The following is a 57,671-nucleotide window of genomic DNA, read 5'->3' on the forward strand; positions in this document are numbered from 1 at the left end:
AAATGTAGCAGTATCCGCAATAATATTATCCGCTTGACCAGCATGGAATGTACCAACTGTTAATACAGCAGATTGTAACGGATCTACTTTTCTACTAACTAATAGTTGCAACTGATTAATAACTTGTGTCGCAACGATAATGGCATCTACAGTATGATGTGGCATTCCTCCGTGACCACCTCGCCCTTGAACCTTCACTTCAAAACTATCCGCTGCTGCCATCATCGCCCCAGCCCTCGCACCTACAATTCCTAGGGGCATTTGAGAAGATAAATGTGTACCAAAAACAACATCTACTCCTTCTAAACAACCGTCCTCAATCATAGCAATTGCCCCGCCAGGTTCTTTCTCTTCTGCATGTTGATGAATAAGTACTATTTTTCCAGAAATCTGGTCTCGGTTATCACTTAATACTTTTGCAATTCCTAAAAGTGTTGCTGTATGTCCATCATGCCCACAAGCATGCATTACGCCAGGAACCTTTGATTTATATGAGACTTGTTTTTCATCTTGAATAGGTAGTGCATCAAAATCAGCACGTAACGCTATCGTCCTCCCAGGTCTTCCACCTTCAATTACGCCAATTACGCCTCTTCCACCTACATCTGTTTTCACATCAATATGAAAACTTTTTAAGATTTCAGCTATTTTTTTCGGTGTTTCTATTTCTTGAAACGATAGCTCTGGGTATTGATGAAAATCTCTTCGCCACGAAACCATTTGGTTATATAAACTTTCCAATTCTTTATGCCATGTTTCTATCATAGAAATTCCCCTTTCTTTTTAACACTTTAAATAAAAAGTACACAATATTCTGGTTTTAATCAATAAAAAAAGAACTTTCTATTAAAAATTCTCTTTTTTTCAAACATGTTAAATGCTCTATTCTAATTACTATTTTTCTTCAATACAAAAACCGAAAGTTCCGGTACACTCAAAAACCTAACAGGCATTCTAGTCGTCCCAATACCTCGATTTACATATAAATGTAATGGCTTACTCTTTCCTTCTAATTCATACATTCCTTCAACATACTTCTCAGCTAATTTTGTGGTAATTAAAGGGCCCGCAAAGGGAATCTGAACTTGTCCTCCGTGACTATGTCCTGACATTTGAAAATCAACTGGATAACGAGCTACTTTATCTACAACATCAGGCTCATGTACTAATAGCATATTGAAATCTTGTTGTTTTAAGTTTTTAAAAGTCGAGTCTATTTGTGGTTTCCCTAATAAGAAATCATCCAAACCTGATATTGTAATATACTTGCCATTTTCCACTTTAATTTTCTGCACTTCGTTTACTAAAACAGAAAAACCAGCTCCCTCCATGTACTTTTTGTAGAATAAACTACCGCCCCCACCTCTATCATGATTCCCAAACACAGCATACTTCCCGAGAGGAGCATGAATTCCCCTCAAAATTTCTTTCGCCTCTTCTCTTTCCGCATTATAGGTCCCAAACTTATCTATTAAATCCCCTGTAAAAACTACTATATCTGGACGTAACTCATTCATCTTTCCCACAAGGTTATCTAGTTGTTTCAATGTAAACTCTGGTCCTAAATGTACATCTGAGAATTGCAATATCTTTTTATTGTTAAACTCTTTAGGAATCGTAGGAGATTCTATTTCATTCCACGTGACCGCTACTAATCTTCGTTCTATTTCTGTTGCATAGAAATACAAGCTAGCTGGAATAATTAAAATACTTAATAAACTAATAATGATAATTTTCTTTAAGATTGATTTTTTCTGTTCTTTTTTTACATGATGCGTATTCACGTTTTCACCTCTAGATGTAATTTAAAACCTTTTTGTTACATTGATGTGACAACATAAAAAATGTTAAGCTACACTCAATTTTATCCCCATCTAAATTTGACAAATTTATACACATTTCATAACATGTTTTTATAATACATAGATTTTTAAAAATGTTTCTTCTATTCGTTCCATCACTTTATTACGGAGGGGTTATTAATGTCTGTATGTACACCAGAAGAGATTACTGAACTTGCTGCTAATTCCGGAAGAAAAAAAGCTCATTTATCATTACTCCCTATGCTAATTCTCGGATTTTTTGGTGGCGCTTTTATTGCATTAGGGTATTTACTCGATATTCATGTTATTGGGACAATGCCAAAATCTTGGGGATCATTTACTAGTTTTTTAGGTGCTGCTGTTTTTCCTATCGGTCTTATACTCGTTATTCTTGCGGGCGGTGAACTAGTAACCGGTAACATGATGACAGTTTCAATGGCTTGGCTTCACAAAAGAATCACCTTATTTCACTTAATACGAAATTTAGTTATTGTTACGTTTAGCAATTTCATCGGTGCTGTATTCGTTGCTTATTTTTTCGGCCATATTGTCGGATTAACGGAGGGAGCTTTTTTAGCGAAAACAGTATCTATTGCACAAGCTAAACTACAAGATACACCACTGCAAGCATTCGTATCTGCAATTGGATGTAATTGGCTCGTTTGTTTAGCTGTTTGGCTCAGTATGGGAAGTAAAGAATTTAGCGGAAAGATTATCGGTATTTGGTTCCCAGTTATGACTTTCGTTGCGATTGGATTTCAACACGTTGTAGCCAATATGTTTGTCATCCCAGCCGCAATTTTTTCTGGTCATTTAACTTGGATTGAGTATTTTCCAAACTTCATTTTTGTTTTCTTTGGAAATTTAGTAGGAGGTATGTTATTTGTAGCATTACCGTATTTCATATCTTATAATAAGAAACTATCTTCCAACAAAGAACAAACTGAATTAAAGAAAAAACCTGTATCCGCTTAAATTGAACGACTATATAGAAGTCCTGAAAAATGATACAAATTTCAATTTTTTTGTGAATATATCTGCGTACACTTGTTCTCTGAACTTTTATACGTTATAATAACAACTTAAATAGCATTATTTACATATGAGGTGAAAACATGAATAAAACAGAATTAATCAAAAACGTAGCACAATCAGCTGAAATTTCTCAAAAAGAAGCTACTGTAGTTTTACAAACTGTAGTAGAATCAATCACTAACACTTTAGCTGCTGGTGAAAAAGTACAACTTATCGGATTCGGTACATTCGAAGTTCGTGAAAGAGCTGCTCGTACAGGCCGTAACCCACAAACGGGTGAAGAAATGCAAATCGCTGCTTCTAAAGTACCTGCTTTTAAAGCTGGTAAAGAACTAAAAGAAGCTGTGAAATAATGAAAAAATAGCCTTCTCATTTATGAGAAGGCTATTTTTTTCATTATATAATTAATAAAAATCTGACCATTATGCTGTTTTTTTTGTTCCTTTATGGAAGTATAACCTTTACTTTCAAAGAAAGGTTTTGCCGTAATACTTGCCTCTGTATATATATCCTTATATTTTAGCTGCAATGCTTCTTTTTCTAACTTCTGTAGTATGTAAGAAGCTATCCCTTTCCCTTGATAATCTTTATGTGTAAATAATCGATCTATGTAACGCTCATCATTATAATCCCCAAATCCTACTATCACACCTTTATATTCTGCAACATAACAAATATTCTTTTCTAAAGATTGTAGCCAACTTTCTCTATCTAGGCGCTCTGGTGCCCAAGCATTTAACTGTAACGTATTATAATCTTTTGCATTAACCGTATGAACCGTTTCATAGAATAATTGTAATACTTGTTCTAAATCCTCTTTCTGGAATGTTCTAATTATAATATCTTTAAACATGTATTAATCTCCTCATCAAGCTATCGCTTCTATTTCTGCTATATTATATCTTTTTTCTTTCTATACGAACAAAAAACAATACTTATTCAAAGTATTGTTTTTTGTATAAAAGCATATTCAATTACTCTATAAATTAAGACTTTTATTATTTTAATTTAACTCTTTGCAATCTTAATGCATTTAATACGACTGATACAGAGCTAAATGCCATCGCTGCACCTGCAACCCAAGGAGCTAAGAAACCGAACGCCGCAATTGGAATTCCTAGACCGTTATAGGCTAACGCCCAGAATAGATTTTGCTTAATATTTCTAATCGTCATTTTACTCATGAAGATTGCATCAGCAATACTATTTAAGTCACCACGGATTAATGTAATATCTGCTGCTTCCATTGCTACATCTGTCCCTGTTCCAATTGCCATTCCAATGTCTGCTGTAGCAAGAGCAGGAGCATCATTAATTCCATCTCCAACCATAGCCACTCTCTTACCGCTAGCTTGCAGTTTTTTCACTTCTTCTGCCTTTCCTTCTGGTAATACTTCTGCAATTACGTGATCAATACCAACTTGCTTAGCAATTGCCTGAGCAGTTTGTGTATTATCACCTGTAATCATAACGACATCTAGACCCATTTTCTTAAGTCTTGCAATTGCTACTTTTGAAGTATCCTTTACAGTATCTGCAACAGCAACAATTCCAGCATATTCCTTATCTATCGCTATAAGCATTGCTGTTTTTCCTTCTCGCTCTAGTTCTTCCATCGATTTAGAAACTTCTTCAATATCAATATTAAATTTCATCATTAATCGGCGTGTACCAATTAATAACTGTTTCCCTTCTACAACCGACTCAATACCAAATCCAGGAATTGCTTCAAACGTTTCTGAACTTGGGATATCAATTCCCTTTTCTTTAATTCCTTCTACAATCGCTTCTGCAAGTGGATGTTCAGAATTTTTTTCTGCTGCACCGACTAATTTTAATATTTCTTTCTCTTCAAATCCATCTGCTACAATTACATCTGTTAATGTCGGTTTTCCATTTGTAACTGTACCTGTTTTGTCTAAAATAATCGTATCTAATCGATGCGTCGCTTCTAGATGCTCTCCACCTTTAAATAAAATTCCGTATTCAGCTGATCTTCCTGATCCCGCCATAATAGATGTTGGTGTTGCAAGACCTAAAGCACATGGGCATGCGATAACAAGTACTGCTATCATTTTCTCAAGCGCTCCTCCAAAATCACCAGGTGTAACAAATACCATCCATACTACAAAAGTGATAATAGCAATCCCAACTACAACAGGTACGAAAATACCTGAAATTTGATCCGCTACCCTTTGAATAGGAGCTTTCGAACCTTGAGCCTCTTCTACTACTTTAATAATTTGTGCTAATGCAGTGTCTCTTCCTACTTTAGTTGCCTTAACTTTTAAAAATCCATTTTTATTCATTGTAGAACCAATTACTACATCCCCGATTGTTTTATCAACTGGAATACTCTCACCTGTTAACATCGATTCATCTATCGCTGATTTTCCTTCTACAATTTCCCCATCTACTGGGATTTTTTCACCAGGTTTTACATAGACAATATCACCTGCTACCACTTCTTCGATTAAAATTTTCATTTCTGTTCCATCTCGTACAACTGTAGCAGTTTTCGCCTGTAATCCCATCAATTTTTTAATAGCTTCTGATGAACGCCCTTTTGCTTTTGCCTCGAATAATTTACCTAAAATAATTAATGTAATAAGTACCGCGCTCGTTTCAAAATATAAATCTGTCATATGTTCCGAGGAACCAATTGATTGAATACTTAAATAAACACTATAGAAATAAGCTGCGGACGTTCCAAGTGCCACAAGAACATCCATGTTTGCACTTTTATTGCGCAATGCTTTATAAGCACCTATATAAAACTGGCCTCCAATTATAAACTGCACTGGAGTTGCAAGAGCTAGCTGCACCCACGGATTCATAAGCATATCAGGTAAATAAATAAACGATGTAAATGAGAAGTGACTTACCATTGCCCACAATAACGGAAATGATAAAACAAACGAAATAATAAACTTTTTCTTTTGTCGCTCAATTTCTTGTAATCGATGATCTGTTGATGAATTTTGCTCATCTGACTTTACTTCTAATTTATATCCTAACTTTGTAATCGTGCTCTTCATTTCATTAACACTAATTTCATCAGGATTAAATTCTACAGTAGCTGATTCTAAAGCGAAATTTACTGTCGCCTTACTCACACCATCTAGCTTATTTAAACGTTTTTCCACCCTATTCGCACATGCAGCGCACGTCATTCCCGATACCATAAACTCTGCCTTATCACTTACAATACCATATCCTAACGATTCAACTTTTTCTTTAAACTTTTGAGGATTTGTTTGAGCTGGATCGTACAAAATTTTTGTTTTTTCAAGCGCAAAATTTACATTTGCCTCTTGAACACCTTCTACTTTTTTAAGACCTTTTTCAATTCTATTCGCACATGCGGCACATGTCATTCCTGATATTTGAAAATTGGCTTCTTTTTGTTCATTCATTTCATTCACCTCTACCACATACCCTCAAGAGGTATATTTGTTAGCAAAATAAATCGCACTTTATTTAAAGTACGATTTATTCCCCTATTTAAAAATTATTATATAACATCGTATCCTTGATCTTCGATTACACTAACAATATCTTTTAAAGTAATGATTGATGAGTCAATGGTAACTTCAACAATTCCTTCTGCTAATTGCACTTTTACTTGTTCAACACCATTTAGTTCTTTCACATTACTTTCAATAGAATTTACACAATGTCCACAAGACATACCCTCAACCTTTAATGTTAACTGTTCCATTTAAAATCCTCCTCTTGTTCATTCATTGTTTGTTAATCACAACTTTATTTTACCATACCCCCCTAAGGTAATCAATGGTTTTGTATAATGATTTTTATAATTTTTTATAAGTTCCTTGTTTTCTCTTATCCCACACAGCCTTCTTTGAAATAAATCCATTCATTCCACGACAAAACATACAGGTACCCCTTATGGGCATATAGCATGAACTTAATCAATCGAACTATTAAGTACACGCTGAAACTCCCTATGCTAAGCTTTGAGGTAAAGGTCTTAAATAAACAAAAAAACAAGCTAGTCAAATACTAACTTGTTTCTTAAGCCTTTGAAAATCGTTCAAATACGGTCATTAATTCTTCAATTGCTTCGTCACCATTACCATCCTTAATAGCACCAGAAACACAATGACTTGTATGATTTTTGAGAACACCCATTCCTACTTTTTTCATCGCTGCATTAATCGCTGAAATTTGCACTAAAATATCTACACAATAGCGATCATTTTCTATCATATTTTGAATACCACGGACTTGTCCTTCAATTCGCTTTAATCTATTTATAATTTGCTCTTTTTCTTTTTCTGATCTATGTGTTACTGCTTCATGTTCTTTATGATCCATATTATCACCTTCTTAAAGTTTCTCTTCATCTGATAAAAATAAATGTCTTTTTGAGTATATCAATTATAGCATTAAATATCTATGTATTGATACCCCATATGAGTATCTAATGTTTATATGATTATTCTTAACAAATTATTAGCTTCTCAATCTCAATTGTCATTATACCCTGTCCCTTTTCAAAAAAGCATAAAGTCCGCTACAAAACTCAATAAAGTGAAACTTTAATCAGCGAGGGTTTTGTTCATCTCTCATTCATTATTAACCCGCAAATAGCTGGATAAATAAAAGCCTCAATCTTCACATATTTGAATTGAGGCTTTTTTCTTCCTATTATATATAAAATTATTGTTGATCACATACTTTTGTGTCATTCACTACTGAAGTTCCTTCAACAGTTACCGTATGAAAACAGTCATTTACTCGAACAGTAACAACATTATCTTGCCGATCAATGATATGATATTCATTAAAATTTTTATTTAGAGCACTGCGAATTTGCTCTCCTTCATAAATTGGAATGCCATGTGATAAAACCCAAATAAGCCCAGCGATAGCAAGAATAGTTTTCATACGATCTACCTCCTTGAGAATAAAGTGAACTTTTAATCGGTGTTTATTTCAGCCCTACTAATCATTAGTTGAATCAGTCGAGCTTTTATGGGGATAAGTTCATTTCGTCTATTTTATGTTTATGCTAATTGTGACGGAATTGTGACAACTTTTTGTCTCTTTAGACGAAAAGTTGAAACAAAACTTTCAAAAAGGACAATTCTACTTACAGAAATGAAAAGGCTATGGAGGAAATTCTCCATAGCCTTTTCGTAGATTTTTATTAAACGACCATTTCACTATGCTTATTAAGTGTTTCAATTTGAATTGTACTATGTTCAATATGAAAATCGTGTTTTAGCATAGTAATAATATTTTGAAGCACTTCTTGATCATCCTGATTTTTATCAATCATTACATGGCAGCTTAAAGCATCTAATCCTGATGTAATTGTCCAAATATGGAGATCGTGTATATCACGTACACCCTCTACAAATGACCAATAAATCTTAATCCTTTACTTAAAGAAGTCGGTACAACTGATGCATGATTCTCCCCTTCAGCCTCATAAAACTTAAATCTAAACTTCTCATGTTTGAATTGAAGAAGACGTTCTGATAATGCATTTGCATCTACAACCATATGCTCTCGCTCCAATGATCCAACTGTAAGGAATACTCTCGTTTCAACCTTCGCTTCATTTAATTCATTTATAAGATTCTCTTCTTTTTCAAGTACGGATTGATTGTTCCACCAAATAGACGGGCTACTAATAAAATAATTTTGAAAAGTATTTACATTTGTAAATACTATATGTAATGCAAATAATCCGCCTAGAGAATGACCAAATAATGATTGTTTCTCTTTATCAATTTCAAAATTATTTTCAATTTGTGGTTTCAATTCTTCTTCAATAAACGTAAAGAAGTTATGTGCTCCTCCTGTTTTAGGCCACGGTTTACCATCCGGTTTTAAAGGAGCATCTTTTGAAATTATAGAAGGTGTAAAATCATAGCATCTTTCTTCGCCTGAAAATGCCCCTTCAATTGGATAACCAATACCAACTATAATGGCTGGTGAAACACCTGTTTTTTCCGCTCTAACCGATTGTATTTTAACCGCTTCATGGAACGTTTGAAAAAAAGCATTGCCATCTAATACATATATGACCGGATACCCTGAATCTGGTGCTGGTTGCTTCGGCTTTGAAATATGAATTTGATATTCTCTGCTTTCTAATTTGGAATACATTTTCCACTGTTCAGTGTTCCATATACTAATTTGCTGTTTTTCAATAGTTATATTCATCTTATATTCCCCCCTTTAACTTGTTACATATAGTTCTCTTTTTTCTTCTTCATAGATGCTGTCATAACCGAAACAAACAGGAGCCCCGTTATACGGATCTACCATGACACGTGCATCAATATGAAATACCTCTTTTAACACTTCATTTGTAATAATTTCTGAAGGACTACCAGTTGTAATAATGCGTCCTTCTTTCATTGCAATAATCTCATCTGAAAATCTAGCTGCATGGTTAATATCATGTAATACCATTACAACCGTACAATTATGTTCTTTATTTAATTTTTCCACGATTTGCAGTACATCTAATTGATGAGACATATCAAGATATGTAGTTGGCTCATCTAGCAATAAGACCTCTGTCTGTTGTGCTAACGCCATTGCTAGCCAAACTTTTTGTCTTTGTCCGCCTGATAAATTTGCAATTTGTCTCGTACGAAATGCTGACGTTTTAGTTATGTCTAATGCCCAATCAATCATTTCTTTATCTTTTGCGGTTAACTTATTTACGTTATTGCGGTGTGGATAGCGCCCATAAGAAATCAATTCTTCTACTTTAAGCTCTCCTGGAGCAATTGGATTTTGCGGGAGTAACGCTAATTGCTTTGCAATTTCTTTCGTTGGAATCTTATTTAAATCTTGCCCTTGCAAATACACTTTACCGCTTTTTTGCTTTAAAATTCTTCCCATTGTTTTTAATAATGTCGATTTCCCACAACCATTTGGACCTATAATTGTCGTTACTTTTCCTTCTTGTATTTCCACATTTAAATCGCGAAACACGGTAAGCTTTTCATAACTTGTTTCTAAACTTTTTGCACTTAAAATACTCACTTCTCTTCCCCCCTCTTACGCTTTCGCCTTATAAAGTAAATATAAGAAATACGGTACACCGACAATAGAAATAACAATTCCAACTGGTAACTCTACAGGTGTGAAAACTGTTTTTGCAATAAAATCTGAAGCTATTACAAGAAACATTCCTATTACTCCACATGTAGGGATTACATGCTTATGCTGAATACCGACAAGCCTTTTCGCTATATGCGGTGCCATTAAGCCAATAAAACCAATACTTCCTGAAACAGCAACACATGCGCTTACAAGTCCGATACTACTTAATAGTAAAATAGATTTCTCTCTTTCTACTGAAACACCTAGACTTGTAATACTCGTTTCTTCCAATTGAAATAGATCTAATAAATAAGCTTTCTTTTGTATAAGAGGAATTAGTATAATAAGCCACGGCAACGTGGCAATAATATACTTCCAGTTTGCACTATATATGCTTCCAGACACCCAAACTGCAGCCATTTCGAAATCAGTTGACTTCATTTTGAGTGATAAATACATAGAAAAGGCTCCAAATCCTGATCCAATTGCAATCCCTGTTAATAAAAGGCGCTGTGAATCTAACTTACCGTTTTTCCAAGAAAACATATAAATGATTATAGCTGCACCTAATCCACCAACTAAGCCAAACATCGGCATCATCATAATAGAAACCCAGTCTGTGCTCTTTAATTGTCCTTGAAAGAAAAACATAAAAATTACGATTGCTGTTCCTGCCCCAGCATTTACTCCTAAAATACCTGGATCCGCCAAGCCATTTCTCGTAATTCCTTGAATAACTGCACCTGCTACACCTAAACCTAATCCTACTAATCCAGCAATTACAATTCGTGGAAGACGAAAATCAAAAATAACTAAATCATGTTCTGGCACTGGATCAATTCTAAAAATTGTTTTAAATACATCCGTAATCGTAATATCAAACGTACCATTTGTTAAACTAATATAAATAGCACATAAAATTAAAAATATTATAGTCCCCATTGTCATTACAAAACGCTGATTTGAATTTTTAAGCATGTCTCTCTCCCCCTCTTGTACGAATTAAATAAAGGAAGAAAGGAATTCCAATTAAAGATGTAACAACTCCAATTGGAGTTTCAAATGGATAATTAACAAATCTACTTAAAACATCACATAATGCTAAGAAAACTCCACCAATAGCGCCCGCACATGGCACAATCCACTTATAATCTACCCCAATTAAAAATCGAGTAATGTGTGGAATAATTAAACCTACAAAACCAATTTTCCCAACTAAAGCAACTGCCGTTCCTGTTAAAAAAATAACTGATAAAATTGCCATCGCTTTAACTAGCTTTGTACGCTGCCCTAGATTAATGGAAATCTCTTCTCCTAAAGAAAGAATTGTAATAGATTTTGATATTAATAGCGCTAAAACTATCCCAATTATCCCAAAAGGTACCGTGATTTTAATTACATTAGGATCCACTTGATCTAACTTAGCATTAAACCAAAAACTAACATTTTGAGAAATTTGGAAGTACGAAGCCATCGCGGCCGATACACTGCTTAAAAATGTCCCAATAACTGTTCCTATAATCGCTAACCTAACTGGTGATAAGCCATTTTGAAGGAGCGAACCAAAACCAAACACTATACCGGCTCCTAATGCAGAACCAATCATTGAACATAAAACCATACCGATTGATGACATTCCTGGAAGAAAAATCATACAAAGTGTAATAACAAAAGCTGCACCATCCGTCACACCCATAATAGAAGGGGATGCAAGATAGTTTCTTGTCATCCCCTGCATAAGTGCTCCTGATATGGCTAGAAATGCTCCGACTAAAAGAGCTGCAACTACCCTTGGTAAACGTGAAGTAATAATAATATTATGATTTACATCGCTTGAATCAAAATGAAATAATGCATTCCACACTGTTTCAACATCAATGTTTTTCGCCCCATATAAAATTGATAGTATGACTGTAAATAAGATTAGTATGGGTGCTAAACATAAAATGGTTACTGGTACCGCATTTGTTTTCTGCATATCATTCAACGCACCTTACTTATTGTATTATTTAGATAATTTTTTCACTGCTTCTTTTAAGAACGCTGTTTTACTCCAAGCTGTACCACCTTGTGCCATTGGGTCTACAACGTTTACAAATACTTTCTTTTCTTTCACAGCATCCATACTTTGCCAAATTGGATTATTTTCAATTTCTTCTAGCACTTTCGGTTTATTATTTTCGCTTGCTTCATATTGTAAGAAAACATAATCTGGATTTATTTCAGCTAGTTTTTCTAAAGAAATCTTTTCTTGTGCTTTTACAGTTTTAAGTTGTTCTGGAGCAGTTAGTCCAAGATCTTTATAAATTACAGGATTGAAGTATACTCCTTCTGGATATAGGAATAGGTCGTTTGCTCTTAGTCTAATTACAAGTACTTTTTTATCTTTTAACTTATCTCCCAATTTCGCTTTTGCTTTTTCAGCATCCGCATTGTAATCTTTAATAATTTTTTCTGCCTTATCTTTTTTACCAGTTAATTCTCCCATTAACTTTAAATTATCTTCCCAGTTTGTTGAAACGTGTGATATTGGGAACGTCGGAGCTACTTTCGTAAATTTTTCAGCTGTTTCTGCTGGAAATTTCGTACTTGATGTAATAACATCTGGTTTTAATTGAAGTAATGTTTCAAAATTCGGCTCCATTTTCTCACCAACAGATTTCGCACCCTCTAAATCTTTTTCAAGATACTTTGGTAATTTACCACCTATAGTAATCGCTCCAACTGGTTTAATTCCAAGTACTGCTGCATCTTCCATTGATTCTAAACTAGCCGTCGCAATTTTATCTACCTTCGCAGGCACTGTATATTCTTTACCTAAATATGTAATTTTTCGTTTTTCATCTTTTTTCGTTTCAGTAGCTTTTGTCTGTTGTTTTTGTTCCCCAGAAGTTTTGTCTGCACTATTACATGCTGCTAAACCTACACTTAAAACTGTAACCATCCCTAGTGTAAATAATTTCTTGTTCATCTTTGTATATCTCCTCTCGAAACCTTTAAAATATGTTATTCCAACAATGAAATTTAATTATATGAAACATAATCCCCATCTATATTTCACATCATTAACAAATCTACGTAAAATGAAGATTCATCCTCGTTCACTTCCCCTAGTATTAAATTCTTTACCACCCTCATTCTGATAATCGTTATCACTGATAATGATTATCGTTATTAAGTATATATTTAATATTTAATTATTTCAAGAATGATTTGAAAAATTTTAACAAACTGAACAAAAAAGAAGTATCTCCTTTTTTCAGGAAGATACTTCTTTTTTTAGAAACCTATACGTAACTCAACTGGACAATGATCTGATCCCATCACTTCACTATTAATTTTCGCATCGGTAATTTTATGTTTTAACCTTTCAGAAATCACAAAGTAGTCTAAACGCCATCCGATATTTTTCGCTCTTGCACCCATACGATATGACCACCATGAGTATGCGCCTTCTTGTTCAGGATATAGGTATCGATAAGTATCAATAAATCCTTCCTCTAAAACACATGTAAATTTCTCTCTTTCTTCATCCGAAAAACCAGGATTTTTCCGATTGCTTTTCGGGTTTTTCAAATCGATTTCTTTATGGGCAACATTTAAATCTCCACAAAAAATAACCGGTTTCTTTTCATCTAATCGCTTAATATACGCTCGGAAATCATCTTCCCATTCCATTCTGTAATCTAAACGTTCTAATCCTCGTTTCGAGTTTGGTGTATACAGCGTTATCATATAAAAATCATCAAATTCTAATGTAATAACTCGTCCTTCTTGATCATGCTCTTCAATTCCTAAACCATACATTACAGAAATCGGTTCTTTTTTCGTAAAAATAGCAGTTCCTGAATACCCTTTTTTCACAGCATAATTCCAGTATGTATAGTATCCCTCTAGATTTAAATCAATTTGTCCACTCTGTAATTTAATTTCTTGTAAACAAAATATATCTGCATTAGATTCTTCTAGATATTCTAAAAATCCACCTTTCGCAATAACTGCCCGCAAACCATTTACATTCCACGAAATAAACTTCATATATGTTCCTCCTCTTGATGTGCATTTTCTGTTTTCATGCTAACACAAAATAGATAACCTATCATAGTTTCATCTTTGTAATCTTGCTCTTACATCAGTAATTGCGGACATATGTATTTTATTCAGGTTATACTAATCTCGGAGGTGACGTTCTGTGTACAACGAAAAATTGCAAAGATGCGAATTAACAGATGAGTATTGGCAAGCAATTATTCATAATGACTCTTCATTTGATGACAAATTCTTTTATGCTGTAAAATCGACTCGTATTTTTTGTCGTCCATCATGCAGATCGAGAATACCGAATAAAAACAATGTACGAATTTTTCTTAATGTGGAGCAAGCGTTATATGAAAAATTCCGTCCGTGCAAACGTTGCAAACCAAATGGCCTTACTTTACCTAATGAAGAGTGGATAAATCAAATTAAAGAATATATTCAAAAACATTATTGTGACGCATTAACTCTCGACTTGCTCGCAGAAATGTGCCATGGTAGCCCTTATCATTTACAACGCACTTTCAAGAAAATTGTAGGGATTAGTCCAATAGAATATATACAGCAATTCAGAATTACAAAAGCGACAGAATACCTTTCACATACAAATCAATCCATTATGGAAATTAGCACTGCTGTTGGGATAGAAAACCCAGAGTATTTCGCGACTTTATTTAAAAAGAAAACAGGATTTACCCCTACTGAATATCGAAAAAAGAACGGAACAAAAGAGGAATGAAATAATGAAACCATATGAAAATAAAACTATATATTGGACATTGCTTATTCATAAACATTGGCGTATGCATATTGCAGCCACTTCAAACGGATTATGCTTCATCGGATCACAAAATAAAACTTTTGAAGAACTAAATACGTGGGCTAGAAGAAAACTTCCACAGCATACATTCATCCAAAATCCAGATTATCTGCAAACATATACGAAAGAACTTATCGAGTATTTGGAAAACAAGCTAGAAACCTTTACATTTCCTATCGGTGCTTACGGAACTGAATTTCAATTATCTATTTGGAATACGGTACGTGAAATTCCTCACGGAAAGACATATTCTTATTCAGAAGTTGCGGAAAGAATTCAAAAACCTAAAGCTGTACGTGCTGTTGGAGCTGCTATTGGAGCTAATCCCCTTCTGATTACAATTCCTTGTCACCGTGTTATAGGAAAAGATGGAAAGCTTACTGGTTTTAGGGGTGGTTTAGACATGAAAAATGAATTGCTCAAGTTAGAAGCGTTTCAGGAGGAGTAAATATGATAGAAGATTGTAATGAAACATTAACTTTAGTCGTTCCAAAAGAATTTAGTTTTCAAGAAAACTTACACTATTTATCGCGTTCTACAAATGAATGTATGTTTCATGTTGAAAACAATAAAATCTATAAAGTCATTCCCATCCAAGGAATAAATCCTTTAGTTGAAATTAGTATGAATACTGATGGAAATATTCAAATACGTTTTTTAGGAGAGTCATATATCTCTAAAAAATGGATCCGCGATGCTGTAGCTACATATGTAAAAGAGTGGTTTGATTTAGATACTAATCTAGCTCCCTTCTACAAATTAGCTAAGCATGATCCACTCCTTCAAAAACCCATTAAAGAGTATTATGGACTTCGTACTTTAGGTATTCCTAGTTTATTTGAAGCACTTTGCTGGGGGATTATCGGCCAACAAATTAACCTTACATACGCCTATACTCTAAAAAGAAGATTAGTCGAACAATTTGGTGATTATATAGAATGGAACGACCAAAAACATTGGATATTCCCATCACCTGAAGTAATAGCAAATCTAGATGTAGAAGATCTCGCAACATTAAAAATGACTACAAGAAAGTGCGAATACTTAATTGACATCGCGCTGCTCATTACAGAAGGTAAATTATCAAAAGAATCTCTATTACAAATACAAGATGTGAAGCAAGCTGAAAAACAATTAACTAGCATTCGCGGTATAGGGCCATGGACGGCCCACTATGTTTTAATGCGCTGCTTGCGATTTCCTTCAGCCTTTCCAATTGACGATGTTGGCCTGCATAATGCTATCAAATTTATAACAAGCTCCGAAAAGAAACCAACTAAAAACGAAATAAAAGAATTTGCAGCAAATTGGATACATTGGGAGTCTTACGCGACATTTTATTTATGGCGAGTTCTATATTAATATTTTCTAATGAAAAATAGATAGGTAAACCTATCTATTTTTTCACATGTAAAAACTTCACACATACTGGTTCTGGAACATTGATTCCTTTCAAAAAGCATGAATTTACAAATATTTTGTAAACAGTATATCACTTTACCTTGTATTTTTTAGTATAGAAAAGAACCAAGTAGCACTTCATTACTACTTGGTTCTCTTTTTAAGCTTGCTCTTCAAATCGTCTTGCGATTTCTACAATAACTTGGACAGCTTTTTCCATAATATCTACCGAAACATACTCAAATTTACCGTGATAGTTTTCACCACCAGTGAAAATATTTGGCGTTGGTAATCCCATATACGATAATTGTGACCCATCTGTTCCACCACGAATCGGATGAACATTTGGCTCAATATTTAAACTTTTCATTGCCTCATAAGCAATATCAACAATTTCTCTCACCGGTTCAATTTTTTCAAGCATATTATAGTACTGATCATTCATCTCTAAAACAATTGCATCTTCACCGTACTTCTCTTGCATGTTTTTCACAATATCTTTAATATTATTTTTACGTGCTTCAAAATGATTACGATCAAAATCTCGAATGATATAATAAGCTTTACTTTGCTCAACATCACCATTTAAAGAAAGTAAATGATAGAATCCTTCATAACCTTCTGTATATTCTGGTGCATCTTCTACTGGTAAATGTCCATTAAACTCCATAGCAAGTTTAGTTGCGTTACGCATTTTGTTTTTCGCTGTTCCAGGATGTGTATTCGTTCCGTTAAACGTTAACTTAGCACTTGCAGCGTTAAAGCTTTCATATTCTAAACCACCTAATGGACCTCCGTCCATCGTATAAGCAAATGATGCACCAAACGCTTCTACATCAAAATGCGATGGTCCACGGCCAATCTCTTCATCTGGTGTGAATGCTACTCTTATTTTTCCGTGCTTAATTTGCGGATTATGTATTAAATAATTCATTGCGACCATGATTTCTGTAAGACCAGCTTTATCATCTGCTCCAAGAAGTGTTGTACCATCAGTTGTAATAATTGTATGTCCTTTATATGATGGTAATTCTGGGAACTGTTCAGGTGTTAACACAACATTTAATTCTTCATTTAACGTAATCGCATTACCATCAAAATTTTCATGAATTTGTGGTTTTACGTTTTTCCCTGTAAAATCTGTTGCTGTGTCTAAATGAGCTAAAAACCCTATTACAGGAACATCCTTATCTGTATTAGCAGGAAGTGTTGCCATTACATAACCATTATCATCCATCGTCACTTCTGATAACCCAATCTCTTTTAGCTCTTTCACTAATAACTTACCAAACTCAATTTGCCCTGGTGTTGTTGGCACTGTATGACTTTCTTCATTTGATTGTGTATCAATCTTTACATATCTCGTAAATCTTTCAATAAGTTCTTGTTTCAAATTCGTTCACTCCTTTTATATTTCTCTCTCTATTATAATCCTTAAAACGAAATATTTTAACTTTTTTGACTGTGAAGATATATATTCCATTTACATTTTTAACAAATCATCAAAAGACATAATATTTGCACATTAAAATCCAAACATGTAATATACATCATTATATATTGGGAGGTTTTAAAGATGAGGCTAACTCTCTTTCGCTATTTTCTTTTTTTCTTAGGATTAATTTTCTTTGGACTTGGAAATGCTCTCGCAGTCAAAGTTAAATTCCTCGGTTTACATCCTTGGGAAGTTTTAAATATGGCTCTATACCAACGATTTGGGTGGACAATTGGTACTTGGAGTGTCATATGTGGATTATGTCTCGTTCTTATCTCTTTACTAGTAGATCCAAAATATATAAACGTAGGTACATTTTTAAATGCACTACTTATCGGTCCTATTATGGACTTTTTCTTACAATCAAATATCCTTCCGCATGCTACTCAGTACCTATGGATAAACTTACTGATTTTATTTTCTGGCATTGTAATCACAGGCATCGGGGGCGGTATGTACGTTGCGGCTGGGATTGGTGCTGGACCTCGCGATGGATTCATGCTTACCATTTCTGACAAAACAGGGCTGTCTATTAGCCGGGCTCGAATCATTGTAGAATGTTTTGTACTAGTCATTGGATACATGCTAGGTGGTCCTGTTTTTATCGTAACTTTTCTATACACTTTTATTCAAAGTCCGATATTTCAGTACTCATTTAAGATATTTCAAAAACTCTTACATACTTTATATAACAAAAATAAAGAGCAAATCAGTGAAAATATATAAAACTCAACTTAATACAAAAGAGTGTGTTTTAAAAGTAACTTTTAAAACACACTCCATATACCCCATTTTATTCTTCTCTCCATAATCTCTCTACATTTATTAATTGCTCTTCTTTAAATTCTAGCTTATACACATCTGGTTTTGATGTATTCATTAAAAATTCAAACCCATATTGATTATCAAAATAGTTCATCATTTGTGTCATTACAAGCCCATGTGTACCAATTACAATTTTATTCCCCTGAAAATCCATCAATATTTCTTTTAATACTCTCACTACTCTTCTCTGGCAATCTACATATGATTCTCCCTCAGTTAGTGAAAACTCTGGCTTTAAGAACATCTTCTTTACAAGTGGATACACCTCTTTATCTGATATAATCTTATCCTCACTTGAAAACCTACACTCTTTGAGATTTTCATATATTAATATTTCTTTTTCATAGAAATCGGCTGACTTTTCTATCGTTAGCATTGCCCTCTTATACGGACTTGAAATGAAAGTGTCAATTCCCTCTGTTTTTAATATCTCAGTTACTCTATGAGTATCTAAAATTCCCTTCTCAGTTAATCCGCGTGTTCTTTCATCTCCTTCTAATTTTGGTGATTCACCATGCCTAACCATATAGATATATGTATTCATAATTCCTCCTTGTAAATATTTATAAGTTAATTACTTACTTTAATCGCTGCCGTATCAAAACTTAAGTACAATCAAAATATTAATTCATTCTTCTTTTATGAACTTAGCTGGGCTGTTCGTCTAACCCACTCCCAAACTAAACTTTCAAATTCATAAGAATATACGTTCTCATTTTACATCTTTTCAGAACCTAATTTCAAATCTTAATTTTCAGAATATAAATACAAAAAAAGATTCCCTATGAGTTTATCTCCTCCAAGGAAGCTTTTTTATATTTTTTTATCCTATCAAAATTCGAAACTTCGCTCTCCTCTAACTTCATTACACCCTATTCTTCTATTTGCATCAACACAATTCTCCAACCATCAGGATCCGCTATAGTAATACCCTTTTCTTTCCAATATGGATTCTCAGGTTCTACTTCATCGTATCCCATTGCATACAGCCTCATACTCACTTTTTCTATTTCATTATATTCTCGCATATAAAATACAAGTAAATTATCTTTTGTTGGAGCTGGACACGGGCTTCCATCTATATGTTTTGTAAATTCTAGATGATATTCTTCATCCGGTAGACCGAACATGACTCCATCGTAACCATCATGATTATTAAACTCACCTATCCGCTTTAAACCCAGTCCCTTTTCATAAAATGTTATTACTTCTTCAAACTTATCTGTTGGACGTGCTATTCTAAACTTCACCCATTTTACCATAATTCCCCCTCCATATTAAAAACTAATTACTGTATTACATATTATTGTATATAATTAACTCTTTTCTTTAATCCCTCATTAGTATGAGAATAGCTACATACAAAGGTCTTACTTAATACTCTATAATAACGAAAAACTCCCCTCATCTAGAGAGAAGTTCCCATCATTTTATATACAATTTTGTATCTCCGCTTGCAAATTACTAAAAAATCTTTAAAATTTACAGGATGACTAAATATACAAATGATATCTACATTCCTTATAAACTAAAAATTATTAACTACAACACTTTTTAACTTTAAGAATTATCTCACTATTCAATCCTTTCCTTATAAGCATGCTTTTTATAAGGAAATCTGATACAATCCTTAAGTAATATTATTATGTATAAATATTAAGAATTATATACTTAAAGAAGGTGATCCAATTGAAATTAAATAAAAATTTACAACTATGTATATTAATCGCTACATTGATATGCTATTCAATCTATTTTATGTTTTTCTTTCTGTTCCCTACTCATTTTTCAAATTTCAATGTACGCTTCGCTTCACTCATCGTTGAAGCCATTACATTTATATCACTAATTTACTCTATATATTCTAAAAAAGTTAGTTCAAACCCTTTTTGGATATGTATCACAATAGCAATTGGTAGTTTTTTATTAGGAAAAATAGTATATACGTATCAAGATACCTTTTTCGAAATTCCAATACATCATTTTACTATTTCTGATGTATTTTACATGTTTTTTCTATTCTTCTGCCTTATCGCTTTCTGCTATAAAATCTTAAAAGAATGCAATAAATGGGAAAAAGCTTTCTTTATTTGTGATATATGTATAGTACTTACTTCCATATTCACATTAGAATGGTACTTATTTAATCAGCCAGATTTAAATGTATTCTCTCTTTCACTTGGAGATGTTTTCCTTTCATTTCTATATCCAATTGCAGATCTATTATTTCTTCTATTAGGTCTTAGTCTCTTTTTCCGCCCAACAATTTTTAATTCCCAAAGGAAAATTTATATCTTTATTTTTGTATTAATAAGTTCTGCAACTTTTAACTATATTTATTTCTACTTAAATAGCCATTTATCAAATGATACTATAACGTTATTACGTCTTTTATATAGAATACCTATATTACTTATCGCGATAGCTGGTTCTATTTCAGAAGATTATAATAGCCATAAAAATTATTTCATTGTAAATCCTATACTAGGAAAGAAAGTTTTAGTCGTATTCCCCTATCTTGCTGTTGCAATACTAATCGGGTTTACACTAAAAGAACAAACATCATCTTCAACTCTCATTACAGGAAATTGTATCGCTTTTGTTTTCGTACTTATCCGCCATTCTATTGTGCGTATGCAAAACGACAGCCTAACAAAACGTTTACAAGCATTTAATACTCAACTAGAAGAAAAAGTTACTTTACGGACTTCTGATTTAGTTCATCAATCAGAGGCTCTGTCTCAGAAACAACAAAAATTCAAATCATTATATGAGTATCACCCTGATCCTATTTTCACTATTGATTTAAATGGAATATTCTTAAATGTAAATAAAGCAGGAAGTATACTACTCGGAGCACCAACGAACGAGCTACTTGGTGAGACATGTTTTTCGATCATTTTAGATGAGGATAAACATAAACTGGTAGCTGCATTAGAAAAGGTTAAACAGCAAGAATCAGCATCCTTACAACTTAGTTCCCAATATAAAGATGGCTTTACATATTTTTTATACGTTACCATCGTTCCTATTATGATAGATGGACAAATTTCAGGAAGCTATATTATGGTAAAGGATATTACTGCACTAAAAAAACAACAAGAAGAAATAAAATATTTGGCATTCCACGATACTGTAACGAAAATTGGGAACCGAGCCTTTTTCCATAAGAAATTAAGAAAAGTTATAAAAAATGCTGAAACAACAAAAGGTGAATTTGCATTATTATATTTAGATTTAGATCGTTTTAAAGCTATTAACGATACACTTGGACATTCGGCAGGTGATTCCATATTGGAGGAAGTAGCAAAGCGACTCCAATCATGTCTTTCATCAGGTACTCATGTATCAAGAATCGGTGGCGATGAATTTACAATTTTAATTGAAAACTATACTGATCGTGATTCCTTATTCCAGTTATGCAACCAATTATTTGAAGACATGAAAAAACCGTTTGTCATACATGAGCATAAATTAACTTTATCACTTAGTATCGGCATCGCTATATATCCATCTGCTGGAATCGATACCGCTACACTCTTAAAAAACGCTAATGTTGCAATGTATGATGCTAAGGAAAAAGAGCTTAACTCCGTCTCTATTTATGACGATGTAATTGCTAAAAAAATCGAAAGACGATTACGATTAGAAAAAGATTTACCAAGCGCAATTCAAAATGAAGAATTGTTCCTTTTATATCAACCTCAAGTTGATAGCGAATCTAATAAAATTATCGGTGCTGAAGCTTTAATCAGGTGGAACCATCCAGAATTAGGTGTTATTTCTCCATATGAATTTATTCCAATTGCTGAAGAAACACTGCAAATTATTCCAATTGGGAAATGGACATTGCAACAAGCTTGTCAGCAAATGAAATGTTGGCATACATCTGGCTATTCTCATTTAAAAATAGGAGTAAATTTATCTGCTAAAGAATTTGAGCAAGAAGACTTTGTAAATTCTATTTCTTCTACTTTAGCAATTACAGGCTTACCAGCAAGTTCCCTTGATCTAGAATTAACAGAACGAATTGCAATGATGGATGAGAAAGAAACATTACTAAAACTACGTACACTAAAGAATTTAGGGATTCACATATCAATTGATGACTTTGGTACAGGCTATTCTTCATTAGCATACTTACCTTTATATCCAATCGATACTTTGAAAATCCCGAGAGAGTTCATTACAATGTCTGAAACGTGTGAGGATGGAAAAGAAATCATTAAAACGATTATCACATTAGCACATACATTAGAAATGTCAGTTATTGCTGAAGGTGTAGAAACGAAAGAACACGTGAATTTCCTCCAAAAAAATAAATGTCAGTTTATTCAAGGTTACTATTACAGTGAGCCTATTCACGCAGGGGAATTTTGTAACCTACTAGAAAACGGGATATATACTATATAACTCGCAAAAATCACGTATTGACTTCCTTCGCTGCTATAGTCTCCTCATGCATCAGTGAAGAACACATCTGGAGAAAATTTAAAATGAATACAATAAAAAGGAAAGAAGAGTCCATCTCCTCTTTCCTTTTTATATACTTTGCAATTTTTCATTTCCTCCACATATCATTTATTTAAGTCGTTATTAATACATTGATGATAACAGACTTATACGAAATGATATGAATGGGAGGGAACTATGTGCACTACAATAATTCAAATGATAAACTTTATAAAATTACTCCACTATCCCTCTTCAATGTAAAAAATGAACTAAAACAAAAAAGCACCCACACTACTAATATCATATACAGACTTACGAAAGAAGAAGAAATATTAATCCATACGATTAAAGAGCGAACCAAATTACTGAATCGAAATAACGTCACAAGAACGAAGGCCTATTTTCAATTTTATATAAAATACCCTGAAATACATTGGGCACTGCTTGGACATATGGTATCACGTAATGGTGGTTGGAACATGACAGATTTAAAAGGGGACCTATATACGAAGTTATTATCTGAGAAAGATCAATTTATTTTCTTTTCTTTTTTAGAACGAGGAAATTGGCTTATCTTTCAAGATGTATACCCACAATTTTTACTATACGAGTATAGTGTAAAGGAATCAAAAAACCTTTTTCACCTTCTCTCCCACCTCAATGTTTCAACATTTATGGAAACGATGTGGAACTTTTTTTGGAAAACTGGAAATAAAAAAACATTAGCAATCGCAACTATTATTAACGAGCAAAACTACTTAGAAAGAAGAGTCATTCAAAATGAATACTTCAAAAAAAATGTACTAAATAGTATTGGATTCAAACTGTTTGATTTCTTTCAGTTCAATCATATCCTTTTTCCCTTTTACGAAAGTAAAATGAATCCTAAAACATTACTTATTGGTGACACAATGAAACACTTCACTTCACTACATGAACGAATATTACTTGGAAAAAGGTTATACGCATTATTATTTCATGATGACCGTACTTTATCTCAAGTTACACATTGGGCAGGTACTCACCCTCATACAGGCTCACGAAAAGATTATTGGCCACATTTATTTTCAAGTGTAAATGAATCCTTTTCACGAGAGTTTTATAAACGAAGAATAAAGCGATGCCAATTAAAGAAGGATTCATATCGTATATATAGTCCTGCACTTATTTACGCATGGAAAAATATAGAACACGAAGAAACAGAACATGAAGATTGGTTTAACGACTGGCAAATAATTCACTATTTAACCGATAAGGAGGAAAATATAAATGGACAAATTACAGAAGACTACTGCAAAACACTCGAAAAAATTGAACTCGCAATTCTCGCAAAGAAAAATGTCCTCCTTCGAGAAGAAGAATGATTTTCTAGCATTAGTAGTTACAATCTTTCTCTCTTCTATTATTGGAACTTGTTTAGATGCTTTCTTTGTTAATAAACAATTATATTCATTTCCAGTTAGGCCCTTCTCATCCACATTTTCAGTCAACATTGCTTTTACGTTGTTCGTACTGCCAATTTTAACAGCCTCGTTTATACAAATGTCAAAAAAATTTTCTACAGTTTCTAGAACTCTATTTATTATTTCAATAGGCGTTTGCGCTAGCATTTTTGAGCAAGTTGCTGAGAGATTAGGTTTATTTATACATAGTACGGATTGGCAGCATATTTATTCTTTCTTTGGATATATCATTTTCTTTTCTCTTATTTGGAAATTTTATAATTGGATGCGAAAAATAAAGAGACCGTCTTTATAACGGTCTCTCCTTATGCATAATCTTCAGTTACTCCAACTGAGCGACTTTGAAGACTTTTAGATCGTAAACGATATGCAACTACTTTCTTCTTATATTGCTTTATTACATCAACGTGTTCCTCATAGCTATATATAGAAAATCTAATCATTTTCTTTCCTTTCTTCGTATCAATAACTAATGGTGTTCCTTCTCCTTGCGGCGGAAAATAATGTTTATCTAAAAATAAAGCCTCGTTAAATTCGTGAATAACTTGAAGTTTCATTTCTCCTTCTATGTTTTTCCCATCTATCGTTACAGTAGTGTTTTCTTCATCAAGTTTTTGATGTAACTCAAATCTACTAATAATTGATTCTACAACAGAAGTTGGCATACTAGAAACTAGTACTTTAAGAGCACCAAAAATAAATAACGTAACTATAAACCATGTTGTCACTTTAATCATCCCCATTACTTTCTAAAATGAGTAGTGTTATACTACTTATTACGATTCATTGATTTTTAAAATAAAAATTTCATTCCATAAGGCACTAATATACTAATTAGTACCCCCGTTACAATCATCGTTACCGAACCGATAGTTGCTTCTTTCTCTCCTTCTTTCACTAGACGACTCACACCAATGATATGTGATGCACAGCCCATCCCAACTCCTTTTCCAATCGTACTTGTTATACGGAAAAGCTTAAGTACTGTCGGTCCTATAATAGCACCTGTTATTCCTGCAACAACTACAAAACTAGCTGTCATAGATGGGATACCACCAATTTGATTGGCTAGCGAAATTGCAATAGGCATCGTCGCTAATTGCGGTATAGTTGTTAATATAAGTTCCTTATCTATATTCAACATTTCCCCAATCACTACATTCAAACTTATTAAAGCCACTATACCGATTACTACCCCTACAAGTATTGAAAAGAAGTTTTTCATAAGTATCTTTCGTTCCTTAAATAGCGGTATTGCTAAAGCTACAATCGCAGGACTCAAGAAGCTAGAAAGAATATCTCCCCCATTCTCCTTATAATCTTGATGAGAAATCCCGAAAGCAAGGAATATGCAAATCATAATTGCCGTAGCTGTTAAAACCGGTAAAGTAAATGGAAACGTAAATTTTTTATATAACTTTGTCGCCAATAAATAAATCACTACAGTAATAAAAATTAAGACCATTTGAATAGTGCACCTTGTCGTTTTTATTTTTTAGATGTTATTAATAATTGACTTACATAGCCTGAAACAATCAATGTTACTAAAGTACTTACAACAACTAGGAAGAACATACTACTACCCTTACTTAAAAGAAATGAGCCATATTCCATTAAACCAGTCGTCGAAGGAATTAAAAATAATGGTAAAAATACTATTAGTTTTTCTGCACCTATCTCAAACCATTTTAATGGCAAAATACGAGTGGAAAGAAGAAGAAAAAGGATTAACATTCCTATTAAACTTCCTGGCATAGATAGATGAAATACTTCCTGAATCCATACACCAGCCAAACTAAACAAATATAGCACTCCTACTTGAAGTAAAAGCGTCAAGAACTTCAACTGCTTGCCCTCATTTCAATACTAGATTTCCCACACCTATAACATCTTTATCATCAAATCTCTTTTAAAGTCTCCGCGAGTCTTGTAATCCCAACCTGAATTTGTTCTACATTCGCTCTCCCAAAAGTAAATCGTATATATTCACTTTTCGAGCCTAGTACACTTCCTGGGACAAATGCTACTCCATTTTGAATAGATTTGCCTAATAAATGATATTCGTCAAATGAACCTTGAACTTTACACCATAAATGTATTCCGCCCTCTGGAACGAAAAACTCAACTCGGTCCCCTAATATTTCTTCAAGACTTGCAATTAACTCATCTCTTCTTTTTTTCAATTGTCCACGAAGCATTGTAATATGCGCATGAAAATCCTCTGATTCTAAAAATTGATTTGCTACCCACTGTGTAAATACACTATGACCGAAATCAACTTGCTGCTTCGCATCTGCTAAACGTTCTATTACGCGCGTAGGGCCAATTATCCAGCCAATACGTAATCCTGATGCAACAATTTTTGATAATGAACTTATATACAGAACATTTCCATTTTGATCCATTGATTTCAATGTTGGATTCACTTCTCCATTAAAAGAAGTTAAACTATATGGATCATCTTCTACAATCGGTATACCAAATTCAGAAGATAGTTCTAGTATCTTTTTACGTCTCGCCAATGAAAGCACCGTTCCAGTTGGATTTTGATAATCCGGATTTAAAAAAATCATACGAATGCGGTGCTTTTTGTGCAGATCAATTAAGTCATCTGGATTCATACCGTGCTGATCTACAGGTAAATGGAATATTTTTACCCCTGCTGATTTAAACATCGGCAACGAAAAACAATAGGATGGATCCTCAATTGCAATCGCATCTCCAGGCTTTAACAAACATTGAACGATAAGATTAAGTGCCTGCTGAGCCCCAGATGTAATAAGAATAGAACGTGAATCAGCTTCTATTTGTTTATATTGCTGAACATGTATTACGATTGTTTTTCTTAGCATTTCATTCCCTAGTGGGTGATCATAACCGAGGTTTTCCATAAATGTTTGTTCTGATAAAATTGTTCGAAATTGACCAGTCGGAAATAACTCTGGTGATAATTCGCCACTCGCTAAATTGATTAAATCATCTTTTTGTGTTTCCGTTCGAATTTGCTGAACAAGTGGTAAATTAGGTAAAAACGATCCATCCTCTACGTATCTCCCCCAATTTGGTATACGTTTATGTGACACACCCCATATGTCTGTATTTACCCGCGTTCCGCTTCCTTTTTGCCGTTCTACTACCCCAAGTGATTTCAATTCTTCATACGCAGCTACTATCGTACTCCGGTTTACTTGTAATTCCTTTGCTAACTTACGTTCAGAAGGTAACTTACTATTAGAAAGAAATTCACCTGAAGAAATGCCTCTTTCAATATAATCAGCGATTTGTTTATAAACAGGAGTCTTATCTGCACGATTCGGTTTCCATTCCATCTAGTTCCCCCCTTTCAAAACTACCGTCCCTCATTCACTAATAACAGTATTCACTGTAATAATAGTATTAATCACTTTCATCATATACAAACTCTATAAAATAACGACCGCATACCACGTAACTCCTACAAGTAACCCTAAAAGAAGGATGACATAGATAGCAGATAAATTTTTCACATTCCTCTTTGTAGACTTACCATAATTCTCTTCCACATTTCGTGCGACTAGTACGGTCCCAAACAGTGATACAACTACAATAATAACAACTAGTGAAATTGCAAAACTCATTGTCTTTTCACCTCTCTAAGGCCAGTCTATTTAAACAAAGGAGATATATAAAAAGCGTCCTCCTTAAAGCATCAATACAGTACTACCTTTCTTCTCTTATCATAATAGAAGTTTGCAAAAAACGGACCAACCACTTTCAGGTTTTTTTGCTCATCCACTTTAATAATAAAAAGCAACTGATCTTTCTTATCAGTTGCTTTTTTCACAGAGTTATTTATATTCATTTTCACTTAAAATTAATCCGATTTAAAAGTTTGGTCTTTTCATAATGAAACATCGATTGAGATAACTCAAAAATGGTTCCATTTACAAGATGAACTGTATTTTCAATAAGAAGTGCCGGATCACCTTCATTTATTTCTAAAAGCTGTGCATTTTCTTTATTTACTTTTTCACAACTAATAACTTTATCGGCAAAGCCAATATTTAATCGTAAATCTTCAATGAAATAACTGTATACAGAACTTAATGCTATTTCTTCATTCAAATAAGGAATGATATCTTTTTTGAAATAACTTACTTCAATAGAGAATGGTTTCCCATCTACAATTCTTAAGCGCTTCAAGAAATATAACCTAGTCCCCATTTCACATTGCATCCGCTTTGCTATCTCTTCGTCTGCATCTATTACTTCAAGCTCTAACACTTTCGTTTCAATATTTTGTGAAACGAGATTTTTCGTTAATCCACGCAAACTGCCTAAATTAATGTAATCTGTTACAGAAGTCTCGCGTAAAAACATCCCACTACCTTGTACTTGAAAAATATAGCCTCTATTCACAAGCTGGCTAATTACTTTACGTATCGTATTGCGGCTTACTTCAAATCGATTCATCAATGCCTCTTCTGTAGGTAGTTTTTTCGTTTCATTAAAAAGCCCATCTCGAATATCTTGCTCTAACACATCTGCAATTTGTTTATACTTTGCACTCATACACTTTCTCCTAAAATACTCTTTTATCTGTTATAACTCTTCTCCTCTCGTTTCGATCACATGCTTATACCAATGAAACGAAAGTTTCTTCTTACGTTTTAAGTTATCATTATGATCGACAAAAATAAAGCCATATTGCTTTTTATATCCATTTAGCCAACTTAACAAATCAATAACTGACCATGCATAATACCCTTTTAAATTAATCCCTTCTTGAATTGCACGCTTCATTACTTTTAAATGCTCTTCAATGAATTTAATTCTCGGAACATCTACAATTTCTCCGTCAATGATTGGATCTTCATCACCAAGTCCATTTTCCGTTACATACATCTTTATGTCACCGTAGCGTGCTTTCAACATATGCAATCCATCTAAGAAACCTTCGGGAGATATTTCCCATCCCCATTTTGTATATGTTTTATCATCCATTTTAACAGTTCGATAAAAACCATCAAAAGAAGGATTACCCGGAGCAAGTGTTGAGTTTTCTCGAGAATGTTCCTCATTCTTTATATCCATATCATATCTTTCCACTCGTATCGGTTGATAATAATTCAAGCCAATAAAATCATTTTTTTCGGCATTTTGTTTAATAATTTCAAATTCTTCAACCGTCCAATTAGGAGTCCATCCTTTTTCCTTTAATTCCTGCACAACATAAGACGGATACTCACCTTTTAAAACTGGATCATAGTACCAATACATTTCATATTCATTCGCATGATTTGCTGCTAGTATATTTTCTTTTTGATCATCCACACTATAAGCAGGTAAGAATACATGCGTAATGCCAATCTCTCCATATTGTTTCAACTGCTTGTACACAGCAACTGTTTTTGCATGTGCATAAAATACATAATGAGTCGCTTGAAAATACTTTGGAACATCATTTTGTATTCCAGGTGGATGTGCACCTTTTAAGTACCCTAATCCACAAAACATCACTGTCTCATTAAAAGTAATCCAATGTTTCACTCTATCACCAAACGCCTTAAAACAAATCTCTGCGTATTTTACGAAAGCTTCTGCTGTACGTTTATTCGTCCACCCACCATCTTTTTCTAAAGTTAATGGTAAATCCCAATGATATAAAGTTACAAACGGTACAATCCCGTATTTTAAACATTCATCAATTAGGTTGTTATAAAATTCAATTCCTTTTTCATTTACCTCTCCATCTCCAGTCGGCAATATTCTCGCCCAAGAAATAGAAAAGCGATACGATTCTAATCCCATCTCAGCCATTAAGCGAACATCTTCCTTATATCGATGATAATGATCAACAGCTACATCACCATTTGTTCCATTGTATGTTTTGCCAGGAATTTTTGAAAACTCATCCCAATTCGTAACACCTTTCCCATCTTCATTCCATGCACCTTCTACTTGATAAGAAGCTGAAGCAGCCCCGAATAAAAAATCATGTGGAAACTTCATAGTATATACCTCCGTTTCATTACAATAAATTAAATTTATCACTACATATAAAATTTATAGGTACAAATTTTATATGTGTAATTATATCGCAAGTTTCGATTTTTTCCTATCATGAAAGTACGATATGTAAAACTATACCTAATGTTAATTTTTAGAAAACAAAAAAGAAGCGATTTATTTTATCGCTTCTTTCTATTACAATCTTCATTCTTTTATAAGTGACTTATTCGCTCTTATAACTTCTTGATAAAGTATTGGTGACCATTTTTCATTTATATAATCTTGAATTATCCAGCCTACTCTTGTAGGATTCTTTTGTTTCATATAGTTTGCAATTTCAGGATTTATGTAGGACGCATAATAATATGGACTATTCCATGCTGTACCGCCAGAAGACAAGCTTGTAAAATTAATATACAGATGATTGAAATCTTCACTATTGTTAATCGTTTCATTTATCGTATCTTTAATAGATTTTACTTTCTCATCATAACTCACTTTATATTTATCTTGTACCGTTACATTTACATTTTGATTTACAGTTGTCGTAAACGTCTCATTATCTGGCCAATAAAAATTATTATATCCCCCAGATTCATTACTACCACTATATCTTTTTAGTAGTACAATTTTCCCTCGAGCATCTCCCAGTTTTATATTCCCTTCTGTTTTTAAAAAGATAGGATCAAGAAAATATTTTTTTTCAAACGTACTACTAAATGAATCTTCTGCCCCTTTCATATCCTCATACTCTTTTTTTAAAGACATAATAATCGTTTCACTTGGATTATCTTTTAAAAATTGTTTCACTTCATTTATAAATTCGTGCAATGTTACATAAAGATATAATGGCCCATGATGAAGAACTATCGTATTATCATCTGTTAAACGCCCTCTAATATCAAAAATTCTAGCTCCGTGATTCATTTGGTAACGAAAATCATATTCTTGCGTCATTCCCCATACTTGCTTTATCGGATTTTGCAACTTGAACGTTCCACTATCATGTGTTCCTGGAATTGAAATTCGTGTTAATGGTATGTCATCAGGTATAGGTTGCATCCATTTTGACCAATTTTCAAGCCCATTACCTGAGCTAGCAGCAACTGCTTGCTTATCATTGAAAGCAAATACAAATGTGCTAAATATAGTACTACATATAAATAATTTCAAAATAAACTTCTTATTGCTCATTATTATTCCTCTCTTTTTCTGTTTTTACATCAAACTTATTGAATATAATATAAGCTACTTAATAAATAATATTTCATAAATATGAAATATTACATAGAAGTAATATTTAAAAATCATTCACATATTCTCAATGCATTAGGAAAATTTAAAGTCCCTTTCTACTAGATAAATTATAGTAATCAACAACATGAACTTCAATGTGTTTTTATATGCAATATTTCATATTTGGTTCCTACATGATATAAATAAAAAACTTATGATGATTATTTATTTCATACGTGCTAATATACTTATATTAAAATATAAATACATACCTTTTATACTCTGAACTACATTACTCAACAGTTAAAACTTAATTTTTTATTGGGAGGATTTACAATGAAATTATTAAAAATAAAACATATAATTCCTTTATCTGCAGCAGCAATTACATTCGTATGTAATCAAGGTGTAGCTGAGGCTTCCACCATTCATACAGTAAAAAAGAATGATACACTTTGGGGTATCAGTAAACAATATGGCGTTTCAATACAATCTATTAAACAAGCAAATAATAAAGGAAACGATCAGACTTTTATTGGTGAACAGTTAAATATTCCAGGATCCATGAAATCAAATGAGGTCACTGTTCATCAAAACGACAAACCTAAGAACATCTCTGGACAAATTATTTATCAAGTACAGCCGGGAGATTCATTAGAAACTATAGCAAAGCGTTACAATGTTACCGGTCAATCTATAAAACAAATTAACAATACAGTCGGAAACAAGCTTTATACAGGACAACATGTGAAAATTAATTCAAGTATTTCAGAAAAAGAAAAAGACTTAATGGCACGCTTAGTTACTGCTGAAGCAGGTGGCGAATCATATAAAGGAAAAGTAGCAGTAGCGAAAGTGATCTTGAATCGTGTAAATGCAAAAGGATTTCCGAATACAATTACAGAGGTTATTTATGAACCTATTAAACACGGATATGCATTTACTCCTGTTACAGATGGAAGAATTAATCAGCCTGCAAGTGCAGAAGCAAAAATGGCAGTAGAAGAGGCTATCTCCACAAACGGAATACATTCTGATTGGCTTTATTTTTACAATCCAAAAACTTCAACAAGCAAATGGATTACGACACGTCAAACAGTAGCAGTAATCGGTAACCATGTCTTTGCTAAATAAAGATACGTAATAAAACTATAATTAATTTCAAATTATTAGCAGACCTCTTTATTTAAAAGGTCTGTTCTTTTTATATGTAAACTTTTTATTAACCATATGATAAAATGATTGTTTAAAAATATCTCTCTTTTCAAATAAAAAACTGTTGTATCTCATTCACCATTTGGAGTAATTAAGAGAGCATCAAATCCACAACTATGACTTTATTAGTACAAGCTATTTCTTAACTTTGTAAAATTGTTATACACTAGGAAAATAGCAAACAAACTATTCGGTAGCAGGTGAAAAAATATGTATGATATTACAATTATCGGTGCTGGGGTGAGTAGCATTTTTATGGCTTATACATTAGCCAAAAGCAACAAAAAGGTTTTAATTCTTGATAAAGGCAAACCGTTAGAACATCGAAATTGCTCTTTAGAACAAGGGGAAATATGTAACTGTACTGCATGTGATAAATATTTCGGTTTTGGTGGTTTAGGAAAATCTGAAGGGAAATTTAATTACACAAACGGGTTTGGAGGCGAACTTGAGGAAAAGGTAGGTAAAGAAGGATTTTTACAACTCATGGATGAAGTAGATGAAATTCTATGTCAGTTTGGCGGAAGTTCAGTTTCAAAATATTCTACAGAAAATCCAACTCTCACTAAGAGAGCTGAAGCGTGTGGTTTACAAATGCTAACAACCGAAGTAAGACATCTTGGTACTACACTTTCCAGTAACATTTTTCAGCAGCTCTATGAATTTTTACTTACCAAAATAGAGATTCAATTTCATATAGATGTGCAAAATATCGTTAAGCAGAAAGATCATTTCAAAATATATACAAATCAAGAAACTGTCCATTCTAAGCAATTAGTATTTGCAACCGGTCGTTCCGGTGCAGATTGGTTAAAAGAAATGTGCACTTCTCTTAATATTTCTCAGGAGCAAACTCGTGTAGATTTAGGTATTAGAGTAGAGATGAAAGAAAACCAATTACGCTCTATATTAAAAGATACATTTGAGACAAAACTTTCTTATGAGCATGAACATTACACAGCTACTACTTACTGTATGAATCCAAAAGGACGCATTATTCGAAAGTACGAAGAAGGTTTAGTTATGCCTGACGGTCAAAATTTTCGAGAGCAAGGAACTGGCACTCCTAATTTAAATTTCACTTTATTTATTCCGCGCTATTTTCCAACTCTCAAAGAAGCGAATGTATATGCAAATTCAATTATTAAAGGCATTAACCAAGGACGAGATCGGATTGTTATACAACGGTTAGAGGACTTAATAAAGAAACGACCTACTGCGGAAAAAGATATGAAACATAATCGTATACACCCTACACTACACGGAGATTATGGAGATTTGAATAAAGAAATTCCTCCATTATATATTGACGGACTCAAAGAATTTTTATTACGCTTAGAACACTTTACCCAAGAACCTATCGATCAAGATACTTTACTATATGGAATTGATGGAAAATTCTATGCTCCTACAATAAAAATCAATAACCATTTTGAAACAAGTATGAATGGGTTATTTTTAATTGGAGATTGTTCAGGCGTCACTCATTCATTATCTCAAGCAGCTGCAAGTGGTCTGTATGTTGGAAAATATTTATCAGGTATTTAGACTCTTTAATTAAGATGCCAGTCAAATGTTTTAAGTTTCACCAACACTTTACTTATCTAATAATAGCTTTAACGAAATTATTATCCCTCCCCCGCTAATGATTATCCCACAAAGAATCAGGATTTTACGGGATATATTAAAAACACATGAAAAACTACATTCTATGTAGAATGTAGTTTTCTACTAATTAATATAATCGTTTACTCTTAAAAAACTTTTTTAAAATTCTAACTAATTGAATGTCAATAGTTTAAAAAGCATCTATTCATTTTCACTTTCATTTGTTCGATATTTTGTAACATCATCATAGTGTTTAATATGTTAGGATGTCTATAAGTCACTTTCACTACAACTATGACTTTTTCTGCTCCGTTTCTAAAAAAATTAGATTTATGTTACTTCGCTTTAAAATTCCCCACTGTATGTATATGAATACTTCAAATTATTACCTTTAGAAAAACATAATCTAAATGGTTCATTACACTCTAATAGTTATAAAAATATAATATATAACTTTAGTTAAATAAATCATATAAAGAAGGTGTAAAAATGAAGAATAAAATAAATTTACAAATGCAAAATATAAGCTTTGTTATAATAATTGCTTTAGCAGTATGGTTAAAAACATATCTTATTACGCGATTCAGTTTTGATTTAAAAATTGAGTCTTCTAGACAAGAGCTTATTTTGTTTATTAGCCCTCTAGCTGCATCCTTAGCTTTTGTCGGATTAGCATTATTTGCAACCGGTGAAAAGCGAAATTATATAGCGCTATGTATTAATTTCTTATTAACTATAGTTCTCGTTGGAAATGTAATGTTCTATGATTTTTATAGTGATTTTGTTACATTACCAGTACTTGGGCAAACATCTAATTTTACACAGTTAGGCGGCAGTATTAAAGAAATATTAAACTACAAAATTATACTCGCATTCGTAGACATTATTTTCTTCTTTATTTTGTTAAAGAAGAAATCAATAGTCTTTAAAACAGGACGTGTAGCTCATTCTGCACGCCTCATATATTTCCTATTAACGATGGCTGTATTTTTTGCGAATCTACATCTTGCAGAAAAAGAGCGCCCTGAATTATTAACGAGATCCTTCGACCGAGTAATGCTTGTTAAAAATTTAGGACTGTATACTCATCAAGTATATGATTTAACTTTACAAATAAAAGCAGGATCACAAAAAGCACTTGCTGATAGTAGTAAACTACAAGAAGCTGAAAACTACGTAAAGGCAAACCAAAGTGAACCAAATCCACATATGTTTGGTTCTGCAAAAGGAAAAAACGTAATTGTCGTCACTCTTGAATCCTTGCAAACCTTTTTAATAGGCGCATCCGTCAATGGTCAAGAAGTTACACCGTTCTTGAATGAATTCATAAATGAAAGCTATTACTTTAATCACTTTTTCCACCAAACTGGTCAAGGAAAAACATCAGATTCTGAATTTCTAATAGATACATCGTTGTATCCATTAAATCGAGGTGCTGTATTCTTCACACACGGTAACAATGATTATACTGCGACTCCAGAAATTTTACGTCAACAAGGTTATTTCACTACTGTATTTCATGCGAATAACGCAACATTTTGGAATCGTAATATCATGTACTCTGCTCTAGGTTATGATCGTTACTATAATGAACTTGATTACAAAATTACGCCAGAAACAAATTTAAATTGGGGATTAAAAGATATCGAATACTTTGATCAATCAGTAGACATATTAAAAACGATTGATCAACCATTTTATGCCCGTTTCCTTACTTTAACAAACCATTATCCATTTACGTATGATGAAGATACAAAATTCATTGAACCATATAACTCTGGTAATGGCGTATTTGATCGTTACATCGTAACAGCTCGTTACTTAGACGAATCAATTAAAAACTTTATTGAGCGTTTAAAAGCTGAGGGGCTTTATGATGATTCTATTATTGTGTTATACGGTGATCATTATGGCATTTCTGAAAAACATAATCGCGCAATGGCGCAGTTTTTAGAAAAAGATCAAATAACAGAATTTGATACTTTAAATTTACAACGTACACCTTTATATATTCATGTCCCTGGACAAAAAGAAGGTCAAACCATTTCAAAGCCTACAGGACAAATCGATATGAAACCTACTATTCTAAATTTATTAGGGGTTGATACTACTAACGATATCCGTTTTGGCCATGATATGTTTTCAGATGAATATACCGGATTTGTTGTTTTCCGTGATGGTAGCTTCGTTACTGACAAGTATGCATATACAAATCATACTTTTTATAATCGAGAAACAGGTGAGATTGTAGATTTACCAAAAAAAGAAGCTCAAGAAATGATTAACCGTGCACAAAATGAATTACGAATGTCTGACAAAATTATTGAAGGCGATTTATTACGTTTCTCAGAAAGTAATAAAATTAAAACTGGAGAAGTAAAAACTAAAATTAAAGAAACTGAAAAATAATCTATATATGCGAAGGGAGCAACTAACTACAGTTGCTCCCTTTTTGCTCTCTTATAACACATGATGCAATTTAATATTAAAAAAGACCTGACATATTATACGTTTATTCTATACTTGTTTCTAAAGTTACATCTGTATAGGGATTATCCTCACCTATATTTAAGATTACTTCACATTGACGTAATCTCAATTCAAAGAGCGTTATAGAATCATGATAGACTTCAGGATTTGATTTCATTTTATGTAATATCTCTTGTTTTTCTTGTATTTCTAAATGAGTATTTTCTACAGCTTGTTTTAAGGAGTTAAATGGATTTCTAAAGAACATATTAATATCCCGCTCTTGTGTGTTTTCAAATAGCTCAAATTGCAAGAAAAATTTCTTCATAATAGAAGCCGTTACTTCTGTATAATCTTCATTTTCTATATACTGTTTATATTTGTTATATAGCATAGATCTATTCTTTGGAAGAACCCCAAATAATTTACCGGCACTTTTCAGTAAAAATTGTGCTGGCGTAAATCGGCGTAAAATATTTACTTCTTCCATTTGTATTCTAGTCGTCATTCTATCAGTATCTCTGCGCCAGTCATCAAGCACTTTAAAGTCACATTCTAACTGGATTCGATTTTCTCCAAATAAAGAATTAAGTCCTTCACTGAGTTCTTCTAAGTGCGATTGACTTTGAAGTAACTCATTATTAGAAGTTTTAATCCAATTTTGCATAGAACGAGCAAAATTAGGTAATACAGTTTCTTCTAAATATTTGTGTACTCTTTCGTTCATCGCTGTATTTAGTTCCATTTCAATGCGTCCAAAATCGCTTTCTTCACTGATTAAATCAGAACAGCTCTGCAATAATTTCGGAATATGTTCAGTAAGATCATTCGTAATTTCAGTTTTCATTGTACGATACGATTCTGTAATGATATGAATTTTTTCCCTCTCAAAAGCAGTAAGGTTATTAATACTACCATTTAGTTTAACTAACATATCTTCATTCCAATTCATAACATCCACTAGATTGTTTTCCTTCTCAACGCGTTTATCTAAAAGGTATGTAATTGTTTTTCGAATGAAAAACAATAGCTTTTCAGTACGATCTGCATCGATATTTTTATAGTTAAAGTTAAAACGAATAAACTCAGTTAAATCATTTAGTTGTTGACTACTTGTATATAACGAAGAGTAAGGGAAAAGTCTCGCTTGCGGGAAATACGCGTTTATTCTCGCTTGCGTATCATGTAAAACTCTTTTTACTTCTGCCTCACTGTAAATGTTATCGATTTTATTTAATAAGAAATGAATTTGTAGATTTGGTGTATGTTCTTGAATACTTAATAGAATGTCACGTTCTTTGTCAGTAAAAGGTGAATCCGCATTCAATACGAACAATAATTCGTCTACAGAATTCAGATATTCAAATATCTCATCTCTAGTATCGTTATTTCTATTAAAGCCAGGTGTAACTACAAATGTAAGTTTATTTTTACTTAAAAATTTGCATGGTAGTTTAAATTCAACACACGCTCTATCTCTATACGTTTGATGGTGCACTGCCATCATATTATGGTAATCAGAGAAATTCTCAGTTGTTGTAATTGCTGAGTCTGTTATAGCGTTAATTTCAGTATGAGCATCATTTTTTAAAACCACTACATTTGAAATTGAGTTTTCTAATATATTTTCTCCTAATATAGAGTTAATAAATGCAGTTTTTCCATTTCCTGAAGTGCCCGTTACTAAAATACGATTTGTTCTTAAATCTGCAAGTTCGCTAACTAACCATCTAAATCGGTGACCCATTTCTATATCATGCTTTTGTGCCCACTGTGTAATAGATTCAAAAAGATGTAAACTATACTCTAAGCCATCCACATGATTAATAGAATATAACAGTAGGTTTTCTGCATTTTCTATATTTGCTGAATCTATTTTGGAAGGGAAAATCTCATCCCATGCCAATACAGCTGCTGATGGAAATACAGCATGAGACGGATTGACTACCTTTAACCAATTTGTTAACAGGTTTGGAATGATATCATGTAATTGTCTAAGCATATATTGACCTTGAATTAATTCAAAATACGTTTCTTCGTAAAGAGAAGAAATTTTGTCCCATATATCGGACGAATGTATTTCGATATGTAAGAAAAACTCATTTATTGTGTTAAGCCATAATAAGTAATTTTGTTCATTTTTATAACTGTTCCAAAGTGATGATACAATTTGTGTAAATTGTACTTGATCTACATTATTTAATGTAACTAATACTTCATAAAAATAATCTGGTGCAATATTTTTAGTAAATCCTTTATCGATATATCCTTTTAGAACCTCAAACCACGGATAAGATTCTATTCGAATTAACTCATTCACAGCAAGTTCTACTGCACTATCAAAATCTTGCTGTTCCTCATAAAAGGAACGGGCAATTATTGTGACGTTTGGATAATCGGGATTTAAAGAAACTGCTTCTTTAATAACAGTGAAAGCTGAATCAAAGTTATTTTGCTCGATGTAAAGAGAAAGTAATTGCAATCCAATTTCGGTCATCAATATTTTGTTATCAGTAGTAATGGAAGTATAAACATTTTCAGCAGCTGATAATCTATTAAGTTCGAAGTAAGCATCCGCAATATTTTTTTGTGCCCATGGTGCTAGTTCATTACTAACTTTCTCCCATTTAAAAATAGCTGCTTCAAAATCTTGATGGTGATAATAAAATTCACCTTGTGCAAAACGAATATAAGACCCATCGGAAATCTCATGTTTTTCTTCGTTTACATAAACTTCCCCAAGTACGTCAAGAGGTGGTTTTGTTTCATTCTCCATTAGGAATGTTTCATAATACATCTTTTTTATTAATTGTTTTTCTATTCTCATCTTTTCCCCCACTATATCTTGAAAACACACTTTTAAGATATGTCAATACTTTTTTTATGTATGCTTTTTATCTTAACAAAGAATTTCTTTTGGAAAATTTCATTTTCCTTTCATTTTTCAAGTAAGATTGAATTTTTATGAGAAAAGTTTCAGTTCTTTTTCAATTCGCTTTCAGTTGTGAAACAACATTAAGTGTTCCTAATAACCTAATAATACTATAATATTCCACATTATATTATCAGGAAAACTCTATATACATTACATTATAAAAACAATCTATAACGAATATATATGCATTGTTTACTTCGCTGACAAACAAAAAAAACCTCACATGATAGTTGTTAAATGAACCTGTATGCCATTTCAGATACATCACAATAACTTAAAAAACAACAATATTAGTCAACGGCTTTTCATATAATATCTTTCTCGAATTGTTTTCCTATAAAATATTTCAGTAGTTATGTAATTAAATTCCATTAACCTATATAAATAACTAGTCCCAAAAAAATCTATATGCATATCATGTTATAGTAAAGAATTTAGGAAATCCTAAAAAGGAGGCATTTTCATGTTTGAAGATAAATCTAAAATAAATTACCCATATGAATTTACGGAAACTACAACAATCCCTCTTAAAAACCCCATTGATAAAAAATTCAAAAACGGCACAGGTACACATAACTTCCCAATTAAAAAGCATTATAAGGAGCAAGTTTTATATACTGAAAAAATTAATAATAATAAAAATAAATAATCGTATAGTCCCTTATAACAATTAGTAGAATAAGAATCTATACTTTGCCATGCATAGTTATGTTTTTGGCGATGTATAAGCCTCTATTATACAGCTTACGTACCTTTTAAAAAGTGCTGATATACAGCGCTTTTTTATACATAAATAAATTAAGGCTGCCCTAAACTAGAAATAAATTATTTATAACATTAAGTATGACCTGCTCAAATTTAAATAAACTGCAAAATTACTCCATCCGATTCTCATTTAACAATTAACTCTACATATTTAAAGGGAGCAACATTTACCGTTGCTCCCCTTTGAAACCAAATTTTATTAACCTACATAACCCTCTTAAACATCTTCTCCAACTCATAAGTAGAATGATGCACAAGAATCGGTCTCCCGTGCGGGCATGTGTATGGATTAGTTGTTGTGCGCAGCTCTTCAAGTAAAGCGAATATTTGATCGTTCGTTAAATATTGATTTGCTTTAATCGATGCTTTACAGCTCATCATGATGGCAGCTTCTTCTCGTAGTTTTTTAATATCTACTTTTTTTAGTTTAACAACTTGCTCCATCATTTCGTCGATAATTTCTGTTTCTTGTCCTTTCGGGAACCACGTTGGGTGCGAGCGGACTATAAAGGATTGATGGCCGAATTGCTCTAGAAATAGTCCGACTTTTTTTAGTTCTTCTAACTGTTCTTCAACACGTAAAAATTCGGTAAGAGATAAATCGATGCGATACGGTACAAGTAATTCTTGCACTTCTTGCGTAACTCGTCCCACTTTATCACGGAAATATTCATAATTAATGCGCTCTTGTGCTGCATGCTGATCAATCATATATAACCCTTTATCGTTTTGAGCGAATATATAGGTTCCGTGCATTTGTCCAATTGGATAAAGTGGCGGTAGATCATTACCGTTCATTTCAATCTCTTCTATTTCTCGAACTTCTTCTTCCAATTCCTCTAATTCAAAGTCCTCTTCATTGCTAGTCCATTCTTTTTCCTCTTGAACCGTTTCTTCTACTACTGGTTTAGAGGATAGTTGCCAACTTTCTTCTTCTCTTACAAGCGACTGTGGTGGTTGCCATTCTTGTTTCGGCGGTTGCCAAAGTTGTGCTGGTTGTTTCATAGTCGTTGTTTCTTCTTGTTTTTCATCCATTCCAGTTGGTAAAACAATGTTTGGCATTGTTGGTTCTTTCGGCTTTGTATGCTCAAACTGGAACTGCCCTTGTACACTTTCATCTTTTTCTTTTTTCTTCGTTGTTACACCTGCATCTGGAATGAGCTGTATTTTTTTGAATGCAGCTTGCAGTGTTTCTTCGATAAGCTTTAGCAATTCTTGTTCTTTACTAAAACGAACTTCTAATTTCGCTGGATGTACGTTAACATCAACTAGCATTGGATCCATTTCAATCGATAAGAAACCGATTGGATATCGTCCAACTGGCAGTAATGTATGGTACCCTTGCTGAATGGCTTTCATTAATACGAAATTTCGAACGTAACGGCCATTTACAATCGTTGACATATAGTTACGAGACGCTCGCGTTACTTCTGGCAATGTTACGTACCCTTTAATTGTGAAATCTAAAGATTCAGCTTCAATTGGAATAAGCTTCTTCGCAACTTGAATGCTATAAATCGCTGCAAGTACTTGTCTTACATCACCGTTCCCTGATGTATGAAGCAATTTCTTTTCATTATGAAACAGCTTTAACGATACTTCAGGATGCGACATCGCAATACGATACACAATATCTGTAATATTCCCAAGCTCTGTATGAATAGTTTTCATATATTTAAGACGCGCTGGTGTATTAAAGAATAAATTTTGTACTGTAATATCAGTTCCTTTTCGGCTTGCTGTTTTCTCTTGTTTTATAATGTCTCCACCTTTAATAATAAGGTGTGTACCAGGCGCATCACCTGTGCTTGTGATTAATTCTAATTCACTTACAGAGGCAATACTCGGCAGGGCCTCCCCGCGGAAACCGAGCGTTCTTATACGAAATAGATCATTTTCATCTTTAATTTTGCTCGTTGCGTGGCGTTCAAATGCAACGATACAATCTTCTTCTGCAATGCCATCTCCATTATCAATGATGCGAATTTTCGATAACCCAGCTTCTTCTAAGTGGATTTCAATAGATGTACTATTCGCATCGATGGAATTTTCCACGAGTTCTTTTACAACTGAGGCAGGGCGCTCTACTACTTCCCCTGCCGCAATTAAGTTAGAGAGTTGATCATCGAGTTTGCGAATTTTCCCCATCTACTTACTCATCCTTTCTTTAACTTTTTTTGTAAACGATACAGTTCATTCATCGCTTCTAAAGGTGTCATATCGAGTAAATCAATCTTTTTAATTTGCGCAAGTACTGCCGTTTCTTTTTGATCGAGCACAGGCTTGTCTTGTTTTTTCGAAGACTGTTCTCCTCCAAAGAAAGATAGTTGTGACTCTTCTTCCGTCTCTTCTTTCTTCTCTTGTATTTCTGCTGGCTCTTCTTTTACAACTACTGGTTCTGGGGCAACTTCTTGTACCTTCACTTCTACTCGTTTCGGAATAATAATTTCTTCCTGTCCTTCTAGCTGTGCTAACACTTCTTTCGCACGAGCAATTAAGCTATCTGGAAGCTCAGCAAGTTGAGCAACGTGAATTCCGTAACTTTTATCAGCCGCTCCATCTTGAATTTTATGAAGGAAAACTACTTTTCCATTCTCTTCAATAGCTGAAACGTGTACATTTTTTAGTTGGTCTAAACTTTCTTCTAACACTGTTAATTCATGATAATGTGTAGAGAATAATGTTTTCGCACCAATTTGGTCATGAATATGTTCAATAATTGCTTGTGCAAGTGCCATACCATCATACGTAGATGTACCGCGTCCAATTTCATCGAATAAAATTAAACTTCTTTCTGATGCGTTTGCAATTGCATTTTTCGCTTCTAACATTTCGACCATAAATGTACTTTGACCCGAGATTAAATCATCCGCTGCACCAATTCTCGTAAAGATTTGATCGAAGACAGGTAATACTGCTTCTGTCGCTGGTACGAAACAACCGATTTGCGACATAACAGTTACTAGTGCTAATTGTCTCATATACGTACTTTTACCAGACATGTTCGGTCCTGTAATTAAAAAGACATCCATATTCTCTGGCATAATACAATCATTTGGTACATACAATTTCCCGTTCAATACTTTTTCAACAACAGGATGACGACCATCTTTAATAAAGATTTCGCGCTTAGTTGTTAACACAGGTTTTACAAACTGCTCCTCTTCACTAACTGTCGCAAAACTTTGTAGTACGTCTAATTCACTAATGACTTTCGCTAAATGTTGTAATTTCGGAATGAATACTTTTACTTCTTCACGAAGTGCTGTAAATAAATCGTATTCTAATTGTACAATTTTTTCTTCTGCTTCTAAAATTAACGTTTCTTTTTCTTTCAGTTCATCTGTAATGAAACGCTCTGCATTTGCAAGTGTTTGTTTACGCTCATAGCGTCCTTCTGGAAGTGCTGCAAGATTCGCTTTCGTCACTTCAATGTAGTAGCCGAAAATACGGTTGTACCCGATTTTCAACGATTTAATCCCTGTAATATCACGCTCTCGTTTTTCAAGCTCAGCAATCCACGTTTTTCCGTTTTTACTAACGTAGCGATATTGATCAAGCTTGTCATTATAACCATCTTTAATAATATCTCCATCTTTAATAGAAAGCGGTGGGTTTTCTTGAATACTTCTTCCTAGTAATTCAGTTAAGCTCTCACATGGATCCGCGCCTTGAATTAATCTTGATGCATAAGCATTATCTAACAGACTAATCGCTTCTAAAATAGCTGGTACTTGAAGTAAAGAGCGTCTTAACTGTAATAAGTCCCGTGCATTTACATTACCAAATGCAACTTTCCCCGCTAAACGTTCTAAATCATATACTTCTTTTAATTTTTCTTTTAAATCTTCACGTAAGAAGTAATCATTTACGAATGTTTCAACCATTTCTAAACGCTCTTCCACTTTTTCTTTTTGGATAAGTGGACGTTCCATCCACTGTTTTAACATACGTCCACCCATAGCCGTTTTTGTTTTATCTAATAGCCATAATAATGAGCCTGTCTTTTCCTTCGTACGAAGAGTCTCTGTTAGCTCTAAATTGCGTTTTGAATGCACGTCAATTTTCATAAATTGGTTCGTGTAATAAATTTCTACTGGCTGCAAATGATCTAGTGAGCGTTTTTGAGTTCTGATTACATAGTTAAATAAGCGTCCAATTGCTTTAATTAACTTTGCTTGTGAAACATTTTTCACAAGGTGTTCTAACCCTTCAGGAATAGTTGTTGCATCTTCATACGAAATCGTCATTTTTAATGTTTCAGTTAATTTATTTAATTCCTCTTTTGAAAATGTAGAATCTACAACAATTTCTTTTGAACCAGTTGCATACACTTCTAATAAAATATCTTCTACTGAACCTGTTAATAACGTCACTGTATTTTGTCCAGTCGTTAAATCATTACAAGCTAGCGCATAAGATCCATCTTCAAAATGTGTTAATGCTGCTAAGAAGTTATTCTCTTTCTCGTCTATTGTACGCCCTTCCATCATCGTTCCTGGCGTAATTAATTGTACTACTTCACGACGTACTACACCTTTAGCTGTTTTTGGATCTTCCACTTGCTCACAAACGGCTACTTTATATCCTTTTTCAACAAGTTGTTCAATATAATTTTTAGCTGCATGATACGGTACACCGCACATCGGTATACGTTCACTACTACCACCATCTCGGCTCGTTAATGTAATTTCAAGTTCATGAGCTGCTTTAACCGCATCCTCAAAAAACATTTCATAAAAATCACCTAAGCGGAAAAATAAAAAGGCATCTTGATAGTCTGCCTTGACCTTTAAGTATTGCTGTATCATAGGGGTATATTGCGTCATGTCTTTCCTCCATAATTCTTACATAATAATCTATATTCATATATGTCACACTTCACGGACACCCATATCTCCTATTTCAGGAGTCTTTCCTCATTATAGCACATTTCATAAGGAATCATGTTCATTCAGCACCACTTATGTAATGTAAAAAGCTAGGAAGAATTTCTCCCTAGCTTTCTATTACTCTTCTTCTGCATCAACAATAAAGTTCGGATCTAATTCTTCAAACTCATCGTCATCAACTTGGAAATCCTCATCTGATTCTACGCAACCTTCAGGATTTACACTTACACAAATTTTCGTTTCCCCAACTACTTCTGTTACAAATTCACGTTCTACCGTCACAACAATTTTATTACCATTTGGTGATACAAGAGCTTCTAAACAATTTGGCGGCTGAATTACACGAGCGATAATTTCTAAATCGTCACCAGAGAAGTTTTTATCACGATACCCAATGCTTACTTCATCAGTGTAGTTAACACGTTCTGTTACAACTTCAGTCTTTGTGTTTCCATCAAATGAATACCAAGTGTTTACATCATAGAAACCTTCAATTTCCACATGTTTTCCATTCTTTCTCGCTTCGTACGAATGGTTAATTACCCAGCACCCTAAAATACTTGTTGGCTCATTATTCGATTCACATGTATGCGTTGACTTTGTATACTTACGTCCTTTTCCAACCACTGCTTTTGTAATAATCTCTCTAAATTCGGACATTCGTAACCCTCCTCAATCACTATTCACTTAATCATATGCGTGACAATAGCGGAATGTGTCATTCTTTTTTTGAGAAGAATTTCCGTTATAACCCACTAAAAAAAGAGATGTCAATAAGACACCTCTTTAACAACCACAATTTCCTTTTTTACTTTCAACTGCTGCACCAGTTTCACCCTTCAACACATCGCCGCCAGTTGAAACTAATATTTCATCTGTTACATTGTTAGAAATGGTACTAGCAACAAGCTGTAGTAAGTCATTTACATATGTTTGTGAAGATTTAAATTCCTGCACAACCGGGATATTATCTAACTTGTCTTGAAGCGCATCAATTTCAGCTTCTACTTTTTTCAAAGCTTCCCATTTCCCATAATGTTGCAAGTTTACTGCTTGTTTTTGCAAAGCTTTAATTTCATCAATTGCTCGCTTTACATTTTCATTTTTATGAATTTGTGCTTCTGCTCGCTTAAAAAAATCGACTTCTTCTGTTTCAGAGATCATTTTCGCTAATTCTTTCGCTTGCTCAACAATTTCATCTTTCGTATATACTTTCATCTATTATTTCACCTCAATCGGCTCCTTAACCAATTCCCCGTTAAGAGACCAAGTTTTTGCTTCCGTTACTTTTACTTTCACAAGCTGACCAATTAAAGATTTTGAAGCGACAAAGTTTACAAGTTTATTCGTACGTGTATATCCTGCAAGTACTTCAGGGTTATTTTTACTTTCTCCATCAACTAATACTTCTACAATTTGCCCTATATAATGCTTATTCTTATTAATTGCATATTCATTTACTAATGTATTTAAGCGTTGCAATCGTTCTTTCTTCACTTCCATCGGCACATTATCTTGCATTTTTGCAGCCGGTGTACCTTCACGCGGGGAATAAATAAATGTAAATGCCGTATCAAATCCTACTTCACGATATAGCGACATTGTTTCTTCAAATTGCTCATCCGTTTCATTTGGGAAACCAACAATAATATCAGTCGTTAGTACTGCATTCGGAATCGTTTCTTTAATTTTTCGTACAAGCTCTAAATAGTGCTCTCGTGAATATTTACGCGCCATAATTTTAAGCATATCTGTACTACCAGATTGAACTGGTAAGTGAATATGTTCTACTAGGTTACCACCTTTTCCAAGAACATCAATTAAATGATCATCAAAATCGCGTGGATGGCTTGTTGTAAAACGAATACGTGCGATATCGACTTTACGAAGTTCATCCATTAAATCACCAAGACCATATTGTATATCTTCAAAGTCTTTACCGTATGCATTTACGTTTTGTCCAAGTAATGTAATTTCTTTATAACCGTTCGCAGCTAAATGGCGAATTTCTTGAATAATATCTTCCGGACGTCTACTGCGCTCTTTTCCGCGTGTATAAGGTACAATACAATATGTACAGAACTTATCACAGCCATACATAATATTTACCCAAGCTTTAATATCACCACGACGTACTTTCGGAAGGTTTTCAATTACATCCCCTTCTTTTGACCAGACTTCAACTACCGTCTCTTTTGAGAACATTGCGTCCTTTAAGATATACGGCAATCTATGAATATTATGTGTACCAAACACCATATCTACATGCTGATTTTTTTGCATAATTTTATTTACAACAGATTCCTCTTGAGACATACAACCACATACACCAATTAAAAGATCCGGATTTCTTCGCTTTAATGATTTTAAATGACCAAGTTCACCGAACACTTTATTTTCAGCATTTTCACGAATTGCACAAGTATTTAATAAAATCACATCTGCCTCTTCCGTTGAGAAGGTTGGTTCATATCCAAGTGTTGTAAAAATCCCAGCCATTACTTCTGTATCATGCTCATTCATTTGACAGCCATATGTACGAATGTAAAACTTTCTTCCTGCGCCAAAATTACGGAACTCTTCAGGTAAGCCAAAATCTCGTTCAATTTTAACTTCTTCTTTCCCACGCTTTTTCGCATCTTTCAAGGAAGGTGGTTGGTATACACTTTCAAAGTATTTACTATAATCTTTCTCTTCTTTTTTCGTAGAGGAATTTGCTTGTTGACTTGCTAATCGTTGTTGCTCGTTCATCGGTAATCTCCTTTCAACCTTAACTATACACACTCTGTAGTCCATTTTAATGCGCTTAGACTCATCTCAATAATGTTAGATAGCCTGAGAGATAACTTGTCCTTTGAAACTTGAGTAATCGATCTAATCATCCGTAAGAATGAAGTCTTCCCCACACCAATAGACATTCCCTTTTATTATTTCATCTTGTCCTATTGAAAAGCATATTGCTTTATCCCTATACACATTATCATAGTATAGAGCCTTTAGCCAACTTTAACAAAGAAGAAGGCTTATCCTATATTACATTTCACAGTTAATGAACATACTATTTTTATACAACGATTTATATATTATTTTATCATTCTGAATTTTCTAAGTAAATAAATCTGTTAATTATTTTTATCTCACTCAAAAAAGGTTGCCAAACGGCAACCTCCTCTTCTATCATTACATAAATTCAGCAACAAGCTCATCAAACATTTTCTGATCCATATTTAAATCAGCTTGCACTAAAGGCTTTTCACTATAGTCTTTTACAAGTTCTTGGTACGAAGGCTGCTCTGTATTTTGATAAATTAAACCTGTTACTAACCCGTTATTCTCCATTAATGTTTGCATAGCCATCATGCGATTAGATGGATCATATCCTTCTACTGTACTTAGCTTCGTTAAATTCTCTTTAAACCAATCATAAGTATTTACTTTATTGTAAGTAACACATGGACTAAATACGTTAATTAATGAAAATCCTTTATGATTAATACCAGCTTCAATAATTTGTGTTAATTCTTTTAAATCACTTGAAAAGCTTTGCGCCACAAATGTCGCACCAGCTGTTAAAGCCATTTCCATAACATTTAGTGATGGTTCAATTGAACCTTGTGGTGTACTTTTCGTTTTAAATCCAGCTTCACTACGTGGTGAAGTTTGACCTTTTGTTAATCCATAAATTTGGTTATCCATTACGATGTACGTAATGTCAATGTTACGACGAATAGAATGGATTGTATGTCCCATACCAATCGCAAAACCATCACCGTCACCGCCTGATGCGATAACTGTTAAATCACGATTTGCCATTTTCACACCTTGTGCGATTGGAAGAGCACGTCCGTGAATACTATGCAAACCATATGAATTAATATAACCTGAAATACGACCTGAACAGCCGATACCAGAAATAACAGCTAGCTCATCTGGATTTAAACCAACGTTAGCTGCCGCACGTTGAATTGCAGCTTGCACTGAGAAGTCTCCGCAACCTGGGCACCAGTTTGGTTTTACACTGTTACGAAAGTCCTTAAATGTTGCCATTTAATACAACCCCTTTTTTGCATTCGTTGTAAATCTCTTTTGGCAAGAATGGGTTTCCATCATATTTTAAAAGACTAGAAATTTTCTCACCATTACCAAGATTCATTTTCATAATGTTAGCAAGCTGACCAGTTGCATTGTTTTCTACGACTACAACACGCTTCGCCTTTTTCACAAGTGGATCGATTTCAGCCGTTGGGAATGGATGAATTAAACGTATTTGTGCGTGGTTTACTTTCATTCCTTCTTGCTCTAAACGCGCCATCGCCTCTTCGATCGCACCACGAGTTGAGTTAAATCCAACAAGCAATACGTCTGCGTCATCATGCTTAGCATTTTTATAAACAGGGGTATTAAACTGCAAGTTCGCCATTTTACGGAAACGTTTGTCCATTTGATCTTTACGATTTAACGCTGATTCAGATGGTTTACCCGTTTCATCGTGTTCTACACCTGTAACATGGTGAATACCATTTTTCATACCAGGTAAAACACGTGGTGAAACTCCATCTTCTGTTACTTCATAACGCTTGAAGTATGCTTTATTTTCACGTTCTGGTAATTCCACTTCTAAGTCAAGCTTACCGCGACGAATTTCAACTTTATCTAACTTAAGTGGTTCTACTGTTTGCTTTCCTAAAGAAAGCTGTAGATCTGTTAAGAAGATAACAGGCACTTGATATTCTTCCGCTAAGTTGAATGCTTCTACAATATCATAGAAAGCTTCTTCAACTGTACTTGGCGCCATTACGATCTTGGGAATTTCACCATGCGTTCCGTAAATCATCGCCATTAAGTCTGACTGCTCTTGTTTTGTTGGTAAGCCCGTACTTGGACCACCACGTTGTGTATCAACAATAACTAGCGGTGTTTCAGTAATACCTGCTAAGCCAATTGCTTCCATCATTAAAGAAAGTCCAGGACCAGCAGATGCAGTTAATGTACGAACACCAGCATAGTTTGCACCGATTGCCATTGTACAAGCTGCGATTTCATCCTCAGTTTGGATTACTGTTCCGCCAACTTTCGGTAACTTTTTAATTAAATATTCCATGATTTCAGATGCAGGTGTGATTGGATATGCAGACATAAAACGAGCACCACCAGCTACCGCACCAAATGCGATTGCGTCGTTTCCAATCATAAACATGCGTTTCTGACCGTCAGCTTTTTCAAGCTGCATCATGTTTACTTTCTCACCAAGCAATTCTTTCATATATTGAGAGCCGCGTTTAATTGCTTCCATATTCTTTTTAACGACTTGCTCTCCTTTACGGCCAAAGATTTCTTCAACAACCTCTAAATAAGCTGTTTCGTCTAACCCTAATACCGCACTAGATGCCCCAACAGCAACCATGTTTTTCATTAAAGATGTACCTAATTCTGAAGCGATATCTGTAAACGGTATCACATATAGATTTACATCTGTATTATCAGGTATTGTCGGATTAAATTTCGCATCCGCAACTACAATTCCACCTGGACGTAGTTCGTGGAAGTTAAAATCAATTGTTTCTTGATCAAAAGCAATTAAAATATCTAAATCATCTGAGATCGCGCGTACTTCTGTTGTACTTACACGAATTTTATTATTTGTATGGCCGCCTTTAATACGTGATGAGAAGTGGCGGTAACCGTATAGGTAATATCCTAATCGGTTTAATGCAATACAGAAGATCTCTCCTGTACTTTCAATTCCTTCACCTTGTTGGCCTCCAACTTTCCATGAAAGTTGACTAATCATCTCCTACACCCCTTTTGGCTGCATTCATTGTAGTGTATTTTTTTACAGTAATAGTTTAGCATTTTTTATACAAATAAACTACAATGGACGCAAATTATGCCTCTTCTGATTTCCCTGAATCTTTAGTATAATGCTATTTCGTTTACCATTCTAGTATTAGGTCTTAAAAAAATCAATAAATTCAAGTGGATTTATTTTAATTTTTCTGAATTTTTAAAAACGAACACTTAGAAAGTAATACGGTCAATAAAATTTTTATACAAAAATCGCTCTACAATTGATTCACTATACTTTTTACACAATTGATTAATTATATTTTCATAATCCCTATACGCTTCTACACTTACAACTGTTTCTATAATCCCATCAAAATCAGAACCAAATCCTATATGTTTTTCTCCACCCAATGAACAAATATATTCCACATGCCTTAATATATCTGTTATATTCGCTTGTCTTTCATCCGTTAAAAATTGTGGTACGAAAGTGACACCAATAATGCTATTTTTCTTTATGAGAGCTCTTATTTGTTCATCGTTTAAATTGCGTGGATGTTGACAAAGTTGATGACAGTTTGAGTGGGACACAATTGGATTTTTAGCAATTTCTATAACATCCCAAAAGCTTCTTTCATTCAGATGCGACAGATCGGTCCATACATGTAACGTATTAAGCTCTTGTACAACTTGTCTACCAAAGCTAGTTAAGCCTGCACCACGTGTCTCTAGTGCCCCATCAGCTAATAAATTGGCATAGTTCCATGTTAATCCAAAAGAACGTACACCTAAGCGATAAAACAGACGTAATTTCATCGCATCTTTTCCAATTGCTTCGCATCCTTCTAATGTTAATAGCGCTCCAATCTCGTCCTGTTTTAGCATGTTAATATCATCTTTTGTCTGAATAAACTTCATTCCTGGTAGCGATAGAATTTCACTATGAAAAATATCTATCATTTGTAGCGCAACTTCAAAGCGATTTTCATACGCTACTGTTTCTGGTACATATATAGCAAAACATTGTATACTTCCTTTTCTTTGTTTTAATTGTTCAAATGTAATATGTAATTGTGAATCATTCTGAAAATCTTTCTTTCCCTTTGCACTCCATAACTGAAAGAGCACATCACAATGAGCATCAAAAATTTTCATTTTCATTCCTCCATTATAAAAACAACCTGTTTGCATACATGCAAACAGGTTGTTTAAACTTAACGAGGCTCTACAATTAATTTTATCGCTGTACGCTCTTCACCATCAATCATAATATCTGTAAACGCTGGGATACAAATCAAGTCCAAACCGCTAGGCGCTACAAATCCTCTTGCAATTGCTACTGCCTTTACCGCTTGGTTCAATGCACCTGCACCAATAGCTTGAATTTCTGCTGTTCCGCGTTCGCGAATAACACCTGCAAGTGCACCAGCTACAGAATTAGGGACCGACGTTGCTTTAACTTTTAATATTTCCATTCCGCGTTTCCTCCTCGTTTCTATAAAAAGTAATAGCAATTATTTCACTTTAACTTATATTCACGAGGAATGGCACGTATTCCTGCTAAATTTCCGTAATTTTTCTAAAAAATTAAAATATAATGACTTATCTAACTTTTCGTTAAAAATCACTCAAAAAACGGCTGGTCATCATTAATTAAAATGCGCTCAATTTTCTTCGCTTTCCCTGTATTAGGATCCACATCAATTAACACTGCACTTAATTGCGTTCTACCATTCGTTACTTCAAAACGTACTGGTAAGTTCGTTAAAAACTTCTTCAATACCGCTTCGCGATCCATACCTAAAATCCCATCATATGGGCCTGTCATACCAACATCTGTAATATAAGCTGTTCCGCTTGGTAAAATACGATTATCAGCTGTAGGAACGTGTGTATGTGTACCTACTACCGCTGTAGCGCGACCGTCTACGTACCAACCTAACGCCTGCTTCTCACTTGTCGTTTCAGCATGAAAATCAATAAAAATAATGTTTGTACGTTTTTTTGCAATGTTGATTAGCTCATCCACTTTACGGAATGGACAATCAATTGGAGGAAGGAAAGTACGTCCTTGTAAGTTAATAACTGCAACTTCTGTTCCGTTACAATTTACAAAGATAAGCCCTTTTCCTGGCGTCCCCTCTGGGAAGTTAGCTGGTCTTGCAAGATATTTTGCATCATCAATAAATTCAAATACTTCACGGTTATCCCAAGCATGGTTTCCAAGTGTAACCGCTTGTGCCCCGCACTCTAAAAAGTTTCGATATATTTTTTCCGTAATTCCACGTCCACCCGCAGCATTTTCTCCATTAATGATTGTTACTGTAGGTGTATATTTTTTCTTTAATGCCGGTACGTACTGTTGAATCATGTCTCTACCAGGAGATCCTACTACATCCCCAACGAATAATATTCTCATATGTCTTACCCTTTCTATGTACTACATTTTTTACTACCATGCTATAACTTGAAGCGATTCCCCTTACAATAGTAACAATTTATCTATTATAAGTTTCTTTCACTTGCATGCAACTCATAATTAATTTCCTTTATTTTACCCAATTCCAACACAAAAAAATAAAGTGGTGTTTCACCACTTTATTTTGCGTATTCCACTGCACGCGTTTCACGAATAACAGTTACTTTAATATGTCCTGGATAATCCAGTTCATTTTCAATACGTTTTCGAATATCACGAGCTAAACGATGAGCTTCTAAATCATCAATTGTATCTGGTTTTACCAGAATACGAACTTCACGTCCTGCTTGAATTGCGAAAGATTTTTCTACGCCTTCATAAGACTCTGAAATCTCTTCTAACTTTTCAAGACGACGAATGTAGTTTTCAAGCGTTTCACTACGAGCTCCTGGTCTTGCAGCTGATAATGCATCCGCTGCAGCAACTAGAACTGCAATGATAGAAGTTGGTTCCGTGTCACCATGGTGAGATGCGATACTGTTTATAACAACAGGATGCTCTTTATATTTCGTTGCAAGTTCAACACCAATTTCAACGTGGCTACCTTCTACTTCATGATCAATCGCTTTTCCGATATCATGTAATAGACCCGCACGTCTTGCTAGTTTTTCATCCTCGCCAAGTTCCGCTGCCATAAGTCCAGTTAAATACGCTACTTCCATAGAATGTTTTAAGACGTTTTGCCCATAGCTTGTACGGTATTTCAAACGACCTAAAATCTTAATTAAATCTGGGTGTAAACCATGAACACCCACTTCAAACGTTGTTTGCTCTCCGACTTCGCGAATATACTCGTCCACTTCACGTCTTGATTTTTCAACCATTTCTTCAATACGCGCTGGATGAATACGTCCGTCCTGTACTAGTTTATCAAGAGCGATACGAGCTGTTTCACGACGAATTGGATCGAATCCTGATAGGATTACCGCTTCTGGTGTATCATCGATAATAAGGTCAATACCTGTTAACGTTTCTAGCGTACGAATATTACGACCCTCACGTCCGATAATACGCCCCTTCATTTCGTCGTTTGGAAGATTTACAACCGAAACGGTTGTTTCAGCAACATGATCAGCTGCACATCTTTGCATCGCAAGAGATAAAATCTCTTTTGCCTTCTTATCCGCTTCTTCTTTCGCGCGAACTTCACTTTCTTTTACCATAACGGCAATTTCATGAGAAACTTCACTTTCCACTTTACCAAGAATAATTGCTTTCGCTTGTTCGCGTGTCAGATTGGAAATGCGCTCTAATTCCGTTTGTTGCTTTTGAACTAACTCTCCCACTTTGCTTTCCAACTCTTCAATCTGTTGTTGTTTCGCTACAAGAGATTCCTCTTTCTTTTCTAACTGTTGCTCGCGCTTATCGAGCGTTTCGTCTTTACGATCAAGGTTCTCTTCTTTTTGCATTAAACGATTTTCTTGTTTTTGTAATTCGCTTCTACGGTCACGAATTTCTAATTCAGCTTCTGTACGAAGTGTATGAATTTCATCCTTTGCTTCTAAAAGCGCTTCTTTCTTAAGTGCTTCAGCATCGCGATTCGCTTCGTCTAGAATACGTTTCGCTTCATTAGCTGCACCGTTAATCTTCGCTTCAGCAATAGACTTTCGAACAAAAAAGCCAACAACTGCACCGACTGTTGCAAGCAAAATGGAGATGAGTATCCAAACTGTACTACTCGTCATGATTTCACCTCCCCTTGCTATGAATGAAAAAAGACTGTCGACATGTACATTGAATTACAACGTACAGCAAAGACCGTCGTCCCGCTTTTTTAAGGGACTTTCTTCATTTCACAATTAAAATGTCATATTATTATTTCGGCAAGATTTAAGTCTTACTCCGAATATTACTTCTCTTCTTGAGAAGAGTGTATCGTATATAAGAAAAAATATACATTCTCATTGTATCTATCGCAATTTTCATTGTCAAGCGTTGTCTACTTTTACTTTCTTTACCTTCAGCCCTGAATCTTATCTGAATTCGAAAAGTAAATAGCATATTATCCTGGAAAACCTTAGTGAATCCCAATTCATTTACTTAAAATATATAAATATTCCCCTTTACACATGGCCTTTTGGATAGAATAAATATTTTATCTCCAGCTATATACAACGCTTTCATAGCGAATTAAAAATAAAAGACACGGTCCCGTGTCTTTTATTTTTAATCTTGAAGGATTGAATCTTCCGTGTCTTCAACACCAGAGTCTTCACCAATTCCGTGATGTTCACGAACAAAGAAGGCAATTTCCTCTCTTAAATCCGTATTCTCTTTTAAGAATTGCTTCGAATTTTCACGACCTTGTCCTAAGCGTTCTTCATTATAAGAGTACCAAGCACCACTCTTTTGAACGATATCAAGTTCAGAAGCCATATCTAAGATTTCACCTTCTCTTGAAATACCTTCTCCGTACATAATATCAACTTCAGCAACACGGAATGGTGGTGCTACTTTATTTTTAACTACTTTTACTTTCGTTTTATTACCAACGATATCGTTACCTTGCTTTAATTGCTCAGCACGACGTACTTCAAGACGAACAGTTGAATAGAATTTCAACGCACGACCACCTGGAGTTGTTTCTGGGTTTCCGAACATAACCCCAACTTTTTCACGAATTTGGTTGATAAAGATTGCGATTGTTTTTGATTTATTAATTGCACCTGAAAGTTTACGAAGTGCTTGTGACATTAAACGTGCTTGTAAACCAACGTGTGAGTCACCCATATCCCCTTCGATCTCAGCTTTCGGTACAAGAGCTGCTACCGAGTCAATTACGATAATGTCAACCGCGCCACTTCGTACAAGTGCTTCTGCGATTTCTAGTCCTTGCTCCCCTGTATCAGGCTGCGATAATAGTAATTCATCGATGTTAACACCTAATTTTTGTGCATATACAGGATCCATCGCATGCTCCGCATCAATGAACGCTGCTTGTCCACCTTGACGCTGTACTTCCGCGATTGCGTGTAATGAAACTGTTGTTTTACCTGAACTTTCAGGTCCATAAATTTCAATAATACGGCCACGTGGGTATCCGCCTACCCCTAGTGCCACATCAAGTGCTAAAGAACCACTTGAAATTGTAGAAATTCTACGTTCCGCTTGTTCTCCCAATTTCATAATTGAACCTTTACCAAATTGCTTCTCTATTTGTTTTAACGCCATATCTAATGCCGCTTGACGATCACTCATTCAAAATTCCTCCTTAGCTGAATTGCTAATCTTATTATACCTATTTTCAATTCAATTTGCCAACAAAAATCGAACATTTATTCGATTTTTTTATTTTCCATCAAATAAAACTCGATTTACCCACAAAAAAAACTAGAAGAAATTTATATCTCTTCTAGCTTTTTATATAAATGATAAAATCCATATTTTGCAGAGCGTTCTCTAATTTGCTGACGACTTCCACTCAAATTAAGTGGGAAGACTACAGCTGGTTCATCTTTAATCGCCAATCCAACAAATACTGTTCCTGGTTCTTTATGTTCTGAAGCATCCGGTCCTGCCACCCCAGTAAAACTAATTCCGATATCCGCTTTTAACAATTTCTTTACATTTTCAGCAAGATAACGAGCACACTGTTTACTAACCGCACCATCAGTACGCAACACTTCTTCAGGTACATGTAAAACTTGTTGCTTCACATCATTTTGATAACAAATAACACCGCCTTTAAATACAGACGATACACCAGCATTTTCTGTTATTTGATTTCCAAAGAGACCACCCGTTAAACTTTCTGCACATGCTAAAGTTAACCCTTTTTTCTTCAATAACTCTACTGCCTTGTAATGAAGGAAATCTTGGTCATATCCGTAGAAAAATTCTCCTACTC

51 protein-coding genes and 1 pseudogene (2 of these 52 running past the window's edge) are annotated in these 57,671 nt (G+C 34.0%); 13 read left to right on the forward strand and 39 right to left on the reverse strand.

What is annotated here, in order from left to right:
* A protein-coding gene (locus ACTFQM_RS13645; RefSeq protein WP_440034827.1) for an amidohydrolase crosses the window boundary here: on the reverse strand, positions 1-765 show its 5' portion. It extends 453 nt beyond the left edge of the window; 765 of the gene's 1,218 nt are visible here — the first part of the coding sequence; the start codon lies at positions 763-765; its stop codon lies off the left edge, out of view.
* Between the two features lie 122 nt (positions 766-887).
* Positions 888-1,784, reverse strand: a complete 897-nt coding sequence (locus ACTFQM_RS13650; protein WP_440034830.1) for a metallophosphoesterase — start codon at positions 1,782-1,784, stop codon at positions 888-890.
* A gap of 198 nt (positions 1,785-1,982) precedes the next feature.
* Here ACTFQM_RS13650 and ACTFQM_RS13655 point away from each other — a divergent pair, with 198 nt between their 5' ends.
* Together ACTFQM_RS13655 and ACTFQM_RS13660 are read left to right on the forward strand one after the other, a co-directional pair.
* The gene (locus ACTFQM_RS13655; RefSeq protein WP_440034831.1) at positions 1,983-2,798 is read left to right on the forward strand and encodes a formate/nitrite transporter family protein; all 816 of its coding nucleotides are present in this window, start codon (positions 1,983-1,985) and stop codon (positions 2,796-2,798) included.
* A gap of 140 nt (positions 2,799-2,938) precedes the next feature.
* Positions 2,939-3,211 (forward strand): HU family DNA-binding protein, encoded by a 273-nt coding sequence (locus ACTFQM_RS13660; protein ID WP_002173012.1) that lies wholly within the window; start codon positions 2,939-2,941, stop codon positions 3,209-3,211.
* Between the two features lie 20 nt (positions 3,212-3,231).
* Here ACTFQM_RS13660 and ACTFQM_RS13665 read toward each other — a convergent pair whose 3' ends face one another.
* From ACTFQM_RS13665 to ACTFQM_RS13720, 12 genes and pseudogenes are all read right to left on the reverse strand, one after another.
* Positions 3,232-3,711: a GNAT family N-acetyltransferase gene (locus ACTFQM_RS13665; protein ID WP_440034832.1), complete on the reverse strand. Its 480-nt coding sequence runs from the start codon at positions 3,709-3,711 to the stop codon at positions 3,232-3,234.
* Between the two features lie 145 nt (positions 3,712-3,856).
* Positions 3,857-6,274, reverse strand: coding sequence for a heavy metal translocating P-type ATPase (locus tag ACTFQM_RS13670; RefSeq protein ID WP_440034833.1), 2,418 nt, complete (start codon positions 6,272-6,274; stop codon positions 3,857-3,859).
* A gap of 98 nt (positions 6,275-6,372) precedes the next feature.
* Complete coding sequence (copZ, locus tag ACTFQM_RS13675) at positions 6,373-6,579, reverse strand: copper chaperone CopZ (RefSeq protein ID WP_440034835.1); 207 nt, start codon at positions 6,577-6,579, stop codon at positions 6,373-6,375.
* Positions 6,580-6,896: 317 nt separating this feature from the next.
* Complete coding sequence (locus ACTFQM_RS13680) at positions 6,897-7,199, reverse strand: metal-sensing transcriptional repressor (protein ID WP_000349636.1); 303 nt, start codon at positions 7,197-7,199, stop codon at positions 6,897-6,899.
* Between the two features lie 345 nt (positions 7,200-7,544).
* Complete coding sequence (locus tag ACTFQM_RS13685; protein ID WP_000849103.1) at positions 7,545-7,772, reverse strand: hypothetical protein; 228 nt, start codon at positions 7,770-7,772, stop codon at positions 7,545-7,547.
* Positions 7,773-8,034: 262 nt separating this feature from the next.
* Positions 8,035-8,244, reverse strand: a pseudogene (locus ACTFQM_RS13690) (cation diffusion facilitator family transporter); the annotation flags it as partial.
* Positions 8,241-9,059 (reverse strand): alpha/beta hydrolase, encoded by an 819-nt coding sequence (locus ACTFQM_RS13695; RefSeq protein ID WP_440034836.1) that lies wholly within the window; start codon positions 9,057-9,059, stop codon positions 8,241-8,243. The pseudogene ACTFQM_RS13690 and the gene ACTFQM_RS13695, both read right to left, overlap by 4 nt.
* 15 nt (positions 9,060-9,074) lie before the next feature.
* On the reverse strand, positions 9,075-9,893 hold the full coding sequence (locus ACTFQM_RS13700; protein WP_440034837.1) for an ABC transporter ATP-binding protein: 819 nt from the start codon (positions 9,891-9,893) through the stop codon (positions 9,075-9,077).
* Positions 9,894-9,908: 15 nt separating this feature from the next.
* Positions 9,909-10,931 (reverse strand): FecCD family ABC transporter permease, encoded by a 1,023-nt coding sequence (locus ACTFQM_RS13705; protein ID WP_440034839.1) that lies wholly within the window; start codon positions 10,929-10,931, stop codon positions 9,909-9,911.
* Positions 10,924-11,931, reverse strand: coding sequence for a FecCD family ABC transporter permease (locus tag ACTFQM_RS13710; RefSeq protein ID WP_025148404.1), 1,008 nt, complete (start codon positions 11,929-11,931; stop codon positions 10,924-10,926). Before ACTFQM_RS13710 ends, ACTFQM_RS13705 begins: the two co-directional genes overlap by 8 nt.
* A 27-nt stretch (positions 11,932-11,958) precedes the next feature.
* The gene (locus ACTFQM_RS13715) at positions 11,959-12,924 is read right to left on the reverse strand and encodes an iron-hydroxamate ABC transporter substrate-binding protein (protein WP_440034841.1); all 966 of its coding nucleotides are present in this window, start codon (positions 12,922-12,924) and stop codon (positions 11,959-11,961) included.
* Between the two features lie 308 nt (positions 12,925-13,232).
* Entirely contained in the window at positions 13,233-13,991 is a 759-nt protein-coding gene (locus tag ACTFQM_RS13720; RefSeq protein WP_440034843.1) for an exodeoxyribonuclease III, read from the reverse strand.
* 154 nt (positions 13,992-14,145) lie between these two features.
* Between ACTFQM_RS13720 and ACTFQM_RS13725 the strand changes: the two genes are divergently transcribed.
* From ACTFQM_RS13725 to ACTFQM_RS13735, 3 genes are read left to right on the forward strand one after another with little or no spacing between them, the layout of a single operon-like run.
* Positions 14,146-14,727 (forward strand): bifunctional transcriptional activator/DNA repair enzyme AdaA, encoded by a 582-nt coding sequence (locus tag ACTFQM_RS13725; protein ID WP_440034846.1) that lies wholly within the window; start codon positions 14,146-14,148, stop codon positions 14,725-14,727.
* A 4-nt stretch (positions 14,728-14,731) separates the two neighbouring features.
* A complete protein-coding gene (locus ACTFQM_RS13730) occupies positions 14,732-15,256 on the forward strand; it encodes a methylated-DNA--[protein]-cysteine S-methyltransferase (protein ID WP_440034849.1) in 525 nt (174 codons plus the stop codon).
* A 2-nt stretch (positions 15,257-15,258) separates the two neighbouring features.
* Complete coding sequence (locus tag ACTFQM_RS13735; RefSeq protein ID WP_440034852.1) at positions 15,259-16,170, forward strand: DNA-3-methyladenine glycosylase 2; 912 nt, start codon at positions 15,259-15,261, stop codon at positions 16,168-16,170.
* Positions 16,171-16,369: 199 nt separating this feature from the next.
* Here ACTFQM_RS13735 and pepT read toward each other — a convergent pair whose 3' ends face one another.
* The gene (pepT, locus tag ACTFQM_RS13740) at positions 16,370-17,602 is read right to left on the reverse strand and encodes a peptidase T (RefSeq protein WP_440034854.1); all 1,233 of its coding nucleotides are present in this window, start codon (positions 17,600-17,602) and stop codon (positions 16,370-16,372) included.
* A gap of 183 nt (positions 17,603-17,785) precedes the next feature.
* Between pepT and ACTFQM_RS13745 the strand changes: the two genes are divergently transcribed.
* Positions 17,786-18,430, forward strand: coding sequence for a YczE/YyaS/YitT family protein (locus ACTFQM_RS13745; protein ID WP_440034856.1), 645 nt, complete (start codon positions 17,786-17,788; stop codon positions 18,428-18,430).
* Between the two features lie 67 nt (positions 18,431-18,497).
* Here ACTFQM_RS13745 and ACTFQM_RS13750 read toward each other — a convergent pair whose 3' ends face one another.
* Positions 18,498-19,073, reverse strand: a complete 576-nt coding sequence (locus ACTFQM_RS13750) for a histidine phosphatase family protein (RefSeq protein ID WP_440034857.1) — start codon at positions 19,071-19,073, stop codon at positions 18,498-18,500.
* A gap of 328 nt (positions 19,074-19,401) precedes the next feature.
* Positions 19,402-19,791, reverse strand: a complete 390-nt coding sequence (locus ACTFQM_RS13755; protein WP_440034859.1) for a VOC family protein — start codon at positions 19,789-19,791, stop codon at positions 19,402-19,404.
* 427 nt (positions 19,792-20,218) lie between these two features.
* Between ACTFQM_RS13755 and ACTFQM_RS13760 the strand changes: the two genes are divergently transcribed.
* The 3 genes from ACTFQM_RS13760 to ACTFQM_RS13770 all read left to right on the forward strand — a co-directional run bounded on the left by ACTFQM_RS13760 (position 20,219) and on the right by ACTFQM_RS13770 (position 24,742).
* Positions 20,219-22,942 (forward strand): EAL domain-containing protein, encoded by a 2,724-nt coding sequence (locus ACTFQM_RS13760; protein ID WP_440034860.1) that lies wholly within the window; start codon positions 20,219-20,221, stop codon positions 22,940-22,942.
* 239 nt (positions 22,943-23,181) lie between these two features.
* A complete protein-coding gene (locus tag ACTFQM_RS13765; RefSeq protein WP_440034863.1) occupies positions 23,182-24,348 on the forward strand; it encodes a DUF2515 domain-containing protein in 1,167 nt (388 codons plus the stop codon).
* Positions 24,323-24,742, forward strand: coding sequence for a CBO0543 family protein (locus tag ACTFQM_RS13770; protein WP_440034864.1), 420 nt, complete (start codon positions 24,323-24,325; stop codon positions 24,740-24,742). The genes ACTFQM_RS13765 and ACTFQM_RS13770 overlap by 26 nt, the downstream gene beginning before the upstream one ends.
* A gap of 10 nt (positions 24,743-24,752) precedes the next feature.
* Here ACTFQM_RS13770 and ACTFQM_RS13775 read toward each other — a convergent pair whose 3' ends face one another.
* The 8 genes from ACTFQM_RS13775 to ACTFQM_RS13810 form a co-directional block, all read right to left on the reverse strand.
* Complete coding sequence (locus ACTFQM_RS13775) at positions 24,753-25,175, reverse strand: YfmQ family protein (RefSeq protein ID WP_440034865.1); 423 nt, start codon at positions 25,173-25,175, stop codon at positions 24,753-24,755.
* A 65-nt stretch (positions 25,176-25,240) separates the two neighbouring features.
* The gene (locus tag ACTFQM_RS13780; RefSeq protein ID WP_002173036.1) at positions 25,241-25,912 is read right to left on the reverse strand and encodes an LrgB family protein; all 672 of its coding nucleotides are present in this window, start codon (positions 25,910-25,912) and stop codon (positions 25,241-25,243) included.
* A gap of 23 nt (positions 25,913-25,935) precedes the next feature.
* Positions 25,936-26,292: a CidA/LrgA family holin-like protein gene (locus ACTFQM_RS13785; RefSeq protein WP_048371567.1), complete on the reverse strand. Its 357-nt coding sequence runs from the start codon at positions 26,290-26,292 to the stop codon at positions 25,936-25,938.
* A gap of 53 nt (positions 26,293-26,345) precedes the next feature.
* Entirely contained in the window at positions 26,346-27,776 is a 1,431-nt protein-coding gene (gene pdxR, locus ACTFQM_RS13790) for a MocR-like pyridoxine biosynthesis transcription factor PdxR (RefSeq protein ID WP_440034867.1), read from the reverse strand.
* A gap of 93 nt (positions 27,777-27,869) precedes the next feature.
* The gene (locus tag ACTFQM_RS13795; protein WP_212936882.1) at positions 27,870-28,064 is read right to left on the reverse strand and encodes a hypothetical protein; all 195 of its coding nucleotides are present in this window, start codon (positions 28,062-28,064) and stop codon (positions 27,870-27,872) included.
* A gap of 226 nt (positions 28,065-28,290) precedes the next feature.
* Positions 28,291-28,998: a GntR family transcriptional regulator gene (locus ACTFQM_RS13800; RefSeq protein ID WP_440034869.1), complete on the reverse strand. Its 708-nt coding sequence runs from the start codon at positions 28,996-28,998 to the stop codon at positions 28,291-28,293.
* A 30-nt stretch (positions 28,999-29,028) separates the two neighbouring features.
* Positions 29,029-30,438 carry a glycoside hydrolase family 1 protein gene (locus ACTFQM_RS13805; protein ID WP_098988361.1) on the reverse strand — a complete coding sequence of 470 codons (1,410 nt, stop codon included), beginning with the start codon at positions 30,436-30,438 and terminating at the stop codon, positions 29,029-29,031.
* A 204-nt stretch (positions 30,439-30,642) separates the two neighbouring features.
* The gene (locus tag ACTFQM_RS13810) at positions 30,643-31,632 is read right to left on the reverse strand and encodes a phosphatidylinositol-specific phospholipase C (protein ID WP_440034871.1); all 990 of its coding nucleotides are present in this window, start codon (positions 31,630-31,632) and stop codon (positions 30,643-30,645) included.
* Between the two features lie 378 nt (positions 31,633-32,010).
* On the opposite strand from ACTFQM_RS13810, the gene ACTFQM_RS13815 reads away from it, so the two are divergent.
* The 3 genes from ACTFQM_RS13815 to ACTFQM_RS13825 all read left to right on the forward strand — a co-directional run bounded on the left by ACTFQM_RS13815 (position 32,011) and on the right by ACTFQM_RS13825 (position 36,906).
* Positions 32,011-32,808, forward strand: a complete 798-nt coding sequence (locus ACTFQM_RS13815; protein ID WP_440034872.1) for a cell wall hydrolase — start codon at positions 32,011-32,013, stop codon at positions 32,806-32,808.
* 291 nt (positions 32,809-33,099) lie between these two features.
* Positions 33,100-34,437 carry an NAD(P)-binding protein gene (locus ACTFQM_RS13820; RefSeq protein WP_440034875.1) on the forward strand — a complete coding sequence of 446 codons (1,338 nt, stop codon included), beginning with the start codon at positions 33,100-33,102 and terminating at the stop codon, positions 34,435-34,437.
* Positions 34,438-34,986: 549 nt separating this feature from the next.
* Positions 34,987-36,906: an LTA synthase family protein gene (locus ACTFQM_RS13825; RefSeq protein ID WP_440034878.1), complete on the forward strand. Its 1,920-nt coding sequence runs from the start codon at positions 34,987-34,989 to the stop codon at positions 36,904-36,906.
* 103 nt (positions 36,907-37,009) lie between these two features.
* Here the strand turns inward: ACTFQM_RS13825 and ACTFQM_RS13830 are convergent, their stop codons facing one another.
* Entirely contained in the window at positions 37,010-39,793 is a 2,784-nt protein-coding gene (locus tag ACTFQM_RS13830; RefSeq protein ID WP_440034880.1) for a dynamin family protein, read from the reverse strand.
* Positions 39,794-40,364: 571 nt separating this feature from the next.
* Between ACTFQM_RS13830 and ACTFQM_RS13835 the strand changes: the two genes are divergently transcribed.
* Entirely contained in the window at positions 40,365-40,550 is a 186-nt protein-coding gene (locus ACTFQM_RS13835; protein WP_098543199.1) for a hypothetical protein, read from the forward strand.
* 320 nt (positions 40,551-40,870) lie between these two features.
* Here ACTFQM_RS13835 and mutL read toward each other — a convergent pair whose 3' ends face one another.
* The 13 genes from mutL to cinA all read right to left on the reverse strand — a co-directional run.
* A complete protein-coding gene (gene mutL, locus ACTFQM_RS13840; protein WP_440034883.1) occupies positions 40,871-42,814 on the reverse strand; it encodes a DNA mismatch repair endonuclease MutL in 1,944 nt (647 codons plus the stop codon).
* A gap of 8 nt (positions 42,815-42,822) precedes the next feature.
* Positions 42,823-45,495, reverse strand: coding sequence for a DNA mismatch repair protein MutS (gene mutS / locus ACTFQM_RS13845; protein ID WP_440034886.1), 2,673 nt, complete (start codon positions 45,493-45,495; stop codon positions 42,823-42,825).
* A 180-nt stretch (positions 45,496-45,675) separates the two neighbouring features.
* On the reverse strand, positions 45,676-46,218 hold the full coding sequence (gene cotE, locus ACTFQM_RS13850; protein WP_001288802.1) for an outer spore coat protein CotE: 543 nt from the start codon (positions 46,216-46,218) through the stop codon (positions 45,676-45,678).
* 126 nt (positions 46,219-46,344) lie between these two features.
* On the reverse strand, positions 46,345-46,776 hold the full coding sequence (locus ACTFQM_RS13855) for a RicAFT regulatory complex protein RicA family protein (protein WP_002033698.1): 432 nt from the start codon (positions 46,774-46,776) through the stop codon (positions 46,345-46,347).
* Positions 46,777-46,779: 3 nt separating this feature from the next.
* Positions 46,780-48,309, reverse strand: a complete 1,530-nt coding sequence (miaB, locus tag ACTFQM_RS13860) for a tRNA (N6-isopentenyl adenosine(37)-C2)-methylthiotransferase MiaB (RefSeq protein ID WP_025148376.1) — start codon at positions 48,307-48,309, stop codon at positions 46,780-46,782.
* A gap of 429 nt (positions 48,310-48,738) precedes the next feature.
* A complete protein-coding gene (locus ACTFQM_RS13865) occupies positions 48,739-49,605 on the reverse strand; it encodes a 2-oxoacid:ferredoxin oxidoreductase subunit beta (RefSeq protein WP_002173053.1) in 867 nt (288 codons plus the stop codon).
* The gene (locus ACTFQM_RS13870) at positions 49,592-51,349 is read right to left on the reverse strand and encodes a 2-oxoacid:acceptor oxidoreductase subunit alpha (RefSeq protein WP_071718922.1); all 1,758 of its coding nucleotides are present in this window, start codon (positions 51,347-51,349) and stop codon (positions 49,592-49,594) included. Before ACTFQM_RS13870 ends, ACTFQM_RS13865 begins: the two co-directional genes overlap by 14 nt.
* Positions 51,350-51,576: 227 nt before the next feature.
* Complete coding sequence (locus ACTFQM_RS13875; protein ID WP_327917389.1) at positions 51,577-52,500, reverse strand: dipeptidase; 924 nt, start codon at positions 52,498-52,500, stop codon at positions 51,577-51,579.
* 59 nt (positions 52,501-52,559) lie between these two features.
* Positions 52,560-52,820: a stage V sporulation protein SpoVS gene (spoVS, locus tag ACTFQM_RS13880; protein ID WP_000404341.1), complete on the reverse strand. Its 261-nt coding sequence runs from the start codon at positions 52,818-52,820 to the stop codon at positions 52,560-52,562.
* 149 nt (positions 52,821-52,969) lie between these two features.
* The gene (locus ACTFQM_RS13885; protein ID WP_002173056.1) at positions 52,970-53,764 is read right to left on the reverse strand and encodes a TIGR00282 family metallophosphoesterase; all 795 of its coding nucleotides are present in this window, start codon (positions 53,762-53,764) and stop codon (positions 52,970-52,972) included.
* A gap of 179 nt (positions 53,765-53,943) precedes the next feature.
* Entirely contained in the window at positions 53,944-55,509 is a 1,566-nt protein-coding gene (gene rny / locus ACTFQM_RS13890; protein WP_025148373.1) for a ribonuclease Y, read from the reverse strand.
* 481 nt (positions 55,510-55,990) lie between these two features.
* Positions 55,991-57,022, reverse strand: a complete 1,032-nt coding sequence (gene recA, locus ACTFQM_RS13895; protein WP_265621639.1) for a recombinase RecA — start codon at positions 57,020-57,022, stop codon at positions 55,991-55,993.
* A gap of 143 nt (positions 57,023-57,165) precedes the next feature.
* Positions 57,166-57,671, reverse strand: partial view of a competence/damage-inducible protein CinA gene (gene cinA, locus ACTFQM_RS13900; protein ID WP_440034888.1) — the end only. The gene runs 733 nt beyond the window's last position; 506 of the gene's 1,239 nt are visible here — the last part of the coding sequence; its start codon lies off the right edge, out of view — the gene reads right to left on this strand; its stop codon occupies positions 57,166-57,168.

Source organism: Bacillus cereus group sp. MYBK30-2 (assembly GCF_051915945.1).
Taxonomy (GTDB): Bacteria; Bacillota; Bacilli; order Bacillales; family Bacillaceae_G; genus Bacillus_A; species Bacillus_A paramycoides.

Coding starts and splice junctions, on each gene's coding strand:
- ACTFQM_RS13885 (WP_002173056.1), bottom strand. CDS start 53,764: ATGAGAATATTATTCGTTGGGGATGTAGTAGGATCTCCTGGTAGAGAC.
- ACTFQM_RS13825 (WP_440034878.1), top strand. CDS start 34,987: ATGAAGAATAAAATAAATTTACAAATGCAAAATATAAGCTTTGTTATA.
- ACTFQM_RS13670 (WP_440034833.1), bottom strand. CDS start 6,274: ATGAATGAACAAAAAGAAGCCAATTTTCAAATATCAGGAATGACATGT.
- ACTFQM_RS13665 (WP_440034832.1), bottom strand. CDS start 3,711: ATGTTTAAAGATATTATAATTAGAACATTCCAGAAAGAGGATTTAGAA.
- ACTFQM_RS13735 (WP_440034852.1), top strand. CDS start 15,259: ATGATAGAAGATTGTAATGAAACATTAACTTTAGTCGTTCCAAAAGAA.
- ACTFQM_RS13720 (WP_440034843.1), bottom strand. CDS start 13,991: ATGAAGTTTATTTCGTGGAATGTAAATGGTTTGCGGGCAGTTATTGCG.
- ACTFQM_RS13655 (WP_440034831.1), top strand. CDS start 1,983: ATGTCTGTATGTACACCAGAAGAGATTACTGAACTTGCTGCTAATTCC.
- ACTFQM_RS13830 (WP_440034880.1), bottom strand. CDS start 39,793: ATGAGAATAGAAAAACAATTAATAAAAAAGATGTATTATGAAACATTC.
- ACTFQM_RS13715 (WP_440034841.1), bottom strand. CDS start 12,924: ATGAACAAGAAATTATTTACACTAGGGATGGTTACAGTTTTAAGTGTA.
- mutL (WP_440034883.1), bottom strand. CDS start 42,814: ATGGGGAAAATTCGCAAACTCGATGATCAACTCTCTAACTTAATTGCG.
- ACTFQM_RS13865 (WP_002173053.1), bottom strand. CDS start 49,605: ATGGCAACATTTAAGGACTTTCGTAACAGTGTAAAACCAAACTGGTGC.
- ACTFQM_RS13870 (WP_071718922.1), bottom strand. CDS start 51,349: ATGATTAGTCAACTTTCATGGAAAGTTGGAGGCCAACAAGGTGAAGGA.
- ACTFQM_RS13755 (WP_440034859.1), bottom strand. CDS start 19,791: ATGGTAAAATGGGTGAAGTTTAGAATAGCACGTCCAACAGATAAGTTT.
- ACTFQM_RS13815 (WP_440034872.1), top strand. CDS start 32,011: ATGAAATTATTAAAAATAAAACATATAATTCCTTTATCTGCAGCAGCA.
- ACTFQM_RS13800 (WP_440034869.1), bottom strand. CDS start 28,998: ATGAGTGCAAAGTATAAACAAATTGCAGATGTGTTAGAGCAAGATATT.
- mutS (WP_440034886.1), bottom strand. CDS start 45,495: ATGACGCAATATACCCCTATGATACAGCAATACTTAAAGGTCAAGGCA.
- ACTFQM_RS13660 (WP_002173012.1), top strand. CDS start 2,939: ATGAATAAAACAGAATTAATCAAAAACGTAGCACAATCAGCTGAAATT.
- miaB (WP_025148376.1), bottom strand. CDS start 48,309: ATGAACGAGCAACAACGATTAGCAAGTCAACAAGCAAATTCCTCTACG.
- recA (WP_265621639.1), bottom strand. CDS start 57,022: ATGAGTGATCGTCAAGCGGCATTAGATATGGCGTTAAAACAAATAGAG.
- ACTFQM_RS13795 (WP_212936882.1), bottom strand. CDS start 28,064: ATGAGTTTTGCAATTTCACTAGTTGTTATTATTGTAGTTGTATCACTG.
- ACTFQM_RS13805 (WP_098988361.1), bottom strand. CDS start 30,438: ATGAAGTTTCCACATGATTTTTTATTCGGGGCTGCTTCAGCTTCTTAT.
- ACTFQM_RS13810 (WP_440034871.1), bottom strand. CDS start 31,632: ATGAGCAATAAGAAGTTTATTTTGAAATTATTTATATGTAGTACTATA.
- ACTFQM_RS13835 (WP_098543199.1), top strand. CDS start 40,365: ATGTTTGAAGATAAATCTAAAATAAATTACCCATATGAATTTACGGAA.
- rny (WP_025148373.1), bottom strand. CDS start 55,509: ATGACGAGTAGTACAGTTTGGATACTCATCTCCATTTTGCTTGCAACA.
- ACTFQM_RS13685 (WP_000849103.1), bottom strand. CDS start 7,772: ATGAAAACTATTCTTGCTATCGCTGGGCTTATTTGGGTTTTATCACAT.
- pdxR (WP_440034867.1), bottom strand. CDS start 27,776: ATGGAATGGAAACCGAATCGTGCAGATAAGACTCCTGTTTATAAACAA.
- copZ (WP_440034835.1), bottom strand. CDS start 6,579: ATGGAACAGTTAACATTAAAGGTTGAGGGTATGTCTTGTGGACATTGT.
- ACTFQM_RS13780 (WP_002173036.1), bottom strand. CDS start 25,912: ATGGTCTTAATTTTTATTACTGTAGTGATTTATTTATTGGCGACAAAG.
- ACTFQM_RS13730 (WP_440034849.1), top strand. CDS start 14,732: ATGAAACCATATGAAAATAAAACTATATATTGGACATTGCTTATTCAT.
- ACTFQM_RS13820 (WP_440034875.1), top strand. CDS start 33,100: ATGTATGATATTACAATTATCGGTGCTGGGGTGAGTAGCATTTTTATG.
- ACTFQM_RS13770 (WP_440034864.1), top strand. CDS start 24,323: ATGTCCTCCTTCGAGAAGAAGAATGATTTTCTAGCATTAGTAGTTACA.
- spoVS (WP_000404341.1), bottom strand. CDS start 52,820: ATGGAAATATTAAAAGTTAAAGCAACGTCGGTCCCTAATTCTGTAGCT.
- ACTFQM_RS13875 (WP_327917389.1), bottom strand. CDS start 52,500: ATGAAAATTTTTGATGCTCATTGTGATGTGCTCTTTCAGTTATGGAGT.
- ACTFQM_RS13695 (WP_440034836.1), bottom strand. CDS start 9,059: ATGAATATAACTATTGAAAAACAGCAAATTAGTATATGGAACACTGAA.
- ACTFQM_RS13705 (WP_440034839.1), bottom strand. CDS start 10,931: ATGCTTAAAAATTCAAATCAGCGTTTTGTAATGACAATGGGGACTATA.
- ACTFQM_RS13750 (WP_440034857.1), bottom strand. CDS start 19,073: ATGAATACATATATCTATATGGTTAGGCATGGTGAATCACCAAAATTA.
- ACTFQM_RS13680 (WP_000349636.1), bottom strand. CDS start 7,199: ATGGATCATAAAGAACATGAAGCAGTAACACATAGATCAGAAAAAGAA.
- cotE (WP_001288802.1), bottom strand. CDS start 46,218: ATGTCCGAATTTAGAGAGATTATTACAAAAGCAGTGGTTGGAAAAGGA.
- ACTFQM_RS13710 (WP_025148404.1), bottom strand. CDS start 11,931: ATGCAGAAAACAAATGCGGTACCAGTAACCATTTTATGTTTAGCACCC.
- ACTFQM_RS13855 (WP_002033698.1), bottom strand. CDS start 46,776: ATGAAAGTATATACGAAAGATGAAATTGTTGAGCAAGCGAAAGAATTA.
- ACTFQM_RS13745 (WP_440034856.1), top strand. CDS start 17,786: ATGAGGCTAACTCTCTTTCGCTATTTTCTTTTTTTCTTAGGATTAATT.